The 56,234-nt window shown below is 66.5% G+C and carries 55 protein-coding genes and 1 riboswitch (1 of these 56 running past the window's edge); of the genes, 23 read left to right on the top strand and 32 right to left on the bottom strand.

Going from position 1 to position 56,234, the window contains the following annotated elements; genetic code table 11:
• A protein-coding gene (locus TBU01S_RS03480; RefSeq protein WP_068635250.1) for a GlsB/YeaQ/YmgE family stress response membrane protein crosses the window boundary here: on the top strand, positions 1-13 show its 3' portion. It extends 239 nt beyond the left edge of the window; only the last 13 of its 252 coding nucleotides appear in the window; the start codon falls outside the window, past its left edge; its stop codon occupies positions 11-13.
• A gap of 84 nt (positions 14-97) precedes the next feature.
• Here the strand turns inward: TBU01S_RS03480 and TBU01S_RS03475 are convergent, their stop codons facing one another.
• The 4 genes from TBU01S_RS03475 to TBU01S_RS03460 all read right to left on the bottom strand — a co-directional run bounded on the left by TBU01S_RS03475 (position 98) and on the right by TBU01S_RS03460 (position 2,370).
• Positions 98-520 (bottom strand): type II toxin-antitoxin system VapC family toxin, encoded by a 423-nt coding sequence (locus TBU01S_RS03475; protein ID WP_068635249.1) that lies wholly within the window; start codon positions 518-520, stop codon positions 98-100.
• Positions 495-761 carry a ribbon-helix-helix protein, CopG family gene (locus TBU01S_RS03470; RefSeq protein WP_068635248.1) on the bottom strand — a complete coding sequence of 89 codons (267 nt, stop codon included), beginning with the start codon at positions 759-761 and terminating at the stop codon, positions 495-497. The genes TBU01S_RS03475 and TBU01S_RS03470 overlap by 26 nt, the downstream gene beginning before the upstream one ends.
• 97 nt (positions 762-858) lie before the next feature.
• Positions 859-1,848 carry a dioxygenase family protein gene (locus tag TBU01S_RS03465; RefSeq protein WP_217999554.1) on the bottom strand — a complete coding sequence of 330 codons (990 nt, stop codon included), beginning with the start codon at positions 1,846-1,848 and terminating at the stop codon, positions 859-861.
• A gap of 75 nt (positions 1,849-1,923) precedes the next feature.
• On the bottom strand, positions 1,924-2,370 hold the full coding sequence (locus TBU01S_RS03460; protein ID WP_068635247.1) for a YaiI/YqxD family protein: 447 nt from the start codon (positions 2,368-2,370) through the stop codon (positions 1,924-1,926).
• 216 nt (positions 2,371-2,586) lie between these two features.
• Between TBU01S_RS03460 and TBU01S_RS03455 the strand changes: the two genes are divergently transcribed.
• The 4 genes from TBU01S_RS03455 to TBU01S_RS03440 all read left to right on the top strand — a co-directional run bounded on the left by TBU01S_RS03455 (position 2,587) and on the right by TBU01S_RS03440 (position 6,730).
• Positions 2,587-2,883: a formate dehydrogenase accessory sulfurtransferase FdhD gene (locus TBU01S_RS03455; RefSeq protein ID WP_068635246.1), complete on the top strand. Its 297-nt coding sequence runs from the start codon at positions 2,587-2,589 to the stop codon at positions 2,881-2,883.
• Between the two features lie 97 nt (positions 2,884-2,980).
• On the top strand, positions 2,981-4,135 hold the full coding sequence (locus TBU01S_RS03450) for an AI-2E family transporter (RefSeq protein WP_068635245.1): 1,155 nt from the start codon (positions 2,981-2,983) through the stop codon (positions 4,133-4,135).
• 62 nt (positions 4,136-4,197) lie between these two features.
• A complete protein-coding gene (locus TBU01S_RS03445) occupies positions 4,198-5,496 on the top strand; it encodes an acetyl-CoA hydrolase/transferase family protein (RefSeq protein WP_068635244.1) in 1,299 nt (432 codons plus the stop codon).
• Positions 5,497-5,623: 127 nt separating this feature from the next.
• Positions 5,624-6,730 carry an HPP family protein gene (locus tag TBU01S_RS03440; RefSeq protein WP_068635243.1) on the top strand — a complete coding sequence of 369 codons (1,107 nt, stop codon included), beginning with the start codon at positions 5,624-5,626 and terminating at the stop codon, positions 6,728-6,730.
• 23 nt (positions 6,731-6,753) lie between these two features.
• Here TBU01S_RS03440 and TBU01S_RS03435 read toward each other — a convergent pair whose 3' ends face one another.
• From TBU01S_RS03435 to TBU01S_RS03400, 8 genes are all read right to left on the bottom strand, one after another.
• Entirely contained in the window at positions 6,754-7,188 is a 435-nt protein-coding gene (locus TBU01S_RS03435; RefSeq protein WP_068635242.1) for a CBS domain-containing protein, read from the bottom strand.
• Between the two features lie 247 nt (positions 7,189-7,435).
• Entirely contained in the window at positions 7,436-8,290 is an 855-nt protein-coding gene (asd, locus tag TBU01S_RS03430) for an archaetidylserine decarboxylase (RefSeq protein ID WP_068635241.1), read from the bottom strand.
• 188 nt (positions 8,291-8,478) lie between these two features.
• Positions 8,479-9,771 carry a cobyrinic acid a,c-diamide synthase CobB gene (locus TBU01S_RS03425; protein WP_174524498.1) on the bottom strand — a complete coding sequence of 431 codons (1,293 nt, stop codon included), beginning with the start codon at positions 9,769-9,771 and terminating at the stop codon, positions 8,479-8,481.
• Positions 9,771-10,622: a uroporphyrinogen-III C-methyltransferase gene (cobA, locus tag TBU01S_RS03420; RefSeq protein ID WP_068635239.1), complete on the bottom strand. Its 852-nt coding sequence runs from the start codon at positions 10,620-10,622 to the stop codon at positions 9,771-9,773. The genes TBU01S_RS03425 and cobA overlap by 1 nt, the downstream gene beginning before the upstream one ends.
• Before the next feature lie 23 nt (positions 10,623-10,645).
• Positions 10,646-11,515, bottom strand: coding sequence for an ABC transporter ATP-binding protein (locus TBU01S_RS03415; RefSeq protein WP_068635238.1), 870 nt, complete (start codon positions 11,513-11,515; stop codon positions 10,646-10,648).
• Positions 11,512-12,489 (bottom strand): FecCD family ABC transporter permease, encoded by a 978-nt coding sequence (locus tag TBU01S_RS03410; protein ID WP_068635237.1) that lies wholly within the window; start codon positions 12,487-12,489, stop codon positions 11,512-11,514. The genes TBU01S_RS03415 and TBU01S_RS03410 overlap by 4 nt, the downstream gene beginning before the upstream one ends.
• Positions 12,490-12,513: 24 nt before the next feature.
• Entirely contained in the window at positions 12,514-14,388 is a 1,875-nt protein-coding gene (locus TBU01S_RS03405) for a TonB-dependent receptor domain-containing protein (RefSeq protein ID WP_068635265.1), read from the bottom strand.
• A gap of 13 nt (positions 14,389-14,401) precedes the next feature.
• Positions 14,402-16,225, bottom strand: a complete 1,824-nt coding sequence (locus TBU01S_RS03400; protein WP_068635264.1) for a TonB-dependent receptor domain-containing protein — start codon at positions 16,223-16,225, stop codon at positions 14,402-14,404.
• A 139-nt stretch (positions 16,226-16,364) separates the two neighbouring features.
• A riboswitch (cobalamin riboswitch) is annotated at positions 16,365-16,599 on the bottom strand.
• 91 nt (positions 16,600-16,690) lie between these two features.
• Between TBU01S_RS03400 and cobU the strand changes: the two genes are divergently transcribed.
• Positions 16,691-17,239 carry a bifunctional adenosylcobinamide kinase/adenosylcobinamide-phosphate guanylyltransferase gene (cobU, locus tag TBU01S_RS03395; RefSeq protein ID WP_068635236.1) on the top strand — a complete coding sequence of 183 codons (549 nt, stop codon included), beginning with the start codon at positions 16,691-16,693 and terminating at the stop codon, positions 17,237-17,239.
• Between the two features lie 33 nt (positions 17,240-17,272).
• A complete protein-coding gene (locus TBU01S_RS03390) occupies positions 17,273-17,848 on the top strand; it encodes a Uma2 family endonuclease (protein WP_068635235.1) in 576 nt (191 codons plus the stop codon).
• A 21-nt stretch (positions 17,849-17,869) separates the two neighbouring features.
• Here the strand turns inward: TBU01S_RS03390 and TBU01S_RS24435 are convergent, their stop codons facing one another.
• Positions 17,870-18,046, bottom strand: a complete 177-nt coding sequence (locus TBU01S_RS24435) for a hypothetical protein (protein WP_217999557.1) — start codon at positions 18,044-18,046, stop codon at positions 17,870-17,872.
• 298 nt (positions 18,047-18,344) lie between these two features.
• Between TBU01S_RS24435 and cobT the strand changes: the two genes are divergently transcribed.
• The 13 genes from cobT (at position 18,345) to TBU01S_RS25075 (ending at position 30,664) form a co-directional block, all read left to right on the top strand.
• Positions 18,345-19,427, top strand: a complete 1,083-nt coding sequence (cobT, locus tag TBU01S_RS03385) for a nicotinate-nucleotide--dimethylbenzimidazole phosphoribosyltransferase (RefSeq protein ID WP_068635234.1) — start codon at positions 18,345-18,347, stop codon at positions 19,425-19,427.
• 7 nt (positions 19,428-19,434) lie between these two features.
• Positions 19,435-20,244 carry an adenosylcobinamide-GDP ribazoletransferase gene (locus tag TBU01S_RS03380; protein WP_068635233.1) on the top strand — a complete coding sequence of 270 codons (810 nt, stop codon included), beginning with the start codon at positions 19,435-19,437 and terminating at the stop codon, positions 20,242-20,244.
• A gap of 23 nt (positions 20,245-20,267) precedes the next feature.
• Entirely contained in the window at positions 20,268-20,819 is a 552-nt protein-coding gene (cobC, locus tag TBU01S_RS03375; RefSeq protein ID WP_068635232.1) for an alpha-ribazole phosphatase family protein, read from the top strand.
• A gap of 90 nt (positions 20,820-20,909) precedes the next feature.
• Entirely contained in the window at positions 20,910-21,869 is a 960-nt protein-coding gene (gene rfaE1, locus TBU01S_RS03370; protein ID WP_068635231.1) for a D-glycero-beta-D-manno-heptose-7-phosphate kinase, read from the top strand.
• Positions 21,870-21,880: 11 nt separating this feature from the next.
• Positions 21,881-22,843, top strand: a complete 963-nt coding sequence (gene rfaD, locus TBU01S_RS03365; protein WP_068635230.1) for an ADP-glyceromanno-heptose 6-epimerase — start codon at positions 21,881-21,883, stop codon at positions 22,841-22,843.
• A gap of 16 nt (positions 22,844-22,859) precedes the next feature.
• Positions 22,860-23,939 carry a lipopolysaccharide heptosyltransferase II gene (gene waaF / locus TBU01S_RS03360; protein ID WP_068635229.1) on the top strand — a complete coding sequence of 360 codons (1,080 nt, stop codon included), beginning with the start codon at positions 22,860-22,862 and terminating at the stop codon, positions 23,937-23,939.
• Between the two features lie 7 nt (positions 23,940-23,946).
• Positions 23,947-25,242, top strand: coding sequence for a lipopolysaccharide heptosyltransferase I (gene waaC, locus TBU01S_RS03355; RefSeq protein WP_068635228.1), 1,296 nt, complete (start codon positions 23,947-23,949; stop codon positions 25,240-25,242).
• A complete protein-coding gene (locus tag TBU01S_RS03350; RefSeq protein ID WP_068635227.1) occupies positions 25,242-26,378 on the top strand; it encodes a glycosyltransferase family 4 protein in 1,137 nt (378 codons plus the stop codon). The genes waaC and TBU01S_RS03350 overlap by 1 nt, the downstream gene beginning before the upstream one ends.
• A gap of 79 nt (positions 26,379-26,457) precedes the next feature.
• The gene (rfaP, locus tag TBU01S_RS03345; RefSeq protein ID WP_217999553.1) at positions 26,458-27,282 is read left to right on the top strand and encodes a lipopolysaccharide core heptose(I) kinase RfaP; all 825 of its coding nucleotides are present in this window, start codon (positions 26,458-26,460) and stop codon (positions 27,280-27,282) included.
• The gene (locus TBU01S_RS03340) at positions 27,279-28,031 is read left to right on the top strand and encodes a lipopolysaccharide kinase InaA family protein (protein ID WP_068635225.1); all 753 of its coding nucleotides are present in this window, start codon (positions 27,279-27,281) and stop codon (positions 28,029-28,031) included. The genes rfaP and TBU01S_RS03340 overlap by 4 nt, the downstream gene beginning before the upstream one ends.
• Complete coding sequence (locus TBU01S_RS03335) at positions 28,028-29,473, top strand: lipopolysaccharide kinase InaA family protein (RefSeq protein WP_068635224.1); 1,446 nt, start codon at positions 28,028-28,030, stop codon at positions 29,471-29,473. The genes TBU01S_RS03340 and TBU01S_RS03335 overlap by 4 nt, the downstream gene beginning before the upstream one ends.
• A gap of 67 nt (positions 29,474-29,540) precedes the next feature.
• Complete coding sequence (locus tag TBU01S_RS03330) at positions 29,541-30,209, top strand: lipopolysaccharide kinase InaA family protein (protein WP_068635223.1); 669 nt, start codon at positions 29,541-29,543, stop codon at positions 30,207-30,209.
• 164 nt (positions 30,210-30,373) lie between these two features.
• Positions 30,374-30,664, top strand: a complete 291-nt coding sequence (locus TBU01S_RS25075; RefSeq protein WP_083953443.1) for a type II toxin-antitoxin system Phd/YefM family antitoxin — start codon at positions 30,374-30,376, stop codon at positions 30,662-30,664.
• A 161-nt stretch (positions 30,665-30,825) separates the two neighbouring features.
• Here the strand turns inward: TBU01S_RS25075 and msbA are convergent, their stop codons facing one another.
• The 6 genes from msbA to TBU01S_RS03300 form a co-directional block, all read right to left on the bottom strand.
• A complete protein-coding gene (gene msbA / locus TBU01S_RS03325) occupies positions 30,826-32,613 on the bottom strand; it encodes a lipid A export permease/ATP-binding protein MsbA (protein WP_068635222.1) in 1,788 nt (595 codons plus the stop codon).
• Positions 32,614-32,693: 80 nt separating this feature from the next.
• Entirely contained in the window at positions 32,694-33,872 is a 1,179-nt protein-coding gene (locus TBU01S_RS03320) for an O-antigen ligase family protein (RefSeq protein ID WP_068635221.1), read from the bottom strand.
• Positions 33,873-34,760 carry a DUF6625 family protein gene (locus TBU01S_RS03315; protein WP_068635220.1) on the bottom strand — a complete coding sequence of 296 codons (888 nt, stop codon included), beginning with the start codon at positions 34,758-34,760 and terminating at the stop codon, positions 33,873-33,875.
• A 2-nt stretch (positions 34,761-34,762) separates the two neighbouring features.
• A complete protein-coding gene (locus TBU01S_RS03310; protein ID WP_068635219.1) occupies positions 34,763-35,869 on the bottom strand; it encodes a glycosyltransferase in 1,107 nt (368 codons plus the stop codon).
• A gap of 12 nt (positions 35,870-35,881) precedes the next feature.
• Complete coding sequence (locus tag TBU01S_RS03305; protein ID WP_068635218.1) at positions 35,882-36,967, bottom strand: glycosyltransferase; 1,086 nt, start codon at positions 36,965-36,967, stop codon at positions 35,882-35,884.
• A 1-nt stretch (position 36,968) separates the two neighbouring features.
• Positions 36,969-38,720: a carbamoyltransferase family protein gene (locus tag TBU01S_RS03300; RefSeq protein ID WP_068635217.1), complete on the bottom strand. Its 1,752-nt coding sequence runs from the start codon at positions 38,718-38,720 to the stop codon at positions 36,969-36,971.
• Positions 38,721-38,860: 140 nt separating this feature from the next.
• Between TBU01S_RS03300 and rfbA the strand changes: the two genes are divergently transcribed.
• Together rfbA and rfbC are read left to right on the top strand one after the other, a co-directional pair.
• Positions 38,861-39,745, top strand: a complete 885-nt coding sequence (rfbA, locus tag TBU01S_RS03295) for a glucose-1-phosphate thymidylyltransferase RfbA (protein WP_068635216.1) — start codon at positions 38,861-38,863, stop codon at positions 39,743-39,745.
• Positions 39,742-40,287, top strand: coding sequence for a dTDP-4-dehydrorhamnose 3,5-epimerase (gene rfbC / locus TBU01S_RS03290; RefSeq protein WP_068635215.1), 546 nt, complete (start codon positions 39,742-39,744; stop codon positions 40,285-40,287). The genes rfbA and rfbC overlap by 4 nt, the downstream gene beginning before the upstream one ends.
• A 108-nt stretch (positions 40,288-40,395) precedes the next feature.
• On the opposite strand, the gene TBU01S_RS03285 is transcribed toward rfbC, so the two are convergent.
• Entirely contained in the window at positions 40,396-41,010 is a 615-nt protein-coding gene (locus tag TBU01S_RS03285) for a hypothetical protein (RefSeq protein ID WP_174524497.1), read from the bottom strand.
• Positions 41,011-41,282: 272 nt separating this feature from the next.
• On the opposite strand from TBU01S_RS03285, the gene TBU01S_RS03280 reads away from it, so the two are divergent.
• Positions 41,283-42,428: an ISAs1 family transposase gene (locus TBU01S_RS03280; RefSeq protein ID WP_083953442.1), complete on the top strand. Its 1,146-nt coding sequence runs from the start codon at positions 41,283-41,285 to the stop codon at positions 42,426-42,428.
• Positions 42,429-42,501: 73 nt separating this feature from the next.
• Here the strand turns inward: TBU01S_RS03280 and TBU01S_RS03275 are convergent, their stop codons facing one another.
• From TBU01S_RS03275 to TBU01S_RS23725, 12 genes are all read right to left on the bottom strand, one after another.
• Entirely contained in the window at positions 42,502-44,886 is a 2,385-nt protein-coding gene (locus TBU01S_RS03275) for a glycosyltransferase (RefSeq protein WP_068635212.1), read from the bottom strand.
• Positions 44,870-46,066 (bottom strand): hypothetical protein, encoded by a 1,197-nt coding sequence (locus TBU01S_RS03270; RefSeq protein WP_157659086.1) that lies wholly within the window; start codon positions 46,064-46,066, stop codon positions 44,870-44,872. Before TBU01S_RS03270 ends, TBU01S_RS03275 begins: the two co-directional genes overlap by 17 nt.
• A complete protein-coding gene (locus TBU01S_RS22915; protein WP_088178828.1) occupies positions 46,053-46,718 on the bottom strand; it encodes a hypothetical protein in 666 nt (221 codons plus the stop codon). The genes TBU01S_RS03270 and TBU01S_RS22915 overlap by 14 nt, the downstream gene beginning before the upstream one ends.
• 2 nt (positions 46,719-46,720) lie before the next feature.
• Positions 46,721-47,644, bottom strand: coding sequence for a polysaccharide deacetylase family protein (locus tag TBU01S_RS03255; RefSeq protein ID WP_068635208.1), 924 nt, complete (start codon positions 47,642-47,644; stop codon positions 46,721-46,723).
• Positions 47,645-47,648: 4 nt separating this feature from the next.
• On the bottom strand, positions 47,649-49,160 hold the full coding sequence (locus TBU01S_RS03250; protein WP_068635207.1) for an MBOAT family O-acyltransferase: 1,512 nt from the start codon (positions 49,158-49,160) through the stop codon (positions 47,649-47,651).
• 18 nt (positions 49,161-49,178) lie between these two features.
• Entirely contained in the window at positions 49,179-50,243 is a 1,065-nt protein-coding gene (locus TBU01S_RS03245; protein WP_068635206.1) for an acyltransferase, read from the bottom strand.
• On the bottom strand, positions 50,231-51,952 hold the full coding sequence (locus TBU01S_RS03240) for a class I SAM-dependent methyltransferase (protein ID WP_068635205.1): 1,722 nt from the start codon (positions 51,950-51,952) through the stop codon (positions 50,231-50,233). The genes TBU01S_RS03245 and TBU01S_RS03240 overlap by 13 nt, the downstream gene beginning before the upstream one ends.
• Entirely contained in the window at positions 51,952-52,635 is a 684-nt protein-coding gene (locus TBU01S_RS03235; protein ID WP_068635204.1) for a class I SAM-dependent methyltransferase, read from the bottom strand. Before TBU01S_RS03235 ends, TBU01S_RS03240 begins: the two co-directional genes overlap by 1 nt.
• The gene (locus tag TBU01S_RS03230) at positions 52,632-53,903 is read right to left on the bottom strand and encodes an ABC transporter ATP-binding protein (protein ID WP_245650839.1); all 1,272 of its coding nucleotides are present in this window, start codon (positions 53,901-53,903) and stop codon (positions 52,632-52,634) included. Before TBU01S_RS03230 ends, TBU01S_RS03235 begins: the two co-directional genes overlap by 4 nt.
• A 22-nt stretch (positions 53,904-53,925) precedes the next feature.
• The gene (locus TBU01S_RS03225; protein ID WP_068635202.1) at positions 53,926-54,690 is read right to left on the bottom strand and encodes an ABC transporter permease; all 765 of its coding nucleotides are present in this window, start codon (positions 54,688-54,690) and stop codon (positions 53,926-53,928) included.
• A 79-nt stretch (positions 54,691-54,769) separates the two neighbouring features.
• Positions 54,770-55,723: a peptidylprolyl isomerase gene (locus tag TBU01S_RS03220; protein WP_083953438.1), complete on the bottom strand. Its 954-nt coding sequence runs from the start codon at positions 55,721-55,723 to the stop codon at positions 54,770-54,772.
• A gap of 78 nt (positions 55,724-55,801) precedes the next feature.
• Positions 55,802-56,234 (bottom strand): hypothetical protein (locus tag TBU01S_RS23725; protein ID WP_217999552.1); only part of this gene is annotated, 433 nt, incomplete at its 5' end.

The following is a 56,234-nucleotide window of genomic DNA, read 5'->3' as shown; positions in this document are numbered from 1 at the left end:
GGTCAGGAAATGAAGCAGCCTGAGGCGTGCCGGGCCGGCACGCCTCAGGCTCGCAAGGGTCGTGCTGCAGGACGGCCTCGATGTTCTTTCGGGTGTTTCAATCCTCGATCCACAGCCGCTTGAGCTTCTTGCCTCGCGGACTGCGATAGCGGTCGAAATCGCGGCGATCCACGGTAAGGATGTTGTGGATGCCGGTACGATCGGCAGCGAAAACAAGCGCCACATCGGCCAGATCAGCCCCACCGTCTGCATACCGCACCATGAAATCGGCCATGTCTCCCAAGCTGGCTGGTTCGCTCGCCAAGAGCGTCAAACGCCCGGCAGCAGCCCAGCGCATGAGATTGAGCTTGCCCACGTCATCCAGCAGATGCCCAGCTTCGGTCAGCACTTCCCAGACGGTGTACAGGCGGGCGCCGGCCAGTTTCGCCAGCATCTTCCTTGCGCTGGCGTGGTGAATGTCGCCATCGTTGAACAGGGCGACCAGAAAGCCGGTGTCAGTCAGCGTATCCGTGCTTTTCACGCAGGCGCTCCACGACGGCTCGTTTGCGGGGATCGGCCACGCTTTCCGGCTGTCGCAAGCCGCCCCCCTTACCGATATACAGATCGTCGATCTCGGCCACACTGCGTTCCGCCGGCACGACCTTGGCGGCATAGGCCGCGATGCTGCGCCGGATGAACTCCGACTTGCTCACGTGCAGCCGGCTGGCGGCACGCTCGAGCAGGGCTTCGTCTTCGGCGGGCAGACGTATCGAGATGGTCATGGCGGGCTCCGTCTGTATTTCCTTTTTGTAATACTACCTCGATCACCTGTACCGATAAAAGACAGGATTCATTCCGACGGCCTGCCTGGGCATGTCTCTAGCCTCCAGCGGAAGGAAAGCGCCCATCCGGCGGCGGCATGCGGCGATCGCCCCCCGGAGGCGGGCCGCCCGGCCCACCCATCGGCCCTCGTCCGCCCCAGCGAGCGCCGCTGGCCCTGCACAGCGGCTCGTCCATGGCCTGGCGGACCACCAGCGTCTTGTGGGCGAACATCACACCATCGTCCATGCGGCTGACCTCGAACAGATAAGGCGTCTTGTCCGCCTCCCCGCCGACCACGCCGTCAGTTTCCAGCGTGGTGTCCGGCTGGCCGAAGCGCTGGTACAGCGCGTGCTCTTCGAATATCCGGCCGTTCAGTTCGTCACTGAACAGCAACTGCGTGACGACGCTGCTGGGCGCACGGTCATCGGCCTGATAATCGCCGAGCTGCACGCGCACATGGACATGCACCGCGCGGCCGCGGTACCAGCCGGGATAGCAGGTGTCGAAGGCGACCACACCCTGCGCATCGGTGCGCTGGTAACCGCGGAAGAACTGCCTTTCGCGGTCGTCCGGGTCGTTGTTGCACATGCGCATGATGTTTCCGGAATAACCTCCGGTGTAGTTGGTGTGCCAGATCTCGACGATCGCGTCCGGCACCGGACGGCAGGCCTCATCGACGACGCGCAGCGCCATGCGCAGCGGGATGCCGTCCCAGCCGTCGCTGATGTCGACGCGTTCCGGCGAGGCGGTATGACAGGGCCCGATGGTCGTCGAGCAGATCAGCCTGCACGCCGATTCGAGCGAATCCGTGAACGGGTCCGGAAAGCTCATTGCCTGGCCGATCCGGCGCGTGCCGCCGCTGGCCCATGCGCCGGGTGCGGCGCCCGTGCCGCCGGATGAAGTGGCAGCGGCTGCCGCCATCGGCCGCTGCCCGAATAGCGTGGTCAGCAGCAGCGAACCGGCCGCCAGGCGGAACAGGCTGCGCCGGCTGCTGCTTGGCGGGTCGGCTTGCCGGGACGGCTCCGGAACGGAATGTGCATTCTTCATGGCGGAACCTGCGGGTGGTTGGAGCGGGCCGGCACTGCCACCGATACGCGGCATCCTGTGCCCGAAGATGGGACCTCACCTGCGCTTTGCCAGCAAGCTGTCCAGTTGGTTCCCGAATGCCTGCCGGTCGGCATTGGAAAAGGCGCGGGGGCCGCCCGTTTCCACGCCGCTGCTGCGCAGACTCTCCATGAAGTCGCGCATGCTCAGGCGCTCCCGGATGTTGGCGGCGGTCAGGCGCTCGCCGCGCGGATCGATCACCGTGGCCCCCTTGGCGATGACCTGGGCGGCGAGCGGGATGTCCGCGGTGACAACGATGTCGCCGGCCTCGACCTCGCTGGCGATGCGCTGGTCGGCGACGTCGAAGCCGCCCGGCACCTGCACCGCCCTGATCCATGGCGACGGCGGCACCCGCAGCATCTGGTTGGCGACCAGGGTCAGCGGCGTTTCGGTGCGCCTGGCCGCGCGGTAGAGGATTTCCTTGACGACGGCCGGACAGGCGTCCGCATCGACCCAGATTTTCATGGCGTTGGTTGCTCCTGGTGAGCGCCGACGATAGCACCCGCCCGGCGGGAGTGGCAGGAATGGCGCACGCCCAGGCACCAGGCGAGCTGCCAGACTGGTTCCAGAGGGTGCTGTTGTCCTCGCCGCCTTTCCCGCCGTCCGCATGCCGCACATGCGTTTCCCGACTGCCACTCCTGTCGACCGCCATTCAGGCCGCCCCACGCCGTGGAGCAGACGATGAACCATCCGCAGCCCGCTGCCTGTCCGCTGCCCGGCGACGATGCCGCAGCCGGCTTCGACCGCGAGGTGTTCGCCCTGCCCACCGGGCTGGAAGTCCGCATCGAGATCGCCACCCGCCGCTTCGCCGAACTGAAGGCGCGCCGGCGCAGCCCACGCCGCGGCCTGGTCGCGATCTCGGCGCCCACGGCGATGGCATGCCGGCTGGCCGAACAGAGCGGGCTGGTGCTGGCGGGCTTCGCCCGCGACGACCGGCTGGTGGGCTACGCCCACTCGGAGCGCCTGCTGCCGGGCTGAGACGCCGGGCCGCCCTCCGGCTTCATCGACGGCGAGCGGACCGGAGGCAGCGCCCACTCGGGTATAGTCCCCCCGTTGGCCATCCGCCCCTTCCATCATGCCGCCCGTCCTGCAAGCTCCTCTCATCGTCCGCACGCTGCTGCTGCTGATCCTGGCCGCCGGGGCGTATTTCCTCAGCGGCTTCCTCGTGCCCGTGCTCGCCGCGCTGATCATCGGCTTCGCCAGTTGGCCGCTGTACCGCCGCGGCGTCACGCTGTGCAAGGGCAACACCACGCTGGCGGCCAGCGTGGCGATCGTCATCGTCATCTGTGCGCTGATCGTGCCGCTGACCATCGCACTGCACTATGCGCTGCAGGAGGCGGGCAACTTCATCGTCTGGCTGCTGGAAGCGAACCGCACCGGCGCGCCGGTGCCGGAATGGATACGGGCGCTGCCGCTGGTCGGCGAGCGGCTCGCCGAATACTGGCAGGACCACCTCGGCAGCCCCAGCGCACTCGGCGAATGGGTGCAGATCCTCAGCGGCGAACATCTCGGCAACATCTACCGCATGGTGCTGAGCGCCACCGGCGATCTGTTCCGGCTGGCGCTGACCACGCTGTTCATGCTGATCACGCTGTTCTTCATCTACAAGGACGGCAAGCGCCTCGCCGCGCAGCTCGACGTCGTCGGCGAGCGCATCCTGCCGGCACGCTGGCAGCGCTTCTCGCGCGTGGTGCCGGCCACCGTCAGCGCCACCGTCACCGGCATGGGGCTGATCGCGCTCGGCGAAGGCGTGGTGCTGGGCGTGGCCTACTGGATCGCCGGCGTGCCCTCGCCGGTGCTGCTGGGCGTCGCCACCGGCTTCATGGCGCTGATTCCGGGCGGCGCGCCGCTGTCGTTCACGCTGGTGTCGCTGTACCTGGTCGGCTCCGGCAACCTCGTCGCCGGGCTGGGGCTGTTCGCCTGGGGTTCGATCGAACTGTTCATCGTGGACAAGACCCTGCGCCCGCGCCTGGTCGGCGGCCCGGTCAAGCTGCCCTTCCTGCCGACTTTCTTCGGCCTCGTCGGCGGCGTGCAGACCATGGGCCTGGTCGGCCTGTTCGTCGGCCCGGTGCTGATGGCGCTGCTGGTGGCGATCTGGCGCGAATGGCTGCACAGCATCGAGGAGCCCGCCCCGCTCCCGACGAGCCTCCCTGCCCCCTACGGTCCCGCGGCCGGCAATCCGGTGGCCGGCAGGCCGGCTTCCAGCGGATCGCCTCCCCATACGCTCTAGTATGGAATGCCCTATAATCCGTCCTTTACACACACAGAACACCAAGGACAGGAGGGGAGCGAATGTCGGCAGCCCAGACCCTTTACGAACAGAAGCGCATGATGGCGACGGATGCGGTCGGCCTGGTCCGCGACGGCGACACCATCGTCGTGCCGACCGGCGTCGGCGAACCGCCTGCCTTGCTGCACGCGCTGTCCGAGCGGCGCCACACGCTGCATGACGTCACCGTCAGCCAGATCCTGCCGCTGCGCAAGTTCGCCTACCTCGATCCGGAGACGCGCGCCAACATCCGCCACGATGCCTATTTCTTCGGCGGCGCCACCCGCGCCGGCGGCCAGGCCGGCTGGGTGGACTACGTCCCGGCCTATTTCTCCGAGCTGCCGATGCTCATCGACCGCGGCCTGACGCCGGCCGACGTCGTCGTGTCGATGGCTTCGCCGATGGACGAGCACGGCTACTTCAGCCTGTCGCTGGCGCCCGACTACACCATGGCGGCGATCCGCCGCGCCCGCGTCGTGCTGCTGGAAGTCAATCCGAACGTGCCCTTCGCCAACGGCGACTGCCACATCCACGTCTCGCAGGTCGCCGGCCTGGTCGAAAGCGACGAGCCGCTGTTCGAAGTCGGCCTGCCGCAGATCGGCCCGGTGCAGGAAGCGATCGGCAAGTATGTCGCCGACCTCATCGACGACGGCTCGACGCTGCAGATCGGCTACGGCGGCATCCCCGACGCGGTGGTCATGCAGCTCCAGCACAAGCGCGACCTCGGCATCCACACCGAGATGATCGGCGACGGCATCCTGTCGCTGATCGAATCGGGCGCCGTCACCAACCGCCGCAAGACCTTCATGCCCGGCAAGCTGGTCGCCACCTTCGCACTCGGCTCGCAGCGCCTGTACCGCGCGCTGCATCGCAACCCGGCGATCGAGATGCATCCGGTCGATTTCACCAACGACCCGTATCTGGCCGCGCGCAACGACAAGCTGTGCGCCATCAACGCCACCTTGCAGATCGACCTGATCGGCCAGTGCGGCTCCGAATCGCTGGGCCACGTGCCCTATTCCGGTACCGGCGGCCAGGTGGATTTCGTCCGCGCCGCCAACCGCTCGAAGGGCGGCAAGGCTTTCATCGTGCTGCCGTCGACGGCGAAGGACGGCACCGTGTCGCGCATCGCGCCGGTGCTGTCGCCCGGCACCCACGTCACCACCAGCAAGAACGACATCAACTACGTCGTCACCGAATACGGTGTCGCCGAGCTGCGCGGCAAGACCGCCAGACAGCGCGCCGAGGCGCTGATCGGCATCGCCCACCCGGATTTCCGCGGCGAACTGCGCGAGGCGGCACGGCGGATGAACCTCGCCTGATCCTGCGCCGGAAGGGAGAGGGAAGAGTGCGCACCGGCTTGGTGCGCACGGCGGGCCTGCGCTAAGATCGCGGCCCCTTCCCTCTCCCGGCAGCGTGCCGGGCCGACGCCCCTGTCCGGAACGCTGCGTGCATTACCTGTCCTCCTGGCTGAAGGCCTTCTGGCCTGCCCCCCTCCCCGCGAGCCTGCGCGAACGCATGCTGGGCGGCATCGGCGCGTTCATCGGGCTGCTCGTCACCGAAATCGTCAGCCGCTACATGCTGGGCATCAGCGTGCCCTGGTTCGTCGCGCCGATGGGCGCATCCTCGGTGCTGTTGTTCGCGGTGCCGGCGAGCCCGCTCGCCCAGCCCTGGTCCATCGTCGGCGGCAACTTCGTCTCGGCGCTGGTCGGCATCGGCTGCGCCCACTGGATTCCCGACCCCGCGCTCGCCGCAACGCTGGCCGTCGGCCTGGCGATCATCGCCATGTTCCAGCTGCGCTGCCTGCATCCGCCCGGCGGCGCGATGGCACTGACGAGCGTGCTCGGCGGCCCCGAGGTCGAGCGCCTGGGCGTGCTGTTCGCGTTCACGCCGGTGGCGCTCAATTCGCTGCTGCTGCTGCTGACGGCGCTGCTGTTCAATACCGCGATGCGCCGGCGCTACCCGCATCGCCCGGCCGAGATTCCGGTTGCCGCCCAGCACCACACCGCAGATCCGAAACCCAGCGACCGCCTGGGCGTCCGCCCCGAAGACCTGCAGGCGGTGCTGCAGGAGCGGGGCGAAATGATCGACATCAGCAGCAGCGACCTCGAGGAAATCCTGCTCGCCGCCGAACAGCGCGCCTGGCGGCGGCGTTTCGGCGACCTGCGCTGCGCCGACGCGATGTCGCGCGACGTGGTCACGATCACCGCCGACGCGACGCTGGAGTCGGCCTGGGCACAACTGGCCCATCACCGCGTCAAGGCCTTGCCGGTGGTGGTGGATGAAGACCGGCTGATCGGCATCATCACGCTGCACGACTTCCTGCTCGCGCAGGAAATGCCCTGGGAAACCGTGGGCGAAGTGATGAGCGCCGAGGTGTTCACCGCCAGCCCGGATCAGAACATCGTGGACCTGGTGCCGGCCTTCTCCGATCGCGGCCGGCACCACGTGCCGATCGTCGATGCGGACAATCGCGTGGTCGGCATGCTGACGCAATCGGATCTCGTCGCCGCGCTGTTCCAGGCCGGCCTGGATCAGGCCCTGGTCGGCCGCTAGCGGACCAGGGCCGCCATTGCGGCTCAGAGGATGACGGTGATTTCCTCGCGCCGCACCAGTTCGGCGCCGAAATCGAGCGCGTCGAGTTCCAGCGCATCGCGCGCGGTGAGGACGCCCAGCGGGCATTTGACGGCGTCGATTACCGGCACATGGCGCACGCCGTTCTCGTACATCAGGTGAAGCGCATGGCCGAAAGGCTTGTCCTCGGTCAGCGTCAGCGGATTGTGGGTCATGACTTCGCCGACCGATGTGGCATCGGCGTCGAGGCCGGCAGCCAGCACGCGGAAAGTGGCGTCACGTTCGGTGAAGATGCCGGTGAGCACGCCATGTTCGACCACCAGCGCGGCGCTTCGGTGCTGCTCCTGCATCATGCGCGTCACGCTGCGCACGGGCGTGTCGACGGACACGCACAGGAAGGGACGATCGGAAAGTACCTGATGGATGGGACGGCTTGGCATGATCTGTCTCCTCGATGCATTTTATGGAAAGGCATGATTGCCTAGCGCCAATCGTGCCAGTTTGGACGCACGCTGCAAACGAAAATTTTCGGCTATCGTTTCTACGTCCAAGCCCTTGTTGTAGCGCAACTTTCTTACGGTTTGACGACAATGCCGCCATGCTGCAATGCAGCACGCCGGCATTGCGCACGCACCCTCATCGTGCATCCCCGCCATCCGCCGCCCAGGAATGGGGCGCGGCGCGGCCTCAGGCAGCCGGCGGGCGCTGTCCCATCGCTTCGCCCAGGCGTACCGGGCGCGCCGCCGCCCAGCCGGACTCGAAACGCATCGTGCCTTTCGGAAACAGCATCACCACCGTCGAGCCGAGCAGGAAGCGGCCCATTTCATCGCCCTTGCGCAGCTCCACTTCGCCCGGCGCATAGGCGTACTTCTCGATGTCGGGCCGGCGCGGCGGGTTTACCACGCCGTGCCAGGTGGTCGCCATGCTGCCGACGATGGTGGCGCCGACCAGCACCATCACGAAGGGGCCGGCCTCGCCTTCGAACACGCACACCACGCGCTCGTTGCGCGCGAACAGGCCGGGCACGCCGCGCGCGGTGGCCGGATTGACCGAGAACAGATCGCCCGGCACGTAGATCATCTGCTGCAGCCGGCCGTCGCAAGGCATGTGGATGCGGTGGTAATCGCGCGGACTGAGATAGATCGTGGCGAACTCGCCGTCCTCGAAATGCGCCGCCAGGCTGCGGTCGCCGCCGACCAGGGTGGTGGTGGTATAGAAATGGCCCTTGGCCTGGAAGATCTGGTCGCGCTCGATCGGACCGAACTGGCTGATCGCACCATCGACCGGACACAGATAGCAGGCTTCGGCGAACGGCCTCGCGCCTTCGCGCAGCGGACGGGTGAAGAACGCGTTGAAGCTCGCGTAGCTCGCCGGGTCGGGGTTCGCCGCTTCATCCATGTTCACGCCGTAGCGCTCGATGAACCAGCGGATCACCGCCGTCGTCGCCTTGCCGCCCTTCAGGCCGGCGAGCTTGCCGGCAAGCTGGGTCAGGGCGCGCTTGGGCAGGGCGTACTGGAAGGCAACGGAGAGGCGTTCGGACACGGCGGGATCCAGGATTCAGGTCGTCGGGCCGGCATTATACCGCCATGGTTTTTACCCCTCACTACCGTCCTCCGTACCGATTCACGGCCGATGCGGGAACAGGGCTGCAGAACGAAACCGAGGCCGCAGACGGTGCCGCGGCACGGCGAGGCCGAGCAGCGCCGCGCCGCTTCGAATGCAAGGCGGTTTCAGCCCAGCAGCGCCGCGACTGCTTCCGGGCAGGACGGGAACCAGAAATGCACGTAGGACGCGGTGATCGGGCCGTGGCGGTAGATCGGCTCGCCTTCGCCGCCATCCGGCCGTTGCGCGCGCAGCCAGGGTTCGAGCGGCGTTTCGGTTTTCGAGTAGTGGAACGTGTGCCCGGTCAGCCGCCCCTGCGGAAAGTCCGCCTGCTGCATGCCGAGCGCCGCCAGCCGCTTCTGCATCAGCGCGCGGCCCGGCAGCAGGCCGCCGAAGGCGTGGGCAGTGCCGGCGGTATCGACGATGGTTTCGAGCAGGCTCATCCAGCCACCGCATTCGGCCAGCACCGGTTTGCCGTCCGCCACATGGGCGCGCAGCCCGGCCCAGAAGCCGGTGTTGGCGGCGAGCGCGGCACCATGCAGTTCCGGATAGCCGCCCGGCAGCCACAGCGCATCGCAGCCGGCCGGCAGGCCGTCGCCCGCCAGCGGCGAGAAGAACACCGGCTCGGCGCCCAGCGCCCGCAGGGTGTCGATGTTGGCCGGGTAGATGAAGCCGTAGGCGGCGTCGCGGGCGATGGCGATGCGCTTGCCGGCCAGCAGCGGTACAACGGCAGGCGGCGGCGCCGCAGGAAAATCGACCGCCGGCGGCAGTTCGGCGGCACCGGTCTGCGCCAGATGTTCGGCCAGGCGGTCGAGGCGGCTGCCGAGGTCGTCGATCTCCTGCGCCTGCAGCAGGCCGAGATGGCGTTCCGGCAGGGCCGCAGCGGCGTCGCGCATCACCGCGCCGAACCAGTGCATGCCCGCGGGCAGCGCCTCGCGCAGCAGCTCGGCATGGCGCGCGCTGCCGACGTGGTTGGCGAGCACACCGGCGAAGAGGATGCCGGGCTGGTAGTGCGCCAGGCCCCAGGCCACCGCGCCGAAAGTCTGTGCCATCGCCCGCGCGTCGATCACCGCCATCACCGGAATGCCGAAGCGGCGCGCGATGTCCGCGCCCGACGGCGCGCCGTCGTACAGGCCCATGACGCCTTCGACCAGGATCAGGTCGGCTTCGCAAGCAGCCGCGTGCAGCCGCCGGGCGATGTCGGCCTCGCCGCACATGCCGAGGTCGACGTTGTACACCGGCGCGCCGCTGGCCACCGCGTGGATCTGCGGGTCGAGGAAATCCGGCCCGCACTTGAACACCCGCACCCTGCGCCCCAGCCGGGCATGCAGGCGGGCGAGCGCGGCGGTGACGGTGGTCTTGCCCTGGCCCGAAGCGGGCGCGGCAACGAACAATGCCGGACAGCGCACGGCAGCGGCCATCAGCCCTGCTCGTCGGGATGCACGGCGGTACAGCCCGCATGCGGCGCCGGCGCGGACTGCGGCGGCTCGCTCGGCTGGAACCAGCTCAGGCGCGGGTACAGGCTGACGACGTCGCCCACCACCGTCAGCGACGGCGGCCGGATACCCTGCCGCTTCACCTCGTCGGCCAGCGTGGCGAGGTCCGCCCTGGCGACGCGCTGCGCATGGGTCGTGCCGCGCTCGATGACGGCCGCGGGCGTGCTCGCCGGCAGGCCGTGGGCAACGAGCTGGGCGCAGATCTCCGCCAGCCGCGACACCCCCATGTAGATCACCAGGGTCTGGCCGCGATGGGCCAGCAGCGGCCAGTCGAGATCGAGCGAGCCGTTCTTCAGATAGCCGGTGGTCAGCACCACCGACTGGGCGTGGTCGCGGTGCGTCAGCGGAATGCCGGCATAGGCGGCGATACCCGCCGCCGCGGTGACGCCCGGCACCACTTCGACGGTGATGCCGGCTTCGAGCAGTTCTTCCATCTCCTCGCCGCCGCGGCCGAAGATGAAGGGGTCGCCGCCCTTCAGCCGCACCACGCGCTTGCCGGCCTGCGCCAGGCGCACCAGCAGGGCGTTGATCTCGTGCTGCGGCAGGGTGTGGTCGGCCGCCTTCTTGCCGACGTAGATGCGCTCGGCCGCGGCCGGCGCGAGATCGATGATGGCCGGTGCGACCAGGTTGTCGTACACCACCACGTCCGCCGCGGCCACCAGGCGCGCGCCGCGCAGCGTCAGCAGCTCCGGGTCGCCCGGGCCGGCGCCCACCAGATAGACGTGGCCCGGCAGCGGGCCGGCGCGGAAGGCTGCGAGATCAGGGACTGGACTCATGGAACACGGGCTCGGACGGATATTCAATCAGGAACGAAGACGATGCGCCCTTCGCTTTCGAAGCGGCGCAGGGGGTGGCCGAAAGCCTGGCTCAGCAGTTCGGCGCGCATCACGCTGTCGCGGTCGCCGGCGATGACGCCGCCGCGGCCGTCGAGCAGGATAACGTGATCCGCGTAGCGGGCGGCAAGATTGACGTCGTGAAGTACCAGCACCGCGCCGGATTTCCTGCCGCCGCCCCGTCCGCCAGGCGCCCCTGCGCCGGACAGGGGGGCCTCCAGCGCGGGAGAGCCCCTCTCGCCGCGGACGAGGCGGCGGAACAGTTCGAGCGTGGCGATCTGGTGGTGGAGATCGAGGTGATTCAAGGGCTCGTCGAGCAGGAACAGCCGCGGCGCCTGAGCCAGCAGGGCGGCGATGGCGACGCGCTGGCGCTCGCCGCCGGACAGGGTCAGGACGTCGCGGTTCTCGAAGCCCTGCAGGCCGACGTCGGCCAGCGCCCGGCGGGCGATGGCTTCGTCCCGTTCCGTTTCCCAGCCCCAGCGGCCGAGGTGCGGATGGCGGCCGATCAGCACCGTCTCCAGCACGGAGGCGGCGAACAGGTCGGGCTGCTGCTGCGTCAGCAGCCCGCGAAAGCGCGCCGCCTCGGTCGCCGACCAGCCGGCATAAGGCCGCCCGCCGATGCGCACCTCGCCCACCGACGGCACACGCAAACCAGCCAGGGTGTGCAGCAAGGTGGTCTTGCCCGCACCGTTCGGTCCCAGCAGGACCAGGCATTCGCCCGGCTTCAGGCTCATGCTGAAGGCGCAGCACAGCCAGCGCTCGCCCACCTGCAATGCGAGGCCGTCGGCTTCGAGCAGCGGCCCGGTCTCATTCATCACGCTGCCGGCCGTGCTCATCGCCGGTGCCTCGCCAGCAGGAACAGGAACACCGGCACGCCGATCAGCGCGGTCAGCACGCCCACCGGCAATTGCTGCGGCGCGATCACGGTGCGTGCGGCGGTATCGGCCACCGTCAGCAAGGCACCGCCGGCCAGCGCCGCCGCCGGAATCAGCGTCCGCTGGTCGTTGCCCAGCGCCAGCCGCACCAGATGCGGCACGATCAGGCCGACGAAGCCCACCGAGCCGATCAGCGTCACCGCAGTGGCCGTCAGCAGCGAAGCCAGCACGTACAGGCCCATGCGCAGGCGGCGCACTTCGACGCCGAGCGCCCGCGCATTCAGTTCGCCGCGCGCCAGCACGTTGAGGTCGCGCGCAAAGGGCATCACCGCCAGCAGTCCCAGCACCAGCACGGCCAGCCCGGGCCAGGGCCGCGCCGCACCGCTGGCGTCGCCCATCAGCCAGAACAGCATCGACTGCACGCGCACGTCGGACGCCAGCGCCAGCATCAGGGTCACCGCCGCGCCGCAGCCGGCGGCGACGATGACGCCGGTCAGCAGCAGCCGCGTCTGCGTCCAGCTGCCGTCGCCGTGCGCCAGGCCGAACACCAGCAGCATCGCCGTCAGCGCGCCGGCGAAAGCCAGCGCATCGACCCACAGCGAAGCCGCCCCGAGCAGGATCGCCACCAGCGCACCGACCGCCGCGCCGCCGGAAATGCCCAGGATGTAGGGGTCGGCCAGCGGATTGCGCAGCAGCACCTGCATCACCGCGCCGGCCATGGCGAGCAGGCCGCCGCAGACGAAGGTGGCGACCGCGCGCGGCAGGCGCAGCTCGCGCACGATGCCGGCGGCCATGCCGTCATCGCCGGCCAGCGCCGCCAGTACCTCGCCCGGCCCGATCGGCATCTCGCCCGCCATCAGCGCCCATGCGAAGGCCAGCACGCCGGCCGCCAGCAGCGCGGCGATCACCGACACGGCATGGGTACGCGGCTTCATCCGGATCGGCAGCCGGAGGCGCCGTCAGCGCGGCGCATAACGCAGCCCGACGAACACGCTGGCACCCGGCGTGCGATAGCCCCGCGCCAGTTCGTAGTCCGCATCGAGGAGATTGTTCGCCCTCGCCTCGATGCGCCATTGCGGCGACAGGCGGTAATGCAGATAGGCATCGAGCAGGCCGTAGCCGTGCAGATCCACGGTGTTGGCCGCATCGTCGTGGCGGCGGCCGGCACCGTTCCATTCCACGCCCCAGTCCAGCGGCCCGGCGGCATGGGCCAGCCGCAGGAAACCGGACTGCCGCGCCCGCCGCGGCAGCCGCCTGCCGTTCTGTTCGTCCTTCGCATCCAGCCAGTCCAGGCCCGCGCTGACGGTGAATGCGCCCAGCGACAGCATGTAGCCGAGTTCCGCGCCCTCGAGCCGCGCCTCGGCGACGTTGACCTGCTGTCCCCGCAACGCATACACCGGGTTGCCGGCGATCAGGTCCTTGACCCGGTTGTCGAAGTAGTTCAGTTCGACGCTGTGCGCCCCCTGGGCCCAGCGGATGCCGAGTTCGCGGTTCAGCGCCCGCTCCGGCTTCAGATCGGGATTGCCGTGGTAGCTGGTCGGCGACGACGCCATCGGCCAGTAGAGCTGGTTGAAGGTCGGCGCGTTGAAGGCGGTGGCGATGCTGCCGCGCAGGCGCAGCGAAGGCGTCAGGTCGTAGCCGTAGGCAAGCAGGCCGGTGGTCTTGCCGCCGAACTGGGAGTTGTCGTCGTGGCGGGCGTTGAGCTGCAGGTGGTGGGCGTCGATCTGTGCCGACCAGCCGAGCAGCAGCGAATTCACCCGGCGGCTGTCCTTGTTGTACACCGTGGTGCTGTCGAGCCGGGTTTCGACGTATTCATAGGCCAGCAGCAGCCTGCCCAGCGGCAGATCGACGTCGTGCTGCCACATCAACTGATCCTGCTCGGTGTCGTGCCGGCTCGGCGCCGCGGCGCTCGCCCGGTTCAGCGACTCGTCGATGCTGCGGCCCAGGCGCAGGGTGCTGGTCCAGCCGGCACGCAGCTCGTTGCGCAGATGCAGGCTCAGCGTGCCGGCGGTCTTGTCCATCCAGGAGTCGAAATAGCTCGCCGCCGAGGCATCGTAGCGGCTGCGGCTGTCCGAGTACGTGAAACCCAGGCCGATCTCGTCCCTGTCGCGGAAGCCCAGCGTGACCGAGCCGCCGGCATGGGTGTTGCGGAAGCCGTCGTCGTCGGCCCAGTAGGACGTCCGCGGCGGCGTGCCCGCCCAGAAGGCCGGGTCGCGCTTCGAGTTGAAGCCGTCGGAGTGCTCGGCGCCCACGTTCAGGCTGTAGCGCAGCCGCCCGGCCCCGCCCGACAGCGCGGCCGATGCCTTGCGGGTGCGCTCGGAGCCGTAGCCGACGAAAAGCTCCGGCCTGAAGCCCGCCTCGCCCTTGCGGGTGAACACCTGGATCACGCCGCCGATGGCCTCCGAGCCGTACAGCGCGCTGGCCGGCCCGCGCAGCACTTCGATGCGCTCGATCAGGCCGAGCGGAATGTTCTCCAGCGTCGGCGCCCCCGAACTGGCCGAGCCGGCCCGCAGGCCATCGATCAGCAGCAGCGTGTGCCGCGCCTCGGCGCCCCGGACGTAGACGTTCGCATTCGCCCCCGCGCCGCCGTTGGCGGTGACCCGGATGCCGGGCAGCGCCCGCAGCACCTCGATCAGCGAGGAATGCCCGGCGCGCTCGATGTCCTCGCGTTCGATCACCTCCACCGCGGCCAGGCTGTCCTCGATGCGCTGCTGCTGGCGGGAGGCGGTGACGACGACGGCTTCGAGGGCGCCGCCGCCCGGGGCGGGCGCCGCCAGCAGCGGACAAGGCAGCGCCAGAGCGGCGGCAAGCATGGAGAAACGGACGGCGGGCATGGGGAACGACGGTTCAGCGCGGCGCATAGCGCAGCGTGACGAAGGCATTGGCACCGGCGGTGGCGAAGTTGCGGGCAAGCTCGTAGTCCTTGTCGAAGACGTTGTTCGCCCGCAGCTCGAGCCGCAGTTCGGGCGTCAACTGGTGATGGACCCAGGCATTGACGATGCCGTAGCCGCCCAGCCGCGTGCCGGCGTCCTCGCGCTCGCTCTGCCCGCGCCATTCGGCCCCCCAGCTCCACTTGCCGACCGTGCGGTCGATGCCGAGCGAACCCGCGCGGCGCGCGCGGCGCACCAGGCGGGCGTCCGTATCCTCGTCCTTGGCATCGAGCAGGTCGATCGTTGCCCGCACGCGGTAGTCGGCCACGGTCGCGCTCACGCCCCATTCCAGCCCTTCCAGCCTGGCGCGGCCGACGTTGTCCGGGGTGCTGCCCCACTGGATCAGGTTCTTCACCCGGTTGTTGTAATAGGTGGCCGTCATCTGCAGCCCGCCCTGCTCCCAGACCAGGCCGATTTCGCGGTTCAGCGATTCCTCGGGCTTCAGGTCCGGGTTGCCGCCGAAGCAGCCGAAAGGCGGAAAGCAGGCGAGCGGGAAGTACAGATCGTTGAAGGTCGGCGCCTTGAAGGCCGTGCCGATGCTGCCGCGCAGCCGCCATTCGGGCAGGAACTGGTAGCCGTAGGCGAGCAGCCCGGTGGTCTTGCCGCCGAACTGCGAATCGTCGTCATGGCGGGCGTTGATCTGCAGATGATGCTTGTCGAACTGCCCGCCCCAGCCCAGCAGCACCGAATCCACCCGGCGCGTGTCGCGTTCGTAGGTGCCGGTGGTGTCGATGCTCTGCTCCAGATGCTCGACCGCCGCGAGCAACAGGCCGCCGCCCAGCGAGACGTCGTTCTGCCACGCGAACTGGGTCTGTTCGGTGTCGAAGCGGTCCGTCGGCGCCGTGCTCCATTTGCTGTGCGAACGGTCCTTGCTGTAGCCCAGGCGCAGCGTGCTCACCCAGCCGTCGGCGAGCTTGTTGCGCATGTGGATGCCGGCGGTGTCCAGGCCCTTGCTCACGCGGGCATCGTATTCGGTGTCGGAGTCGAACCAGTTGCGCCCTTCGGAATGGAACAGCGTCAGCCCGATCTCGTCATCGTCCCTGAATCCCAGCGAGGCGGAAGCACTCAGGTAGTCGTTGTGGAAGCCGTCGCGATCGCGGTCGGCCACGGTGGCAGGGTTCTTTCGCGCATTGAAGCCGTCGGTGCGCTCGCGCCCCGCCGACACGTTGTAGCGCAGGCGGTCCCGGCCGCCGGCCACCGTCGCGCCGAGTGCGTAGCTGTGCTCGGTACCGGCACCCATGCGCAGGCTGGGATGGAAGCCCGCCGTGCCCTTGCGCGTGAAGACCTGGATCACGCCGCCGATGGCGTCCGAGCCGTACAGCGCGCTCGCCGGCCCGCGCAGGATCTCGATGCGCTCGACCAACTCGGGCGGAATCGTCTCCAGCGCAGGCTGGCCGGACGTCGCCGAGCCCACCCGCATGCCATCGACGAGCACCAGCGTATGCCCGGAATTGGCGCCGCGGATGAAGATGCCGGTATTGGCGCCGGGGCCGCCGTTGCTGCTCACCTGGATGCCGGGCTGCGCCGCCAGCAGTTCGGTCAGCGTGCTGTGCCCGCCGCGTTCGATCTGCTCGCGCGTGATCACATCGACGCTGGACAAGGTCTCGTCGGCGCGCTGCTGCTGACGGGTGGCAGTGACGACGACTGCCTCGCCCAACCGGTCCTGCGCAAGCGCAGACGGCAGATACATCGGAAAAGCGCTGGCCACGGCGATCGCCGTGGTACAGAAGCGGATCTTCATCGTTTCGGTCTCCCTGCGCCAGAGCGCCGCGTCCCCGCGCGCCGTGGCGATACGCAACAGGACGGTCTCGGGAGGAAAAAGGAAACGAACGGCGCCACGGAACACGCCATGCCATCGCCGCCACCCCGCGACACATCCGCCAATTCGCGCTACGGCCGGTCTCCGGGCTCGTGTGTGTACCAGCCTGCCGGCCGGACGGATGGACCGCCTTCCCAGGTCATGAACCCAGTGGCTGCATGGTCCACCTTGCGCACACCTACCGTTGCGGGGGCAGCACAGGCATTGCGGCCTCATGGCGAGATGGGCCGTGCACCTGTTTCCCGTTCAACCCCGGGCGAGAATCGCCCGCGGGCACCGATGACGCGCCGCCCCTTCCGGGGCAGTGGGGGCGGATGATACCGTACCGGCCAGTATCGTGCACTGCACCAGCACAAGGCCCCCGCGGCAAAAAAGGCAATCAGCACCATGACATACGAACTGATCCTGGGCGGCGCCCGTTCCGGCAAGAGCCGCGAGGCCGAACGCCGCGCTGCCGCATCCGGCCTGGCCGTCACCGTGATCGCCACCGCCGAGGCGCTCGACGACGAAATGGCGGCACGCATCCGCCGCCACCAGGCCGACCGCCCGGCGGGCTGGCGCACGGTCGAAGCGCCGATCGCGCTCGCCGAAACCCTGCGCCGCGAAGCCGCACCCGAGCGCTGCCTGCTGGTCGATTGCCTGACGCTGTGGCTCGCCAACCTGCTGATCGATGCCGACGGCCTGCCGCCCGGCGCCGACGCCGAAGCCCTGCCGCTGTTTCGCGCCGAGCGCGACGCCCTGCTCGCCACACTGCCGGCCCTGCCCGGCCGTGTCATCCTGGTCGCCAACGAAGTCGGCCTCGGCCTGGTGCCGGAAACCCCGCTCGGCCGCCTGTTCCGCGACGAGGCCGGGCGACTGAACCAGGCCGTCGCCGCACTGTGCCCGCGCGTGCTGTTCGTCGCCGCCGGGCTGCCGCTGGTGCTGAAGGGCGGCTAAACTGCCAACTGACGAATGTTGCTGGAGACTGCCATGGGCCTGCCTGCGGAAAAGCATGCGATGACGCTGGATGAATTCCTCGCCTGGGAAGCGGATCAGCCCGAGCGCTGGGAATTCTTCGACGGCGAAGCCTTCATGATGGCCGGCGGGTCGGACGTGCACAATCTTGTTTCCGGCAACACCTACATGACCTTGCGCAATGCCCTGCGCGGCACATCCTGCACGGTCTTCATGTCCGACGTCCGCCTGCGTCTGGCAGCAACGGACGACCTGTTCTACCCCGACGTCTTCGTCACCTGCGCGGACGCCGACCGCGAGCGCCGCCAGGTCAAGGAAGAGCCGGTGCTGATCGCCGAGGTGCTGTCGCCCTCGACCGAAGCCTACGACCGCGGCGGCAAGTTCGCCGCCTACCGCCGCTTCCCCGGACTCAAGACGGTGCTGTTCCTGTCGCAGGACCGTGCCCACGTCGAATGCTATTCCCGTACCGCCGAAGGCGACTGGCTGCTGACCGAAGCCAGCGGCGAGGCTGCCAGCCTCGCCCTGCCCGCGTTCGGCTTCACGCTGGCGCTGGCCGAGCTGTATCAGGATCTGCCTGCTGCCCCAGCCTGAGCCCGCTGCCGGCGCCTGCGCTCAGTCGGCCTCGATGCCAGCTTCGCTCAGCCTGCGGATGCGTTCCGCCGTCGGCGGATGGGTGGAGAGATAGCGCCACCAGTCCTCGCCATGGCAGTCGCCGTGCGCTTCATCGGCCTCCTGCCCACAGCCTGCGGCGTGGTTCTTGTCCAGCGGCGCCAGCTGGTCGGTGAACACACCATCGTGCCCGACGGCGGCGCCAGCGCGTTCGGCCCCAGGGTGTCGGCGGCGTCGCGGAACGCCGCCCGCAATGCACACGCTTCGAGTCACGATGCGCCAGGAACAGGCATCGCCGAAAAATCCGGATGCGATGATGCATCAATGACCAACAAATCGCATGAATACCGATTCAGAATCTCACCCTGCCACACCCGGGCAAGCCGGAGGTGCCGCAATTATCACGATCTGCTACCTTTCGCCTCGTACCTGCGCCCCGCCACTACCGCAACCGAACGACAGTACCCGCGAGTCCCTCATGCAGACCCACATCATTCCCCCGAACCAGGCACTCGCCGCCGCGCTGCAGCAGAAGATCGACCGCAAGACCAAGCCGCTCGGCGCGCTTGGCCGCCTGGAGGCACTCGCCCTTCAGATCGGCCTCGTCCAGCAGACGCTCGAACCCGAACTGCGCCAGCCCCAGATCGTCATCTTCGCCGGCGACCACGGCGCGGCGCGGGCGGGCGTGTCGGCCTATCCGCAGGACGTCACCTGGCAGATGGTCGAGAACTTCCTCGCCGGCGGCGCCGCGATCAACGTCTTCTGCCGGCAGATGGAGCTGGGCCTCAGCGTGGTCGACGCCGGCGTCAACCATGACTTCGGCAAGCGCGACGGCCTGATCGACGCAAAGATCGCGCCCGGCACGGCGAACTACCTCGAACAGCCTGCCATGACCGCCGAGCAGCGCGACGCCGCGCTGCAGCGCGGACGCGAGATCGCCCACGCGCTGGCGGACAACGGCTGCAACTGTGTCGGCTTCGGCGAAATGGGCATCGGCAACACCGCCGCCGCCTCATTGCTGACGACCTGCCTGATCGGCGCCGAACACGGCGCCGACCTCTACACAGTGACCGGCCCCGGCACCGGACTCGACGACACCGGCCTGGCGCACAAGCGCGAACTGCTGAAGCAGGCCCTGCGCCGCGGCGGCTGGCCGACCGAGCCGCTGCAGGCCTTGTCCGAATACGGTGGCTTCGAGATCGCGATGATGGCCGGCGCCATGCTCGGCGCAGCGGAACGACGCATGCTGATCGTCATCGACGGCTTCATCGTCACCTCGGCGCTGCTGGTCGCCCACGCCCTCAACCCGAACCTGCTGCCTTACTGCGTGTTCGCCCATCACTCGCTCGAACCCGGCCACCGCGTGCAGCTGTCCTTCCTGATGTCCCAGCCGCTGGTCGAACTCGATCTGCGCCTCGGTGAAGGCACCGGCGCAGCACTGGCCTGGCCGCTGCTGCAGGCGGCGGTGAACTTCCTCAACCACATGGCGAGCTTCGAATCGGCCGGCGTCGATTCCGCCGGCGGCGAGCACGCGGTGGATGAGCCGAGCGCGCTGCGCTGACGCGCCGATGCGCCACCAGGCGGAACTGTTCTTCACCGCGCTCGGTTTCTTCACCCGCCTGCCGGTACCCGCCTGGGTGCCCTGGTCGCCCGAGCGCCTGCGCCACGCGGTACGCTACCTGGCACTGGTAGGCTGGGTGGTGGGCCTGGCCGGCGCGGCGGGCTATCTGGCCCTGTCGTGGCTGCTGCCGCCGGCACTGGCCGTCGTGCTGTCGATGGCGCTCACGATCCGGCTCACCGGCGCGCTGCACGAGGACGGCTTCGCCGACGCCTGCGACGGCCTCGGCGGCGGCTGGGACAAGGCCCAGGCGCTGGCGATCATGAAGGACTCGCACATCGGCAGCTACGGCGCCATCGGCATCGTGCTGATGCTGCTGGCAAAGGCCGCGGCGCTGGTTGAACTGGCTGCAATCGGCAGCTTCGGCGCACAAGGCATGCCGGACGGCATCGTCGCCGCGCTGCTGGTCGCCCATCCGCTGTCGCGCCTGGCGGCAACCAGCCTGATCCAGCTGCTGCCCTATGCACGCGACGACGACAGCAGCAAGTCCCGGCCGCTGGCGCAGCGCCTGACGCCGGCCGGGCTCGCCATCGCCGGCCTCTGCGGCCTGCTGCCGCTGGCGCTGCTGACGCCGGCCGAAGCCGTGGCGGCTTTCACCGCCACGGCCCTCGTCACCGCCTGGTGCGCGCGCCTGTTCATGCGCCGGCTCGGCGGCCATACCGGCGACCTGCTCGGCGCCACCCAGCAACTGGCCGAACTCGCCTGCTACGCCGGCCTGCTGGCCGCGCCCCGGCTCGCCGCGCCGTTCGCCGCCGCATAGCAACCGACCCGGACTTTCCGACCATGGAACTCCACCTCATCCGCCATCCCCGCCCCGCCATCGAGCCGGGCACCTGCTACGGCCAGCTCGACGTCGGCATCGCCGAGTCCGCCGCCGAGGTCGCCGCGCGGCTTCGTCCGCTGCTGCCGGAGCGCTTCGAGCTGCATGCCAGCCCGCTCGCGCGCGCACGGATGCTCGCCGATGAACTCGGCGCCCCCAGGCTGGACGAGCGCCTGAAGGAAATCCACTTCGGCGAATGGGAAGGGCTCGCCTTCGGCGACATCGGCACCGCGATCGACGACTGGGCCGCCGACCCGCTGGGCTTTCGCGCCCCGGGCGGCGAATCGGCGCGCGAGATGACTGCGCGGGTGCTGCACTGGCTGGACGAACTGCAGGCTGCGGCGCCGGGCACGCCGGTGGTGGTGGTCGCCCACGGCGGCCCGCTGCGCGTGCTCGCCGGCCACCTGCTCGGCCTGCCGCCCGAGCGCTGGCTGGGGCTGGACTTCGGCTGCGGCCAGGCGACGCGGCTGGACGTGGAAAGCTGGGGCGTGGCGCTGCGCTGGTTCAACCGCTGAACCGCCGCCCCCCTCTCTCGGTCCCTTTTCCCAGCATGGTGCGGCTTCGTGGGATAATTCCGCCCCCGCATCCCTGCGCCCAGCCGAGCCATGACGATTTCCCTGCCCGAGTTTTCCCGCGGTCGCCTCGTGATCGTCGGCGACGTCATGCTCGACCGCTACTGGCACGGCTCGACCAACCGCATCTCGCCCGAGGCGCCGGTGCCGGTGGTCAAGGTCGAGGGCGACGAATACCGCGCAGGCGGCGCCGGCAACGTCGCGCTCAACGCCGCCGTACTGGGCACCCGGACCGAACTGGTGGCGCTGGTCGGGCGCGACGAGGCGGCGCAGCGCCTGCGCGAAAAGCTCGAAGCCGGCCAGGTCGCCTGCCGCCTGCTCGAAGCGCCGCAGCACCCGACGATCACCAAGCTGCGCATCATCAGCCGCCACCAGCAGTTGATCCGGCTCGACTTCGAGGACAGCTTCGCGGTGCTGGAATCGGCCGGCATCGAACAGGCTTTCGAAACCGCGCTGCCCGGCGCCGGCGCGGTGGTGCTGTCGGACTACGGCAAGGGCACGCTGGCCCAGGTCGGCAGCCTGATCCGGGTCGCACGCGAACGAGGCGTGCCGGTGGTGGTCGACCCCAAGGGCACGGATTTCGGCCGCTACTGCGGCGCCACCGTGATCACGCCCAACATGAGCGAGTTCGAAGCGGTGGTGGGCCATTGCGCCGACGACGCCACGCTGCGCGAACGCGGCGAGGCTCTGCGCGCGGCGCTCGACCTCGACGCGGTGCTGATCACCCGCTCCGAGCGCGGCATGACGCTGCTGCAGGCCGGCCAGGCGCCACTCGACCTGCCGACCCGCGCGCGCGACGTGTTCGACGTCACCGGCGCCGGCGACACCGTGGTCGCGGTGCTGGGCGCCGGCCTGGCCTGCGGCCTGGCGCTGGCCGAGGCGACCGCGGTGGCCAACGTCGCCGCCGGCATCGTCGTCGGCAAGCTCGGCACCGCCACCGTCAGCCCCGAAGAACTCGCCGCCGCGCTGCGCGGCAACGGCACACCAGACTGAAGGAAACCAGCATGATCATCGTCACCGGCGGCGCCGGCTTCATCGGCAGCAACATCGTTCATGGCCTCAACGCCCGAGGTATCCGCGACATCCTGGTGGTCGACGACCTCACCGACGGGCGCAAATGCCTCAACCTGTCGGACGCAGACATCCTCGACTACATGGACAAGGACGACTTCCTCGCCCGCATCCAGGCCGGCGAGGGCTTCGGCCCCGTCGAGGCGGTGTTCCACGAAGGCGCCTGCTCGTCCACCACCGAGTGGGACGGCCGCTTCGTCATGAAGGTGAACTACGAATACACCAAGGCCGTGCTGGCCTGGTGCGTGGCCGGCAAGGTGCCGCTGATCTACGCCTCGTCGGCCTCGGTGTACGGCATGGGGCCGGTGTTCCGCGAAGCGCGCGAGTTCGAGCAGCCGCTCAACATGTACGCCTATTCCAAGTTCCAGTTCGACTGCCACCTGCGTACGAAACTGGCCGGCATCGGCAGCCAGGTCGTCGGCCTGCGCTACTTCAACGTCTACGGCCCGCGCGAACAGCACAAGGGCAACATGGCCAGCGTCGCCTTCCATTTCCACAAGCAGCTCGCGGAATCGGGCCGCGTGCGCCTGTTCGAAGGCAGCGACGGCTACGGCCCCGGCGAGCAGCGGCGCGACTTCATCCATGTGGACGACATCGTCGCGGTCAACCTGTGGCTGCTCGACAACCCGCAGGTGTCGGGCATCTTCAACCTCGGCACCGGTCGCGCGCAGAGCTTCAACGACGTCGCCCACGCCGCCACCCGCTGGCACCGCGCGCAGGGGCACGCAGGCGGCGGCATCGACTACATCGCCTTCCCCGAGCACCTGAAGGGCCGCTACCAGAGCTTCACCGAAGCCGACATGGGCGCGCTGCGCGCCGCCGGCTACGACCGCCCCTTCATGGACGTCGAGACAGGCGTGCCGGCCTACCTCGACTGGCTGGCCGCGCGCGCCTGAGCGGACCGCCGCAGGCATGACGTCCGCCTCCTCCCCCGCGCGCAAGGTCCTCGTCGTCGGCCCCTCGTGGGTCGGCGACATGGTGATGGCGCAGAGCCTGTTCAAGGCGCTCAAGCTGCGCGGCGCCTGCGACATCGACGTGCTCGCGCCGGGCTGGTCGCTGCCCATCCTCGAACGCATGCCCGAAGTGCGGCGCGGCGTGGTGATGCCGCTCGGCCACGGTGAATTCGGCCTCGGCAAGCGCCGCGCGCTGGGCAAGTCGCTGGCCGGCGAAGGCTACGACCAGGCGATCGTGCTGCCGGGTTCGCTGAAATCGGCCTTCGTGCCCTTCTTCGCCGGCATTCCGCAGCGCACCGGCTTCCGCGGCGAGATGCGCTACGGCCTGCTCAACGACCTGCGCCCGCTCGACAAGACCGCGCTGCCGATGACGGTGCAGCGTTTCACTGCCCTCGCCGCTCCGGCCGGCATGCCGCTGCCCGAACCTTTTCCAATGCCAGGGTTGGTCGCCCAGGCGGACAACCAGCCCCGCCTGCGCGAGAAGCACGGACTGCCCGCCGAAGTCCCGGCCGTCGCCTTCATGCCCGGCGCCGAATACGGCCCGGCCAAGCAGTGGCCGATCCCGCACTTCGCCGCATTGGCGCGTAGCCTGGCCGAACAGGGCTTCCAGGTCTGGGTGCTCGGCTCGAACAAGGACCGCGAAGCCGGCGAGGCCATCGCCGCCGGCAACCCGGCGGTGCATAACCTGGCCGGTCTCACCGCGCTCGGCGATGCGGTCGACCTGCTGGCGATGAGCGCCGCCGCCGTCACCAACGACTCCGGCCTGATGCACGTCGCCGCGGCGCTGGACGTGCCGCTGGTGGCGATCTACGGCTCGTCCAGCCCGGAACACACGCCGCCGCTGTCGCAGCGCGTCTCCATCCAGACCCTGCGGCTGGACTGTTCGCCCTGTTTCAAGCGCGTCTGCCCGCTGGGCCACACCCGCTGCCTGACCGACATCGCGCCGGAGCGTGTATTGGCTGCGCTGGGCGAGCTCGGCCTGCCCTGTACGGCCGCCGGCGGGACCGCACAGGCCATCCCGCTGGTTCGCGGAGCCTGACGCAGCGATGCGGGTTCTGATCGTCAAGACCTCCTCGCTCGGCGACGTCATCCACACCTTGCCCGCGCTGACCGACGCCGCCCACGCCATCCCTGGCATCCGCTTCGACTGGGTGGTCGAAGAAGCCTTCGCCGAGATCCCGCGCTGGCACCCGGCGGTCGACCGGGTGATTCCGGTCGCGGTGCGGCGCTGGCGCAAGCACCCCTTGCAAGCGTGGCGCAGCGGCGAATGGCAGGCCTTCCGCGCAACGGTCGGCCTGCACCGCTACGACGCCGTGATCGACGCCCAGGGCCTGTTCAAGAGCGCCTGGCTCGCCCGCCATGCCCACGGCCCGCTGCACGGGCTGGACAAACGCTCGGCACGCGAGCCGCTGGCGAGCCTGTTCTACCGCCACCGCCATACCGTGCCCTGGGGCCGGCACGCGGTGCTGCGGGTGCGCGAACTGTTCGCGCAGGCGCTGGGCTACACCCTGCCGGCCGATGCCGCGGCCAGCCTCGGCGACCAGGCACCCACGCACGATCCCTACGGCCTCGACCGCAGCCGCGTGCTGGCAGGCGCCGGCCAGACGGACAGCGACGGCGGCACGCCTTACGTCGTCTTCCTGCACGGCACGACCTGGGACACCAAGCACTGGCCGGAAGCCTACTGGCGCCAACTGGCCGAGCGCGCCTGCGCTGCCGGCTGGCGGGTACGCCTGCCCTGGGGCAATGCCGCCGAGCACGAGCGGGCCGAACGCATCGCCGCCAACCTGCCGGGCGTACAGGTGCTGCCCCGCCTGCCGCTTGCAGGTATCGCCGCCGAAATCGCCGGTGCCCGTGCCTGCGTCGCGGTCGACACCGGCCTGGGCCACCTCGCCGCCGCGCTGGCGGTGCCGACGGTGTCGCTGTACGGCCCGACCAATCCCGGCTTCACCGGCGCCTGGGGTTTCGGCCAGCGCCACCTGGCGGCGGACTTCCCCTGCGCGCCCTGCTTGAAGAAGCAGTGCACTTACGTGCCGACGGCGGAAGACAAGAAAAAAGCCCCTGCGCCCCTCAGCCGGGCGCCCCTCTCCCCCTGCGGGAGAGGGGCGGGGAGGAGCAACGACGGCAGTGCCACCACACGGGCCCCCTCGCCCCAGCCCTCTCCCGCGAGGGGAGAGGGAGACCGGCAAGAGCACCCGGCCGAGGCGGCCAGCTCGAACGGCTTCCCCTATTGCTTCACCCGTTTGCCGCCCGACGATGTCTGGCAGGAGCTCGCCGTACTGCTCGACCGGCCGGACGCCGCCGCAACCGAAGCGCCCGCCATCTCCACCGAGGCCCGCTGATGCAGCTCGCCTTCTGCCTGTACAAGTTCTTCCCCTTCGGCGGCATGCAGCGCGACTTCCTGCGCATCGCCCAGGCCTGCCAGGCGCGCGGCCACGCGATCCGGGTGTATGTGCTGGCATGGCAGGGCGAGGTGCCGGCCGGTTTCGAGGTCGTGCATGTGCCGGTGCGTGCGCTGTCCAACCACCGCCGCTACCGCAAATACACCGACTGGGTGCAGGCCGACCTCGCCCGCCGGCCGGCGGACCGGGTGGTGGGCTTCAACAAGATGCCGGGGCTGGACGTGTATTACGCCGCCGATCCCTGCTTCGAGGACAAGGCCCGGACCCTGCGCAACCCGCTGTACCGGCTCGGCAGCCGCTACCGCCACTTCGCCGCCTGGGAGCGCGCGGTGTTCGGACCGGACAGCCGCACCGAGATCCTGATGATCTCCAGCGTGCAGCAGCCGCTGTTCGTCAGGCACTACGGCACGCCGGCCAGCCGCTTCCACCTGCTGCCGCCGGGCATCGCCGCCGACCGCCGCGCACCGCCGAACGCGGCAGCGATCCGGGCGGAATTCCGCAACGAGTTCAAGCTGGGCGATGAAGACCTGCTGCTGGTCCAGATCGGCTCCGGCTTCAAGACCAAGGGCGTGGACCGCAGCCTGAAGGCACTGGCCGCGCTGCCGGACGCGCTCAGGCGCCGCACCCGGCTGATGGTGATCGGCCAGGACGATCCCAAACCCTTCAAGCTGCAGGCCGCCACCCTCGGCCTCGGCGAGCGCGTCGACTTCCTGAAGGGCCGCAGCGACGTGCCGCGCTTCCTGCTCGGCGCCGAGCTGCTGATCCACCCGGCCTACAACGAGAACACCGGCACCGTGCTGCTGGAAGCGATCGTCGCCGGGCTGCCGGTGCTGGCGAGCGCGGTGTGCGGCTACGCCCACTACATCGAGGATGCCGACGCCGGCCGCGTCGTGCCCGAGCCCTTCGCGCAGGCACAGCTCGACCGCATGCTGGCGGAGATGCTGACCGACGACGGCGCACGCCGGCGCTGGCAGGCCAATGGCCTCGCCTTCGCCGGGCATGCCGATCTCTACAGCCTGCCCGAGCGCGCCGCCGACGTGATCCTGGGCCTGCCGGCGACAGGAGGGAGCGCATGAGCGCCGTCGCCCGGTCGCCCGAAGGCGGCGCTCTCCTCCCATGGGGAGGTGGTCGCACCAGCGACCGGAGGGTAGTCCAGTGAGCACGCTGTACCTCGACGAACCTTTCCGCAGCCTGTGGCAGGGCCGCGATGCCTTCGAAGCGGTCGAGGCCCTGCAGGGCGAAGTCTTCCGCGAACTCGAAGGCCGCCGCACGCTGCGCACCGAAGTGGCGGGCCAGGCTTTTTTCGTCAAGATCCACCGCGGCATCGGCTGGGGCGAGATCTTCAAGAACCTGCTGTCGCTACGCCTGCCGGTGCTCGGCGCACGCAACGAGTGGGAAGCCATCGCCCGGCTGGAGCAGGTCGGCGTCGCCACGATGCGCGCCGTGGCCTACGGCGAGCGCGGCGCCAACCCGGCGCGCCGGCACTCCTTCATCGTCACCGAAGCGCTCGCGCCGACGATCAGCCTGGAAGACTGGTGCCGCGACTGGCCCGCGCAAGCGCCGCCGCCCGCGCTCAAGCGCGCGCTGATCGCCCGCGTCGCCGACATGGCACGGCGCATGCACGAAGGCGGCATGAACCACCGCGACTTCTACCTCTGCCACTTCCTGCTGCACACCGAGCCGCCGCCCACGCCGGACGCGCTGCGGCTGTCGCTGATCGACCTGCACCGCAGCCAGGTGCGCAGCGCCACGCCGCGGCGCTGGCGCGACAAGGATCTGGCCGGGCTGTATTTCTCGGCACTGAACATCGGCCTGAGCCGGCGCGACCTGCTGCGCTTCCTGCGTGGCTATTTTCCGCGTCCGCTGCGTGACACCCTGCGCGAAGAAGCCGCGCTGCTGCGCAAGCTGGCGCAGCGGGCGGAGAAGCTGCAGGCGCGCTACCTGCGCAAATACGCGCCGCCGCAGGACAGGCAGCCATGACGCAGCACTGGCGCCTCTGCCCCGGCTACGACACGCCCGCGCTGCGCGAGGCCTTCGGCTCGCTGGACGCCGTGTTCGCGCTCGAAGGCGAACGGATCACCGGCGATCCGCTCAGCGAAGTCCTGCGCGTCACCGTCGACGGCACACGCTACTACGTCAAGCGCTATCACCGCGCGGCCAAGAACCCGCTGCGCAGCTGGGTCGGCCGGCCGCGCATCCAGGCCGAATGGGAAAACCTGCTGACCTTCCAGGCCTGGGGCATCCGCACTGCGGACATCGCCGGCTACGGGCTCGAGCGCCGCGCCGGCACCTTCTTCCGCGGCGCCCTGATCACCAAGGAAATACCCGGCAGCATCGATCTCGCCCAACTGGCCAACGCACGCGATCCACGGCTGCACGATCGAAACTGGCTGATGCCGGTGATCCGGCAAGTCGCTGCGGCCACGCGCACGATGCACGAGCATCGTTTCGCCCACAACGACCTCAAGTGGCGCAACCTGCTGGTGGATGACGGCACGCCGCCGCTGGTGTATCTGATCGACTGCCCGGCCGGCGGAAGCTGGAGCGGCGCAATGCTGCGCCGGCGCGTGATGAAGGATCTGGCCTGCCTCGACAAGGTGGCGCACCACGTCCTGTCGCGCACCTGGCGCCTGCGCTTCTTCCTCGCCTACCGCGGCCGGGACCGGCTGACCGCCGACGACAAACCGCTGCTGCGGCAGGTGCTGGCCTATTTCGAGGGGCGCGAATGACGACGCCGGCCGCGCAGACCGCGGCCTCGCTGCGTGCCGCCGGACGCGCGCCGGCGCAGCCCTTCGCGGTCGCGCTCGGCGACGGCCGCGAACTCGTCGTGCATCGCATCCTGCGCCTCCTGCCCGGCAAGCGCATCGTCGGCGAAGCCGAGCTGGCCGACAGCCGCGTGCTGGCGAAACTCTTCATCGCCCCCGGCAGCGCGCGACACTGGCAGCGCGAGCGCGAAGGCATCGCGGCGCTGGCCGCCGCCGGCATTCCGACGCCTGCGCTGCTTCATGCGGGCGAACTCGCGGAGGGCGGCCATGCATTGCTGACGGATTTCCTCACCGACGCGGTGAGCTTGGCCGAACGCTGGCAGGCCGTCGCTCGGCTGCCGGCCGGCCACTCCGACGCGCTCGCGGTGCTGGCGCCCGCCTTCGCCATGCTCGGCCGCCTGCATATGAACGGACTGGTGCAGGACGATCTTCACCTGGGCAATTTTCTCGTCAGCGGCAGCAGGCTGATGGTCATCGACGGCGACGCGGTGCGGGCACTCACCCCCGGGCAGCCGCTGCAAGCCGATGCGGCCAGCGCCAACTTCGCCATCCTGGCGGCACAGCTGCCGGCCGGCTGGGACGAACACCTCGCCCCGCTCATCGACGCCTGGCGCCAGGGCGGCGAAGGCCTGCCCGCGCTCGATCCGGCTGCGCTGCGCGCGCCCATCGCCCACACCCGCGATGCGCGGCTCAAGGACTTCCTCGCCAAGACACGCCGCGACTGCACGCTGTTCAAGGCGGAAAAGACTTTCGAGCGGCTGACGATCGCGGTGCGTGCCGAAGCGGAGGCACTCGCCGAAATCCTGGCCGCCCCGGACGCCGCCATCGCCCGCGGCAGCCTGCTGAAGGACGGCGGCACCTGCACGGTGGCGAAGCTGGAGCATGCCGACCGGCCGCTGGTGATCAAGCGCTACAACCTCAAGAACGCCCGCCATGCGCTGTCGCGCGCCTGGCGGCCGAGCCGGGCCGCGCATTCGTGGGTGGAAGGCCACCGGCTCGCCTTCCTCGGCATCGCCACGCCGGCGCCGCTGGCGATCATCGAGGAACGCGCCGGGCCACTGCGCCGCCGGGCCTGGATCATCAACGCCTGGTGCCCCGGGCAGGACCTGGCCACCCACCTCGCTCCTTACATCGACAGCGGCCCGCCACCTGCGGAAGCCGAGGCCCTGCACACGCTGTTCGCCACCCTGCACCGCGAACGCATCTCGCACGGCGACATGAAAGCCACCAACCTGCTGTGGCACGACGGCCAGATCGTGCTGATCGACCTCGACGCCATGCAGCAGCACCGCAGCGCAGCCTCCCACGCCCGCGCCTGGCGCCGCGACCGCGCCCGCCTGCTGCGCAACTGGCCGGCGGACAGCGCGCTGTGGCGCTGGCTCGACGCCAATCTGCCGCCGGCCTGAACCCCCCGAAAATGCCGCTTCGCCGGCATGGCGGTTAAGATGCGCCTGTAACATTCTGATAACAGACATGTCCGACAGCGCGATCGACTATCCCACCCTGCGCGGCGACGCCGAAATCATCGAGGCCGACGGCCACGGCGAGAAGGTGTTGCGGCTTGCCGACGGCAGCTATCTCAAGGTCTTCCGCCGCAAGCGGCTGCTATCGTCCGCCGCGTGGTACCCCTATGCCCGCCGCTTCGCCGACAACGCCGAAGCCCTTGCCCGGCTGGGTATTCCCTGTCCACACGTGATCCGCGTCCACCGCTTCCCGATCATCCGCCGCGACGTCGTCCATTACCGCCCGCTACCCGGCCTCACGCTGCGCCAGATCATCCAGGGCGCGCAACCGGAGATCGACACGCGCGCGCTGCTCGGCCAGCTCGGCCGCTTCGTCGCGACATTGCACGACGCCGGCGTGTTCTTCCGCTCGATCCACCTCGGCAACATCGTCCTCGGCGACGACGGCCGGCTCGGCCTGATCGACATCGCCGACATGCAGGCCCGCCGCCGCCCGCTGCCGCGCTTCAAGCGCAAGCGCAATTTCGCCCACCTGCTGCGCTACCGCGAAGATCGCGCCTGGCTGATGGCCGACGGCGGCCAGGCCTTCGCCGAAGGCTACGCCGCGCAGGCCGGCAAGGGCTATGCAGTGGGGGATCTGCAGGCCTGGCTGAACGCCACGGCGGGGGCTGGGCGCTGAGCACCGGCATGCAAGGCGGAGAAGCCGTATGGCAAACGGCTCAATGCCCTGTGCTGTCGTCGCACGGCTCGTCCCACAGAATCGTTTCATGGTCCTGGCCGCCACAGAAGACGACACGGTGACGGCATATTAGACTGCCTGACGGTCCATCTCTGGAGCAAAAAATGCAGATTTCAGTAACGGAAGCCAAGGCTCAATTGACCGAGCTGGTCAGGCGTGCCGAGGCCGGGGATGAGGTGATCCTGACTCGCTACGGCCATGCTGCCGTTCGCTTGATACCGGTCAAAGCGGTGCCTGACAGGAAATCCCGCGGGGACTTGCTCCGCGCAGTTCGAGCATCGGCAGCGAAAAAGGCACTCAGTGGGCCTTCGGCAGCTCGCAGCGGCGCGCCGCATCGCCCAGGCTTATGCTCGATGGGGCAAGGGCGCCCACCCGGCAGCCCTGAATTTCGGTGACTGCTTCTCGTACGAAGTGGCAAAGGAACACGGATGCCGTTTGCTGTTCGTGAGCGACGATTTCTCTCGCACTGACATAGAAAGCGCAATTCAATCAACAAATCCTGATTGACTGCATCGGCGAGAACTGGTCGATCAGGATCGGCAAGAGACGAAGCTGCTCACTCCACATCCTTGAACTGATGCGCATGCAGGCCGGCGTAATGCCCGCCGGCGGCGAGCAGTTCGGCATGGGTGCCGCGCTCGACGATGCGGCCGTGGTCCATCACCAGGATCAGATCGGCCTTCTCGATCGTCGACAGCCGGTGGGCGATCACCAGCGTGGTGCGGCCGGAGGTGGCGCGGTCGAGCGCCGCCTGGATGTGGCGCTCGGACTCGGTATCGAGCGCGGAAGTGGCTTCGTCCAGGATCAGGATCGGCGCGTTCTTCAGCAGCGCGCGCGCGATCGCCAGGCGCTGGCGCTGGCCGCCGGACAGGGTCACGCCGTTTTCGCCGATCTCGGTATCGAGGCCTTGCGGCAGGCGGTCGATGAACTCCCTGGCGTAGGCCGCCTCGGCCGCGGCTTCGATGGCTTCGCGCGGCGCGCCGGCGAGGTCGCCATAGGCGATGTTGTTGGCCACGCTGTCGTTGAACAGCGTCACCTGCTGGGTGACCAGAGCGATGTGGCGGCGCAGGTTGCGCAGGCGGTAGTCGCGTGAATCGACGCCGTCGATCAGGATCTGCCCTTCGCTGTAGTCGTAGAAGCGCGGAATCAGGTTGGCGAGCGTGGATTTGCCGCTGCCCGAACGGCCGACCAGCGCCACCATCCGGCCCGGCGGGATGTCGACATCGATGTCCTGCAGCACCGGCTGCTCCGCGCCGGGATAGCGGAAGTTCAGCCCCCTGATCTCGATATGCCCCTCTAGGCGCTCGCGTTCGACGGTGCCGGTATCCACTTCGGGCGCTTCGTCGAGCTGCTCGAAGATGCTTTCGGCGCCGGCCACGCCGCGCTGGATCGTGGAGCTGACTTCGGACAACTGGCGGATCGGCTTGGGCAGCAGGCCGGCGGCGGTGATGTAGGCGACCAGGTCGCCCGCGGTGGCATCGCCCCGCAGCAACAGCACCAGGAACAGCACCACCGCCATCGCGCCATAGGTGACGACCTGCAGGCTGGGCGTGAACACGGCGCTGGTCTTGACCATGCGCAACTGCTTGCTGGTGTTGTCGACGCTGGCGCGGACGAAGCGCTCGGACTCGTAAGGCTCGCCGCCGAAGCTGCGCACCACCCGATAGCCCTGGATGCTCTCCGACACCACGTGGGTCAGATCGCCCATCGCCGCCTGAATGCGCTTGGCCTGCTTGCGGAACTTGCGGCTGGCACGGCTGACCAGGAAGCCGATCAGCGGCAGCACCGCGACCATGACGAAGGTCAGCTTCCAGTTCATCCACAGCAGGTAGCCGAACAGGAAGATCACCGTGAGGCCTTCGCGGAACACGACCTTGATCGCATCGGTCGCCGCGCCGGTGACCATCGTCACGTTGAAGGTGATGCGCGAGATCAGGTGGCCGGAGTTGTTCTGATCGAAATAGCGGTTCGGCAGGTTCAACAGGCTGTCGAACAGCCTGACCCGCAGGTCGTGCACCAGGCCGAGGGAAACCCTTGCGAGGAAGTAGTTGCCCAGAAACGACCCCACGCCCTGCCACAACGCGATCAGCACGATCATCAGCGGCACGGCCTTCATCAGCGACACGCCGTCGAGCACGTCCCAGCCCACGTCGAGCGCAGCCGCCGGGTCGTTGAGGCCATCGACGAAATACTTCATCACCGATGCCAGCATCGGCTGGGACGAGGCGAAGATGATGAAGCCGAGGATGCTGACGGCGAACGTGCCGACGTAGGGCCGGACGTAGGCCAGCAGGCGAAGGTAGATGCGGAGACTGGACGTGGCCCGCTCGGCGGAAGCAGTCATGAAAGCCCGACTCGAAAAAACGTCGCGGGATGGTAACACGCAGCCCGGAACGGCAATTCGGGCGGCTTCATCACGAAAACTCAGCGCCCTGCCGCCGCTGACGAGGGGACTGATGCAGCCGCGCGGCCTCCGCCCGGAAGGACGAGCCACAACGCGACCAGCAGCCAGCTCAGCATCCATGCCGGACGCGGCGAGTCGAGCAGCGAAGCGCCGTCGAACATCAGCACGAAAGTGGCATAGCCCCACATTGCCAGCAGGCAACCACCCAGGATGGAGAAGCGCGCACGCCAGGCATCGAAGCCCACCCACCCCCATACGATCGACCACAGCAGCAAGCCGGGCAAACCCAGCTCGATCGCAACATGGGTGAACAGATTGTGGCTATGCTGGAACGCCAGGCCCAATTCAGGCACCTGAATCCGGTAATCCGCCCCGATGCCCAGCCCCAGCACGGGATTCTCGCGGATCATCGCCAATGCCGCCTCCGCGATTTCGGGCCGGTAAGAGGTGCCGCGCTCCATCACCAACGGTTCGAACAGTATCAGGCCGAACACCGTGCAACCCAGCAGCGCCACGCTGAACCGCCAGCTTCCGCGGCCGGGGCAGCAGAGCGGAATCGACACGGCGGTAGCGACGAAAGCCAGCCAGACGCCCCGGCTCTGCGTCAGCGCCATATAGACCACCAGCAGCAGAACGCCCGCCACCGCCGCCATCCGCCATCCGCCCCGCTCGTGCGGCAGACACAGCAGCCAGAGCGCGGCCACGCCCATCACATAGCCACCGAGAATCGGGTTCTGGAGATGGCCGATGCCTTCCAGCCTCGCCGGCCACGGCTGGCCGGATACGCCGTAGAAAACGACGATCGAGGCCAGTGCGGCCAGCGCCAGCCCCAGGCCGCTCGTCCGCAGCACCCTGGCGAGTCTTTCCGGCTCCGCCCCGGCGACGAGGACGAAGCTGCCAAGGAAGAGAACGACATACAGCACCCGCTTGGCCTCGCGCCCCAGATCGTCGGCCGTACTCCATGACAAGCTGAACAAGGCCCAGACCAGCAGTCCGGCAAGCGCGACCAGCCCGCTCCCACGGCGCTGCCACAGTGCCTGCCATTGCGCGCGCGCCGGCCAGGCGCACAAGGCGACCGGCAGCCACAGCAAGGCGACCAGGCCTTGCTGATAGATCCTGCTTCCAGGCGCCCAGGCCATGCCGAGCAGGAACCAGTACACACCGGCCAGCAGCCAGCGGTCGTAAAATCCGCCGCGCATTCAGCCCTGCTCCGGCTGCGGAGGATGGAAACCACGGGCGCTGATGCTCCAGCACGCGCGCGCCGCCAGATCGGGCGGTCCGACGCGCTGCTCGGGTGCCATCCCGGCCCAGGGCTGTCCCTTCCAGACCAGGAAGTGGAGATAGGGAAAATCCCGCTCGCCATCGCGGTCGCTCCGCAGCCGGCCCTCGCGCCATACCCATTGCTTCGGGAAATCGAAGCTGCCGTCGGTCCAGGGGATGCGCGCATAGGGCGTGCTGAAAGCCTCGACGAACTCGCAGCGGCCGAGTGTCGGACTCAAGGCGCGGCGCAAGCGCCGCAGCAGTTCCGGCCAGTTCTTGTTCTTGACGAACAGCTTGCTGAAGGCCTTTTCGTCGAAGGCGCGATGCTCGGGGTCGGCCAGCGCCGTCCGCCACCCTGGTACTTTCATGAAAGCCTCGCGCATCCGCCGGTCATTGCGCAGCAGACACAGGTGCCCCGAAACCCGGGTGAAGTGAGTCGAAAGCAGATCGTGGCGCGACAGGCGCTCCGCGGTGAAATAGCGGCGCAGATCGCCATACACCAGATCGAGATCGCCGAAGGCCCAGAAATCGTAGCCTTCCAGGCTATCGGCATGGATGAAGCCCAGCGCGGGCTTCAGGTCGCACAGCTTGTACGGACTGGACGGCGCGAAATCGATGCCCAGTCTCGCCGAAACCAGCGCGCAATATTCGTCATAGCCCGACGCCCGGATCTCGACATTGGGCGGGCAGTCCGGCGGCACGCCGCAATCGGTGAAGAAGAGCCAATCCACCGTAGGGTTGTATCGGCAGCTCTGGAAGAAGAACGGCATCCAGAAGGGCCATTTGCCGAAATACGGAATGAGAAAGCGAATCCGCGGCTGTTCCATGCTCACTGCACGCTCCTGCCGGCCAGCGCCAGATACTCGCCAGCGACCTGCTTCGGCGCCATGCGCGCCAGCACGCCATCCTTGACCAGCACACGCGGTTCGCGCAAAAACCACTCCATTTTTTCCGCCAGCGCCTCGACGAAGGCTTCCCGGCCATCCGAAAGCGGCACGATGGCATCGGCCTCGAAAAACTCCCGAGCCGCGGGAAAGCCCGCCATCAGGCACGGAAGATCCAGCGCCGACGCTTCGAGAACGACGTAAGGCATGGCTTCGCTTTTCGATGGCAGCGCCAGCAGGCGCGCGCCCAGCATGTAGGGATAAGGATTGCCCTGATAGCCGGCAAAAACGACCCTGTCCTCGACCCCGAGCGCGGAAGCCAGCTCGCCCAGCGCCGCACGAGCCTTACCGTCGCCGACATAAACCAGCTTGAGCCGGGGGTTCGATTCCAGGCGGACAAACGCCTCGAGCAATTCCAGCACGCCCTTGTCCTCATGCAGCCGGCCGACGAAGACGATGTAGTCGAAATCGAATCCGGGCTCGAATTCGGTAGCGCGCGCCCGCAGCGCGGCAAGATCCAGCGGATTGCCGATGACGCGCTCGACGCTCAGCCCCTGGCGTCTTACCGCATCGGCCGAAAACTCGCTCACCGCCACCAGCCGGGAACAATAATGGCGCCCATCGAGCATTCCGATCTGCTTTTCCCGCCCCGTCAGCACCTGATGAACGACGGCAACGACGTCGCCGCCGCGGAAATTGACCGGGGTGTAAGAGGTGAAGTCCTTGATCACGCACACCTCGCTGCTTTTCCAGCCGAGCGATTGCAGGACCGAGTCGACCCGCCTGCCGTATTCGGCATCTTCCGCAGTACGGAAGAAACTGGGAAAAAGCCGATGGACGAAGAGCAGGCGCAGGCAACGCAACAACCAGTGCCTGCGCGCCCGCCCAGTGTGGAAAACGCGCCCGCCGCCCGGAGAAACCTTCGATTTTTCGCCGACCACGACATGCACGACATCCGCGGCCGACGCCCTCATGGCTTCGTGCAGCGCCAGCAGCCAAGTTGTCGAGCCGGACAGTTCCAGCGTCCCGGACAGGAGCACGATCTTCTTCATCGCCCTCTGCCTTCAGCCGAGCCAAGCCCGTATCTGCGGCAGCCCGAGGAAGCGTTCGCGTCCGCAGCGATCGGTGAAACGCTCGGGCACCGGGACGGCGGCATGCGCCTGCTCCGCGCACAATGCCTCCGCCAGCGCCGCCGCGTCGCCCAGCGCAAACGTCCGCCCAACTGCTTCGACCACCTCCCGTCCGCCACCGCAATCCGAACAGATCACTGGTACCCCGGCCGCCATCGCCTCCAGCAGCACCATGCCGAAAGGCTCGTGATCCGAAGTCAGCGCGAACACGTCGAAAGCCTTGAAGTAGCGCCGGCCCTGGGCCACCTGGCCGAGAAAGCGCACCTGCCCGGCAACCCCCAGCTCATCGGCCAGCTTGCGCAACGAAGCCTCCAGACGGCCGCTGCCCATGATCGCCAGCAGCCCGCCCGCCGGCAGCCGCGGCAGGGCCTCGGCGAAGCCGCGGATCAACGTGGCCTGATCCTTGTCCGGGTGCAGGCGGCCGACGTTGCCCACCACCCAGGCATCCTGCGGCAAGCCCAGCGCCTCGCGGGCCGTCTCGCGCGACACCTGTTCGGCCTGCACGGCTTCGACGTCGACCCGGTTGTGCAAGGTCTGGATGCGTTCGGGATCCCAGGCCGGCAGGTAGCCGCGCATCTCGTCACGCACCGCATCGGACACGCCCAGCAACAGCAGGCGCGACTGGAAACGGCTGACGAACCAGCGCCGCATGGCGCGCTCGAAGACACCGAAAGCGTGGAGCACGCCGACCACCGGCAAGCGGGTCGCCAGCAGGGCGATGTAGATCGGCTTGAAGCGGTGGGCGATGCACAGGCGAAAATCCCGCCCGGCGACGATCTGCCGCAAGCGACGCATGGCGCCGAGCTTGAGGCCGCGCACCTCGCGGCTGTCATGGCCGAGGAAGATCACCTCGTCCGAGGCCGAACCGCGCTCGGCCTCCGCATCCGGCTCGCCCGTCAGGTAGACGGTACACACCTTGTACGGCGTGCCCTCGAACAATGCCGCGTACTGGCGCGCGACGTCGAGGAACGGGCCGTCATAGCCATGACAGAACTGCAGCACCCACGGCTGGCTGCTCATGTCAGGCAGCACCTTCCTTCACCACCAGCACATCCTCCATGATCAGATACTGCAGATCCGAACCGAAGAACATGTTCAAGGCATCCGTCGGCGAGCAGATCATCGGCTCGCCGCGGCGGTTGAGCGAGGTGTTCAGCACCACGCCGTTGCCGGTGAGCTTTTCCAGTTCTTTCATCAGGTCGTAGTAGCGCGGGTTGAACTCGCGCTTCAACACCTGGGCACGTGCGGTACCGTCTTCATGCACCACTTCCGGCACGCGCGTCTTCCACTCCTCGGCCACCTCGAAGGTGAAGGTCATGAAAGGCGCGGGGTGATCCGTCTGCAGCATCTGCGGGCCGACGGTGTCGAGCATGCTGGGGCAGAAGGGGCGCCAGCGTTCGCGGAACTTGATCTGCTCGTTGATGCGGTCGGCCACGCCGGCCGCGCTCGGGCAGCCGAGGATGGAACGCCCCCCCAGCGCGCGCGGGCCGAACTCCATGCGGCCCTGGAACCAGGCCACCGGGTTGCCGTCGGCCAGGATCCGGGCAATGCGCTGCGGCACCGCGGTGTCGCCGTCCGCGATCAGCTCCCAGCGCGGCTGGGACGGATGCCTGGCGCAGGCGGCGATGACTTCTTCGTTGGTATAGCGCGGGCCGAGATAGACGTGATCCATCTTCTCGACCGGCACGCCGCGTTTCACCGACACGTACGACGCCGCGCCCACGGCGGTGCCGGAGTCGCCCGAAGCTGGCTGGACGAAGAGTTCCTTCACTTCGGGACGGGCGATGATCTTCTGGTTGAGCTTGACGTTGAGCGCGCCGCCGCCGGCGAAGGCCAGCCGGCCCGTCTCGCGCAGGATGCCGCCCAGGTAATGGTCCATCATCTGCAGCGCGAGATCCTCGAACAGCTTCTGCATGCTCGCCGCGTAATGGATGTAGGGGTCGTCGGCGATGTCGCCGTGGCGCATCGGGCCGAGCCACTGGATCAGCTTGGGCGAGAAGTAGTAGCCCTTGCCCTGCTCCTTGTAGCGGCGGAAGCCGATCACGTTGGCGTAGTCGGTGTCGATGACCAGTTCGCCGTTCTCGAACCTGGCCAGGCGCGAGAAATCGTACTTGCTCGCGTCGCCATAGGGCGCCATGCCCATCACCTTGTACTCGCCGTCGAGCATCTCGAAGCCAAGGTATTCGGTGATCGCGCCGTACAGGCCGCCGAGCGAGTCGGGATCGTAGAACTCCTTGATCTTGTGGATGCGGCCGTTCTCGCCATAGCCGAAGAAGGTGGTCGCGTACTCGCCCTTGCCGTCGATGCCCATGATCGCGGTCTTCTCGGTAAAACCCGAGCAGTGATAGGCGCTGGAGGCATGCGCGAGGTGGTGCTCGACCGGCTCGATCTTCACCTTCTTCAGGTCGAAGCCGAGCTGCTGCAGGCACCACTGGATGCGCTTCTTGTAACGGCGGAAACGACGGTTGCCGGCCAGGATCGCATCCAGCCCGCGATCCGGCGCGTACCAATAGCGCCTGGCGTAGTGCCAGCGCGCCTTGCCGAACAGGCTGACCGGCGCGAACGGAATCGCCACCACGTCCACATCGGCCGGCTCGATGCCGGCGAAGTCCAGGCAGAACTTCGCCGATTCGTAGGGCATGCGGTTCTTGGCGTGCTTGTCGCGGACGAAGCGTTCTTCTTCCGCCGCCGCGACGAGCTTGCCGTCAACGTAGAGCGCGGCGGACGGGTCGTGGGTGAGGGCACCGGAAAGGCCGAGGATGGTGAGCGCCAAGGTAGTCGTCCCTGCGTGAAGAAGGTGGCCGCCGGACACGGCAGGCCCGAAAGGGTGGATTATAGCGTGGCACAGCTTGCCGCCATCGACGGTGGTAGCCGACAATGAACGGCAGGCCTACAAACTGCGAAAGAACCAAAATGAAAGGCATCATTCTCGCTGGCGGCTCCGGCACCCGGCTGTACCCGATCACCCGCGGCGTTTCCAAGCAGTTGCTGCCGATCTACGACAAGCCGATGATCTACTACCCGCTGTCAGTCCTGATGCTGGCAGGGATTCGTGACGTCCTGGTCATTTCCACGCCGAACGATCTACCAGGCTTCCAGCGCCTGCTCGGCAACGGCGACGGCTTCGGCATCCGCCTCAGCTACGCCGAACAGCCCAGCCCGGACGGCCTTGCCCAGGCGTTTCTCATCGGTGCAGAACACATCGGCCAAGACAACGTCTGCCTGGTCCTCGGCGACAACATCTTCTACGGCCAGTCGTTCAGTGCGCAACTGCGCACGGCAGCGGGGCGGAGCAAGGGCGCCACCATCTTTGGCTATCACGTCTCCGATCCGGAACGCTTCGGCGTGGTCGAATTCGATACGCAGGGCAAAGCCGTTTCGATCGAGGAAAAACCCGTACAACCGAAATCCAGCCATGCCGTCACCGGATTGTATTTCTATGACAACGACGTCATCGACATCGCCCGCTCAGTGCGCCCTTCTGCGCGCGGCGAGCTGGAAATCACCGACGTCAATAACGCCTACCTGCGGCGCGGCGACCTTCACGTCGAACTGCTCGGGCGCGGCTTCGCCTGGCTCGACACCGGCACCCACGACTCGCTGATGGACGCCGCTGCCTTCGTCCAGACCATCGAGAAGCGCCAGGGCATGAAAATCGCCTGCCTGGAAGAAATCGCCTTCCGCAACGGCTGGCTCGGCATCGACGACGTCCTTGCCGAAGCCCGGAAACTGGAAAAGACCGGCTACGGGCAGTACCTCGCCCAAGTCGTCCGCGAAGTGCAGCGAGGCCGCCCATGAACGTCATCCGCACTGCCATCCCGGACGTGTTCATCCTCGAACCCAGGGTGTTCGGCGACAGCCGCGGCTTCTTCATGGAAAGCTGGAACCAGCGCGCTTTCGATGAAGCCGTCGGCCGCCGCGTCGCCTTCGTGCAGGACAACCACAGCCGCAGCCGCAAGGGCGTACTGCGCGGCCTGCACTATCAGCTCGAGCACCCCCAAGGCAAACTGGTGCGCGTCACCCAGGGCAAGGTATTCGACGTTGCGGTGGACATGCGCAGCAACTCGCCCACTTTCGGCCAGCATGTCGCCACCCTGCTCGACGGCGACTCGCACCGCCAGTTCTGGATTCCCGAAGGCTTCGCCCACGGCTTCCTCGTGCTCAGCGAATCCGCCGACTTCCTCTACAAGACCACCGACTACTACCACCCAGCGTCGGAATGCAGCCTGCTGTGGAACGACCCGGCGCTGGTCATCGCCTGGCCACTGACGGGCGGTCAGCCGGAACTATCGGCGAAGGATGCGGCGGGTGTGCCGCTGGCAGTGGCACCTGCATTCTAAAACTCGAACCGCACCGGCCGTCACCTCATCTGGCCTCGGAAGCAAAAAGGAGATGCAGCGGGGCCTCGACGGACTCATACAATTTAGCGTTCAACCTAAAAACTTCAGTTACCCCACGCCACCGGCATGACAGGTCAGCAAACGGAGTGCTTGGGGCGGTCCGTTGGCTGCGAGGGTGCGCTTGAGGTGCTCGCAGCAACGTATCCAGACCGATCCAGAGCCCAACTGCTCCGCAGTCTCTCTGAACCAACCCTGAAGCTGGCTGGATACGCGCATGAGCACCTCTCGGGCCTTGTCGAAATAGGCATGTTGGCCGGTGAGCGTGATCGTGGTCTGACCCGCATGGGAAGTCGCCCGCCCGACCGCGGACATCAACCACGGCCGGCTCGTGATGGCTTCCAGTCTCGCTTCAGGGTTGGCTAGGCGCACGAACAGGCTCCACCAGTTGTAGATCAGCGCCACGGCGCGAGCCGACAGCTGGCAGCGATGCAGATCGTGCGTGGTGAAACCGCCCCAGCCCCCCGCGTCCGCCCGGTCGCGGTAGAGCTGGCCGAGCGAGAGGACTTCATGCGCCAGGTTGGTGACCAGCACGGCATACTCGTAGCCGGTGATGCGCTTGCCGTCCTTGCGGTTGGCCTCGATGAAGCCCAGCAACTGCTGCCCGCCATCCTCCTCCTGGATGACGAGCAGCTCGCCCTGCAAAGGGCGACGCAGTACGACCACGCGGCGCGTGCCTTCCCAGCCGCTGAGTGCAAGCCGACTGTCGATCCCTTCCCAGCCCTGGCCCGCATCACACCAGCCCGAGCCTCGGAACAGACGCTCGATGTGGCGTTTGACGTTCTTCGACAGACGCAGCTTGAACAGGTACAGGCAGGGCTGCCGCAGCTACCCGCTTGTCGTTGACCACTCCAGAATGATGTTCACGATCAAGCACTTGCAACACCCCCGTTCACAAGCCCTTGTTTTGTGTAGCTTCCTGTCTTTTTGGGCGACCGATGGACATAGGGAAGCTGGCCGACATGGTGGAGGTTTTCGAGGGGCTCGAGGACTGGCGCAACGCGCAACAGACACGGCACAGGTTGAGCGAACTGCTCACCGTGGCCGTGTGTGCGATGCTCAGCGGTGCGGACGACTTCGAGGAGATCTCGCAGTGGGGGCGCGCCAAGCTGCCGTGGCTGCGGGGTTTCCTGCGGCTGGACTACGGCGTGGCCTCGCCCGACACCTTCGAGCGGGTGCTCGCGCTGCTCGATCCGAAACAGTTCGAACAGGCGTTTCGCACCTGGGTCGGCGGCCTCATCCCGGCGCTGGCCAAGGACCAGGTGATTGCCATCGATGGCAAGGCGAGCCGGCGCACCACGAGCAAGGCGGCCGCTGCGCCGCTGCATATGGTCAGCGCGTTTGCGGCCAACGTGGGCGTGGTGCTGGGCCAGACGGCGACAGCGGAGAAGTCCAACGAGATCACAGCGATTCCCGAACTGCTCAAGGTGCTCGACATCGAGGGCTGCATCGTCACCATCGACGCGATGGGCACGCAGACCAAGATCGCGCGCACCATCCGCGAACGAGGTGCGCACTACGTGCTGTGTGTGAAAGACAACCACCGCAACCTGCACGATTCGATCATCTTCGCCAACCTCGACCCACGCGGCCCGCTGACGCCGACTTCGACCCACGAGAGCACGAGCACCGGGCACGGCAGGATCGAAGTGCGTCGCTGCCGCGTCTACGATGCCGTCGATCGGCTTCACAATGGCGCCGCCTGGAAGGACATAGCCAGCTTCGCCGTGATCGAACGCATCCGAACGGTGGGCGATCGCACCAGCACCGAGCGCGTGTGCTACATCAGCAGCCTGCCCGCCGACGCCGAGCGGATCGCGCAGGCAGTCAGAACTCACTGGGAGGTCGAGAATCGTCTGCACTGGTGTCTCGATGTTCAGTTCGGTGATGACTACGCCCGCGCCCGCTCCGGCCACGTCGCCCACAACCTCGCGCTGGTCCGCCACATGGCCCTCAACCTCATCCGGCTCGATACCTCGATCAAGACCAGCATCAAGACCAAGCGACTGCTGGCCGCGACATCCGACGAGTTTCGCGCGGCATTGCTGGGCTTCGAAGCACCTGACGAGGATGACGAAAAATGATGAATGCGTAGCCACGGGATCCCCGAGAATACAGGACTGAAGCCACCCAGGATCACAGGGATCGGAGCAATCGTCATCGCCACCTGCCCCCCATCGCGACCAAACACTCCTTCAGCAGCCTGAGTGGCCGCGTGATCCGCCATGAAGTCGACGCATGCATCGCCGCAACGAGCGCACGCTGTTCGGCAAGCTTCTGTTTTAACGCCAATATCGACGCATCGAGCTGTTGATTCTCCGCTTGCTCGCGAAGACACGCCTGCCACAGCGCACTGACAACACCGTCGATGCCATCACCCGCCCTGCTCGGACAATGACGGCACAACAGCGCCTCGTAATCGCAGACCATCGCCTCGACCGTGCGCACAGGCATACCCCTGACGTTGTCGGCCATCCGCGCCAGCAGATCAGGTTCGTCCGCCAACCGCCGCAGACAAGCCAGGATCGCACCGGATTCGCATTCGGCCAGCAAGCCCGTTCCTCCATCCCGGATGCGCTCCTCGAAGGCTCCAAGCCGAGTCGCCACAACCGGCAAGCCCAACGCCCACATCTCGCTCAAGGTATAGCTGAAGGATTCGGCAACGGTCGACAGCAACAAAGCCACGTCCGCCCCGAAGGCCTCGGCATGCGTGGCAAGTTCTTCCCTTTCATAGTTGTCGATGACACGCACGTTCGGCATATGCGCAAACGCCTCGCCGCCTTCTCCCGCCCCCAGCAGCAACACATCGGCGAACCCCGACAGCTCATCGGCCATTGCATGCAGCAGCTCGGCCCCCTTGTGCAGCAACAACCGACCAGGCACGATCACGCGCAGCCTGTTCGTCCGTACTTGCAGCAAATCGTACCGGCCGCATGAAGCTGGAAACATTCCCACGTCGATTCCATGCGGTATGCAATGCCAAGGTTTCTCCCTCAGCACCGGAAACAGCTCGGCATACCGAGCATGGAAAGAGCGGCTCGGCGCCACGATCTCGACGGTTTCGCGGGTAAGGCAACGTGCATACGCTTCACGCAAATCGATTCGCTGCGCTGGAGCACACTTCCCGCGCAACACGTTGTGCGGATTCCTGGCCAGACAATCGGCCAACCTTTCCGCCTCACAGGACACGCACGGCCCATCGAACCAGGCAAACATTGCCGGACAGAACGGATGAAAATCGTGCATCACCACGAGCGTCGGCAGATCAGTATCGAATACGTCCAGCGAGTGCCCCAGCAAGGACGAAACAATGATCCGGGCAACGCCAAACCCATCGACGATCGCCCTGAATACCCGCGCATAATCCGCATGCGCCACAGCCGTTGTCTCGATTGGCCGAGCCAGCGACCAACTCATCAGGCAACATCCGCCCACTTCCGCCAATTCGATACGCGCACCCAACGCATCCTGGCTGGCCCCCATCCTGATCAAAAGATGCCGGGAATCAGCCTTGGCACGGGCAAAATCCTCGATCCAGCGCAGCGTACCGCCACCCCAGCTATGGCAGACATGCAAGATGACCGGACGCACGTCCGCTCCATCGGGCAACAACGCATCCGCCACGGGATGCCGCATGCAGTATTCCAGCCGGCGCTCGACGAACACCGCCTCGGCCTCATCCCCACCCACAGACACACGTGCAAGATCTATCGCATCACGCAAACCGCGTAGCGGATCGTCTTTCATGAAGGCCGAGACACGCTGCTCGTAGTCCGGATGCAGGGCCAGCAAGGCAGCGGCGGCCCTGGGCACCAATTCGATACGCTCGCTGCCGAAGCTCACGCTGCCTTCGTGGAATACGAAAACATCCGCACACAACACATTCCGCCAACCTGCCTTGGCCGCACGCAGGGAAAAATCGTTCTCTTCCCCATAGCCGCGCCCAAACGTTTCTTCGTCGAAGGCACCGACGGTATCGAGACATGCACGCCGGATGAACATGCAAAAACCGACCGCCGTCGGCAAATCCACGGCCTTGCCTGCCAATGTCTGCGCAAAAATTCCGTCCAGTACGCCCAGCCCCAGCCCGCCCGGCACCTGCCCATGCCAACCATCGAAAGGATATGAACAGATCGTTCCGTTGTTCGAGAACGGCGTCACCGTCGCCACTCGCGGATCCGCGTCGGCACAACGCACGATACGGTCCAGCCAATCATTGACAACCTCGGTATCGCTGTTGAGCAGCACCACGTCACGATCCTGGTGCAGGGCCATACCCCGGTTCACCGAGCCGACGAAACCACAATTGCGCTCGTTGCGCAGCAAGGTAAACCGCCCGGCCCGCGCTTCACCATCCAGCCACGCCGCCAATCGGGGCTCGGGGGCCGCATCGTCTACAACAACAAGCTCGAAAGGCGTCCTCACCGGCGCGGCCAGTACCGACCGCAGGCAACGGACGGTTGCATCGAACCCCTTATAGACCGGCACAACCACATTGACCTTGCGCAAGCGCCCGGCCTCGTTCTCAACGCCCAGTTCCATCCGCCGTCTCCAGATAAACCCTTATGCGGCGTCCCAAGCCCACCAGATCGAAATCCATCGCCAACGCTCGGGCCCTGTCCAGATAGGCATCCACATTGCCGCCTGTCAAGCGATGCGCCCCCTCCGCCATCGCCACGAGAATCATCTCATCGATATCTTCGCGATAGTGCCCCGTATCCTTGTACCAGGCGATATCGTCCGGGAAACCCAGATCCTCGAAACCCAGCACCTCCAGGTTCTCCAGGCTGCCTGCGCGTTCCGCCAGATGGCGTACCGCGGCTTCATGCGCATCGACCACCAGCGAGGCGAGCTGGTGCCACTGCGCGAAACGAATCCGCGAATAAGGCGGAAAGAACAGATAAAAGCGCGTTCGCGGATTCTCCTCCACGAACCGCAACACGTAGCGGTCGACATAGTCGATCGCTTCCGCTGCCGCCCTAGCGCGGGCAGCCGCATCGGGCGGGTCGATCTCGCCGGCCTCAATTCGTCGGGCATCCTCGGCAATGGCCGCCAATGCCGCCTTCACCTGCCAGTCGTTGCGCGCCCTGAACCAGTTGTCCAGACCACCGAAGCGCATGTTCTGCTCCGGCATCCAGTACCAGGCATTAGGCCGATCCAGCGGCACCTCCCGGCCGACACATTCCTCACTCGTCGAAAATCGAATCAGACAACCAAGAAAATTCGGCGTCATGTACGCCCGAAAATCGTTCAGCGGATTTCGATCGTACAGAAAATCGAACGCTTCCTTATGGAATATCCTGTGCCCTTCCCGGCCGAACACCCCCGCGTCCAGCGAATATATCACCTGCCGCACGTCGCGCCGTCTGATCGCATGATCCAGCACGAGGCTGCGCTCGAAATAATCGCTCGCCGTCACCGACAGATTGACGAAACGCCCCCCCAGCAAGCGGCCCGCCTCTTGCGCTGAGGTATTCTCCATCATCGACGTGCCCAATATCAGCCCATCGAAATCGACGTTGTTGATGATGCCCGCCGCCTGCAGGCGCATGCTCTCGTGCAGCGTGCGGGACCGCCCCCAGGGTTCATGAAACACCATCAGCGGGTCGTAGACGAAGAACCCCGACAACAAAGCCGCGCACGACGAAGCCACCACTGCCAGAAAACAGCGGACAGCGGTGCGATAACGGCCTGGATGGCAGAGACGCTCAGAATGGCCCATATGCCACGATCTGCCGCACCCAGTCCGCCTTTTCGGCATCGCTCAAATCATCCCTGAGCCAGATCACCATCACGTACTCCGAATCGGTACGGCGATAGCCGACACGGTGGCACACCTTTTCCGACTGCCTGTTGCCGACATGCGCCCATATGGCGACCAGTCCCGCTTCCAGCAATGCAAAACTCCCCCGCAGCATCGCCTCAGCAACGCCGCCCGCAGCATGAATGGCTTCCCGATCCACGGCCGGAATACGGCGATACATCCGCTCATCGATGACAAGGCCGCCACACAAGGAATTCCCGTTCCAGGTATCATGGTGGACGTAGCCGACGGGGAGCAAAGCACCATCAGCGCCCCGGTAAAATCCCACGAAATGCCGGGGTCGCTGTGGGAAACTATCAGTGCGGAAACGGCGCCGGAACAGATCGCCGACCAGCGCTTCGGCCATATCGACTTCCATCACCAGCAGAATATCGGCAAAGGGTCTCGCGGCCGCTTGCTCGGCGCAGAGCGCGGTTGCCTGCTGAGTGCTCCCGTCATGCGCTCGCTCATCGGCGCCGGCACGCAGGCGCCGCAATAGCGCGGGCGGAATCCAGTCGTGCAGACGAGCGCGCTGCACGGGAGACAAACAGCCGGCCAGGCGCCGCAGCATGCTCACCGCTCCCCCCTCTCGACCGCATCCAACAGCGCTGCAAGTTCTTCGGGATTTCGCCAGTGCCAACCGCACACGAAACGCGGAATATCCCATAACGGCGACTCCGGCCTCACGGAGCCCCCTCCCGTCCCGAACGCTGCCTCGATACCGATGCGCTCTCCGTGGGCAGGGAAATACTCATCCCGCAGATACGCCGGCACATGCCCGTAGGGGTAGCCGAAGATCGGCAGAGCCCGGCCCGCCGTCCGCCCGGCAACATAGCGCTGGGCCTCGGCAATCTGGGCTTCGGCATCGTCAAAAGTATCTATTGCCAGAAAGGAACCTTTGCGGTTCTCCCTCTGCCGCACCGCGGGCAAAGTGTCATGAACATGATCCCAGCTATGGTTCGCAATCCCGATCAAGCCACGCGCAGCGCACTCGGCCCACCAGTCATCCCGCCACTGATTCAGGCCATTGCCACAAGTCCTGTCCAGCAACAGCCTCGCATCCGGCGAGGCAATGACGAAAGAAACCGCCATCGGTCCATCGCCGCACACCTCCACCCAGGCCCGCCCTTCTTCCAGCACCCGGTGCATGGAAGGCACGACCCGGCCCGACTCATCGACGACATCGACGAAATCATGATCCCGGCCATCGTCGAAGCTCAGACCAACCAGCCTCTCTCCCCACGACACCCCCGGCGGGCATTTACCCTTCAGCATCTCCACCAGCAGGGGCAAAGGCAGCACCCGATAGCCGCGCGCGCCCAGCAGCCTGATATCCTGGGCCAGCGCAACATGATCATCGCCTTCATAGCGCCCGCTCCCCATCGTCCAACTGTGATAGCACAGCACCGGGACGGCAAACGCCAATTTTTCCGCCCTGGCCTCGGCAGCCTTTCCGCCATCCGGTCTGAACCAGGACTTGAGTCGTCGCAGCAACATTCGATCAGAAATTGAAATACAGAAATTCTATGTCAGTCGAAACGGCAGCCTTCACCACGGCCACCATGAACAAAAGCGCAAACGACACCGCCCAGGCCGGGCTTGCAAGCCGCGCGCGCCATGCCGCCGTGCCGCGCCAGAGACAATTGGAATTCGGCAGCAACAACACCCCCGCCACCGCAGCGACAATCGCGACAAGCGAAACCGCCGGCCAATGCGCCGCGTCCATCCAGACGCCAAAACGGATACTGCCCGCCATCAGCTCACCCAGCGGCGCCAGCACCCTGGCAAGGCTCCCCGGCAGCACGACCCCCTCCAGGCCAGCCATGCCGCGAAGGATACGCGCGGCGGCGTCGAGATCGGGCGCGCGGAAAAATACCCAGGCAAGGTTTACGAAATTGAAAGTCAGCAGCCAGCCCAGCCAGCGCGGCATGCGCCACCCCCAGGCCGACCACAGGCGGTGCAGCACCGCCGCAGCGCCATGCAGCGCCCCCCAGATGACGAACATCCAGCTCGCGCCATGCCACAAGCCGCCCAGCAAGAAGGTAGCGGCCAGCGCCGCATGAGTACGCAATGCACCATGGTGGCTACCGCCAAGCGGTATGTACAGATAATCCCTGAGGAAGCGGCTCAGGGTCATGTGCCAGCGCCGCCAGAAATCACGAATGTCGCATGCCCTGTACGGCGAATCGAAGTTCGCCGGCAAACGGATGTTGAACAGCAAGGCCCCGCCGAGCGCCATGTCGGTATAGCCGCTGAAGTCGAAGTAAAGCTGGAAGGTATAGGACAGGCTCGTGACCCAGGCTTCGAAGAAATTCAGCGTCAGCCCATCATCGAAACCCGGCGCGGCCCACACTGCAAAACCATCGGCAATGACGATCTTCTTGAACAAGCCGACGGAGAACAGAAAAAGGCCCACCGCGATATTATCGTAGCGTTTCGCCATGCTCCCCACCGCCGCAAACTGCGGCATCATCTCACGATGATGGACGATCGGGCCGGCAATCAACTGCGGAAAAAAAGTGACGAAAATCGCATAGTTCAAAAAATCATATTCGAGCGCCCCTTCACGATAGCAATCCACCAGATAAGCAATTTGCTGGAAGGTGAAGAAACTGATCGCCAGCGGCAACACGATCCCCGGCAGCGCCCAGCCCGCATCGACAACCAGATTCACATTACCGACAAAAAAATCGGCGTACTTGAAGAAACCCAGCACAGCCAGATTGCCGGTAACACCCAGCACAAGCAAGGCACGCGCACCCGGCCGGCGCTTCCGCTCGCCCCCTCCGCTACCTCGGCGGCGCCCGATCTCGTTGCCAAGCACATAATTGAACAGCACCGACAGCAAGATCAGCGGCAAATAGGCCGGATCCCACCACGCATAAAAGAACAGACTCGCCGCCACCAGCCACACCCTGGCCACCACGATCAGCCTGCGCCCGTTCAGCCAGAAATAAACGCCGAAACTGATGGGCAGAAAGAGAAAGATGAACGGCAAGGAGTTGAACAGCACGGCTCGATCCTGTCCCGCTCAATTCACGAGCCGCAGCAGCAGCGGAATACGTCCAATCGCCAGCGAAGATGCGGCCGACAGCGTGAACACAAGCAAGGCCGTCAGCGGCACGGCCAGCGGGGCCGGCGCCACACTGGCGTACAGCGGCCCAATGCCATTCCGGGCCAGCAGGTCGATCCAGAAAGGATGCAACACGTAAATACCGAGTGTGACGCGGGTCAAGGCCTCGCCGCCCTTGCGATGCCAGACCAGAAGCCAGCGCGGCGAAGTTTCCAGCAAGCGCAGCAACAGCAGAAACACGCAAAAGGTCGAAACCATGACCAGGGGACCGCGATTGGTATACATCAGCTTGAACACCGACTCGCCAAACGCGGGATACAGTGCAACCACGCCCACGACCTCGAGCAGGATGCACACGCAAGGCATCAGGATAAGCACCCAGATCGGCACCGCAGGCCGGTCACGATAAAGCAGATAACCGCCGACGAGATAAATGAAATAGATTGGAAACAAGCCCAGAAAACTCGCGTGGCTCATGTCCAGCACGACGCGGGTCAGCCCCTCGATGGGCGTCAACACCGCGCACAGGCCCAGCAGGTAGTAATGCAGGCGCACATCCGACAGATTGACCAGAGCCCGCAGCAAGGGAATCGCTAGATACATGCCCAACATCATGTACAGGAACCACATATGATAATACGGCACGCCACGAAGCAGCTCGATCCCCAGTTCCCTGGCAGGCGGCAAACCTACCGTCGTCCAGCGCAGCAGCAGATAGAACGCAGTCCAGAACACCACTGCCGGCAACAGCCGCATGAAACGCCCGCGGACAAACTGAAAGGGGTCCTTGTCCGCCGGCCGCCCGAGCAGGATCACCCCCGCCGCCATGATGATCAGGGCATTACCCCAGCGGCTGGCCGCATTCAGCGCATTGGCGGTCCACCACGTTGCATTCGCCGTGTCGAAAATCGCCGCAGGCATGGCGCTGACGTGAACCATGACGACAGCCATCGCCCCCAGGATGCGCATCAGATCTAGCTCGGCCAGGCGCCCGCCCCCGCTCCCTTCCATCACCTGCCCCATTCCCGGGGTTTCCTCGCCTGGCAGCGGAAGGTCTCGACCCCGGCAAAATCCCTGGGTATGTCGACCCCTGTCGCCTGCACCTGGAAGTCTCGTTCCTGCAGATGCCATTCGGCCACGCGCCCTTCCACCTCGCCGAAGCCCAATGCCGCCATGCAATGCCGGAACAGCCGAAGGGGCGAAAGATCGCGCTCGTCTCCGGGCGACGCAACGCTCGCCACGCCCATCAAGGATTGCACGATCGCCCGATAGCACAAATGCCCCAGGCTCACACCGATCTCCAGTTCCCATTCGAGGTCGATGAAGCCCTGCTGCGCGCCATCGACAAGCATGTTCCTCGGCACCGCATCCAGCAGCCAGCCGGGCAAGCGGGCGTCCACATCCCGACACCCCGCTGCCGCCGGATGCCGCGCCTCCAGGCAAGCCAGCCAGCGCGCGGCCCAATTCGCCACTTGCTCCGCGCTCCAGCCCGGTTCGTTCAGCAATGCGATCAAGGCATGGTGCCAAAGCTCGCCGCGCTGAAATGGCGCGGCGGCAAGCCGCATCGTCAGCGCCGTCCGCGCAGTGCCGTCATTCGCTGCCTCCAGGCGTTCCGGCTCCACCCAGACGCCCTCGCTGCCACGCACCCTGAACACCGTCCGCTTGGCATATGGCCTGGCGCGTTCCACGGCAAAATGCCAGGCCAGCACATCCTGGCCGACGATGCTCAGCGGCTGGGCAGAAGCAAGGGCCAGGAAGGAGTTGGCAAGCTCCCCCCCCAAGCCGTTGCGCATCACCGGACGCCAGGCAGCCTCCAGCGAAAAAGACATGCTGGCCGGCGTCTGCGGGTCGACCGCCACCGACGCCGCCGCCAGCGGACCTAGGTCGACACCGTCCGCGGCACGCGCACCACGCTCCGACAATACTGAAACGGGCAGCTTGTAGTCTGGAAACGGGAACAGCCACTGCTGGCAGGCCAGACCCGCTGCGCGCAAGCGGGCCGACAGCTCCATCCGGCCGAATGTCACCACACCTTCCGGCCGGTAGCGATCCTCGATGCCGAACATCGCCTGGTTAACGTGATCCTCACCGTAAGCAGCAAAATACTTAAGGCCGAGCTGGTTCTCGATCGCCACCAGCAACACGCCGCCCGGTGTCAGAAAGCGCGCCGCACAGGCCAGCATCGCATCCACCGGATCGGCCCCGCTGGCGGCGGGAAAAAAGATCCGCGCATACTCCAGCACGCCGATCAGCGTCACCACATCGAACAACGGCCTGGCTTCCAGCGCCTGCAAGGTCTCGGCCACCACGGCAACATTGTCGAGACCGGCACAGCGCGCAGCCGCCACCCGCGCGCGCGCCGCACTGCCTTCCACCGCCAACACCTCGCAGCCGCACTCACCGAGGTAGCGCGTGATCGCGCCGCAGCCGGCTCCGATCTCGAGCACTCGCCGCCCACGCAAGAAAGGCTCCACGGGGCGCAGCAGATTGGCCCTGCGCGGGCTCAAATGGTAGCGGCGCGGCCAATCGCCGACCTCGGCCAGCAAGGCGGAAGACAGCACTGAACGGTCTGCGGTCGCTGCCAGAAAACCGAGCAGGCTCCGTTCGACCGCCTCACCATCCGTATACGCAAACGTAAGCTCCTCGCCGCGCCGCAACCAGGGCCCTTGTGGGCTCTCGCGCACATAGCGCTCGGCCGGCAACATCGCCGGCCACACCGCTTTGCCGGACATCAGGTCTTCTCGATCAGATAGAACACGCAACCCCGATCCTCTGGACGCGGATTCCCGCTCAGGACGTCGAAATCGCGCAGCACCACGCGCCAACCCAGGCGGTCGATCAATGCATCGAAGGACTGGCGGGAAAAGCGGTTTCCCCAGCTCAAGCCGGGCGCCGGCCGGCAAAAATAATCAGCCGACTCATCGGCCAAAGAAACCACGTTCTGCACGATCAGAAAATGCTCCGCTATCGCATAGGACTGGATCAGCACCGCCTCCGGGTCGTCGACGTGATAAAGGCCGCCAACATTGGCGACGATCGAAAATCGTCTCGCCGGATCGATCGCCTCGATGTCGCTGCATTCGAAATCGACCGCCGCCAGATCGAGCCGGTCACGAATCTGCCGCGCCGCGGCGAGATGACCATCTCGGTCGTTGTCGAAGCCGATCGCACTGTCCGCGCCGAAACGGCGCGCGAACATCGCATAAAAACCATCCGCACAAAACAGCTCGGCAAAGCTGACCGGCCTCACACCGCGAGCTTTCAGCCTAGCCAGGGCCAGCAGAACATAAGCGCCGATGACGGGCGCTTTCACCGCCTGGTTGGGCGCGTAGATACCCTCGATCTGGCGCGTGGGCAGACCCAGCCAAGAAAAATCATGATAAGTCGGAGCCATGTCGGCCGATACTGCGGTCATTTCTCATCTCCGTTGACACCGATACGGCAAACAGCCTGCAGATCGGCAATTCCCACCGCGGCAGGCGGCGCATGGACCTCGAACTGCAGCACGTCATAGCGGCGATCCAGCGCGCGCACATCCGCCCCCTCCTCCTCGGCCAAGCCCAGCGACAGCAGATAACTGCCTGCCCCCAGATGCAGCCTCATCCCGAACACGACTTCACGTTCGTCGCCCACATCGGCAGCGGGAAACTCCCTCAACAGATTGCGGCTGCTGTTCCCATACACCGTAATACCGTCGGGCGTCTTGACGTACACACCAAAAATGGGGCGGTGGCAGGCCCGCAGAAAACGTCCGCGCAATACAAGTTCGATCATTTCGCCGGTGCGATAGCTGAGCTCGTGCCCGCCTCCAGGCCGCCTCAGCTCGGCATCGAACAGTTCCGCCCCGCCTTCGCCCCAGCGATACTCGGTTTCGCAGTAACCCGCGCGCAATTCCAGCCGCTCCGCATGGCGCGGAACACAAGGAAGGGCATCAGCCGCCACGGCCGCCTCCGCGGACGCATCGCCGCCCAACAGCAGATCGACGTATCGATTGACGATCTGGCGCGGCTCACCATCGTCGATCAAGCGCCCCCCTTCCATCAACAAGGCACGGCCGCAATGGCGCACCACCTGCTCCACCGAATGCGTCACGAACAGAATCGTCTTGCCGCGGCCCACCAGTTCCTCGAAACGGCGGAAGCACTTCGACTGGAACTTGACGTCGCCCACCGCCAAGGCCTCATCGACGATCAGCACCTCCGGGTCGACGCAGGCCGCCACGGCAAACGCCAACCGCACGTACATCCCGGACGAATAGGTCTTGACCGGTTGATGAACAAAATCGCCGATGTCGGCAAAAGCCAGGATCTCCGCCAGCCGCGCTTCGGTTTCGGCCCTGTCCAGCCCCAGGATGGCCGCATTCAGAAACACGTTCTCGATGCCGCTGAACTCCGGATTGAAACCCGCGCCCAGCTCCAGCAACGCCGCCACGCGGCCGCGCACCGCCACCTGTCCCGAACTAGCCCCCAGCGTGCCGACCAGTATCTGCAAAAGCGTGGACTTGCCCGAACCGTTGCGACCCAGAATCCCCACGACCTCGCCCCGCCCCACGGCAAAGGACACCCCGTCCAGCGCCTGGAACTCGCGATACAACTGCTTGCCGCGTGCAAACGCCTGGAAGAGCCGGTCCTGGGGTCGGCGGTAGATGCGGTAGATCTTGCGCAGATCCACCACCTCGATCACCGAAGCTGAACCGTCTCGCATATCAAAGCACATCCGCGAAACCGGGCCGCAGCCGCTTGAAGCACCACAAGCCGGCGGCGGCGGCGGCAAGGCCGGCCAGGGCGAACACGAGCCACGACGACAGCGGCAGCATCGTGCCCCACAAGGCCAGCGCGCGCCATTGCTCCAGCGCGGGCGTCAGCGGATTGAGGTACAACAGCGGACGCAGCGCCTCGGGCACCTGCTCGACCGGATAGAGCGCCGGTGACATGAACAGCAGCAAGGTGGCGAGCACTCCGACGACCTGGCTCACATCACGGAAATAAACGGCGATCGCGGACAAGGCCCACATCGAGCCCAGGCCGATGGCAAGCAAGGGCAACAGCGCCAGCGGGGCGAGCACCAGCGTGGCGGGCGGCAGGCCGAATACCGCCATCTGGAAGAGCAACAACACGGCCAGGTTGACAGCGAGGTGAAAAACCGCCGCCGCCCACTGCGACACCGCGATCACCGGCAGCGGAAACACCACCTTCTTGACGTAGTTTGCATTGCCGACGATCTGCGCCGGCGCCTTCATCAGGCACTCCGCCAGAAAGCCGTGCAGCATCAGACCGGACAGCAGCAGCACGCCGTGCCCGAAGGGCCCGGTATCGCCTTCCACCCCCGGCCAGCGCGCGCGCAACACCAAGGCAAACACGAAACCGTAGACCAGCAGCATCACCAGCGGATTGATCAGCGACCATGCCATGCCGAAGATCGAGCCACGGTAGCGCCCGGCGATCTCGCGCCGGGCCAGTTGCGCCGCCAAGGGCAAGTGCTTCCGCCAAGGCACCCTCCCCTCCATCAGCCCGCTCCACACAGGACGAACCCGCATGGGTTTGCCTCACTCACTCCGCATCGACTGGTGCCGCAGCATCCGTCTCCACCGGCGTGATGATGCTCTTCAAAGCCTCCCGAATTTCCGGCAGCAGAAGACCAGCCTTGGCATCCAGCGTGGGCCCGCGGAAGCTATCCACAAACGCAGAACGCCTGGGTGCCAGAATTTCGTCCTGCATGGCCTGCACAAGCTCATTGCGAACCTGCTCGAAAGGCTTGTACGAGGCAGGCTTGCGCTCAAGCAATTTGATGATGTGAAAGCCAAAGCGGGTACGTATCACGTCGCTGCTCTCACCTTCGCGAAGCCCCCAGGCGGCTTTGTCAAAAGGCGGCACGAAACGCCCTTTTTCAGCCAGGCGCGGCAACTCGCCGCCTTTTTCCGCCGTGGCTCTTTCTTCCGAAAACTCACGCGCCAGTTCGGCGAAATCCTCTCCCTTGTCCAGGCGGGCCTTCAGCTCCAAAGCCTTGGCTTTCTGCTGGGCAATCTCCTCTTCGGACTGCATTTCGACATCTGCACGCAGCAGGATATGGGCAACCCGGATCTGCTCGGGGATGGCAAACTGCTGCCTTGTCGCCAGATAGCGCTGATAGGCCAATGGTTCCAGATCGGGAAGCTTTGCTTGTTCAGCCTGCTGGAAGTCCAGCACTGCGGCGTGGACAAGCTCGGAGCGCTCTTCAACCATGTGACGCGCACGGCGATGCGGCTCTTGATCCAGACCACGTTGGCGCGCGTAGTCAGCCATCGACATGTCCTGCAAGCGTCCCGCGATGAACTCTTTGAGTTTGCGGTCATCAGCCACGAACCCCGCCACCAGTTCCTTCGGCGCAAGCTCAAGTTCGGCGAGAATTTGTCGGGGAAGATCAAAGGTACTCTCGGCAGAAGGGCTCCCGAGCTTGGCTTCAGCCCCCATTGCTGTTGAAGAAAGGCACAGAGCTCCAATACAAAAAATATGGGACAGCTTCATCTTGCTTCTGAAATCTCTTTTTAGAAACAAACGCGCGGACTACGCCGCGCGTTGAAATGAATACAGCAAAACGAACAATCAGCGGAACTCGGACGATCCCTCTGAAACATAGAAAACACAATTCGAACCAGTGCAATTCTGCTGAACCGCAACGTTCAAATAATACATCGATTTGGTTCGATCGATCTTGCAGGAAAACGCCGTTGTCCCTGTCGAAATAGATGGCGTCATGGTCGTTTGATTGACACAACGCGACTGATCATTGCCCGTCATGTCGCCCGGGATCGTCGAAAGCGAGATCTTGGTATCAATGCCGATACTACCCCCAACGGAGTTGGCAACCTTGATCGTCCCGGTACTGCTGCCACTTGCCGTACCAGAGACCGGATAGCGAATGCTGAGAATCTGCCCCTTCGTCATTTTTACAGGCACAACGGCCCCATTGATTCTGGCTTCGTATTCAGTTGCGGTACTGCACGACGATCCCAGCAAATGCGACCCCCCGTTAAGG

It is taken from the genome of Thauera butanivorans NBRC 103042 (genome assembly GCF_001591165.1).
Classification (GTDB): domain Bacteria; phylum Pseudomonadota; class Gammaproteobacteria; order Burkholderiales; family Rhodocyclaceae; genus Thauera; species Thauera butanivorans.
The sequence above is the reverse complement of the archived record's forward strand: the minus strand, read 5'-3'. Positions and strand labels throughout refer to the sequence as shown.

Coding starts and splice junctions, on each gene's coding strand:
- rfaE1 (WP_068635231.1), top strand. CDS start 20,910: ATGACGATTTCCCTGCCCGAGTTTTCCCGCGGTCGCCTCGTGATCGTC.
- TBU01S_RS03400 (WP_068635264.1), bottom strand. CDS start 16,225: ATGAAGATCCGCTTCTGTACCACGGCGATCGCCGTGGCCAGCGCTTTT.
- TBU01S_RS03340 (WP_068635225.1), top strand. CDS start 27,279: ATGACGCAGCACTGGCGCCTCTGCCCCGGCTACGACACGCCCGCGCTG.
- TBU01S_RS03445 (WP_068635244.1), top strand. CDS start 4,198: ATGTCGGCAGCCCAGACCCTTTACGAACAGAAGCGCATGATGGCGACG.
- TBU01S_RS03415 (WP_068635238.1), bottom strand. CDS start 11,515: ATGAGCACGGCCGGCAGCGTGATGAATGAGACCGGGCCGCTGCTCGAA.
- TBU01S_RS03470 (WP_068635248.1), bottom strand. CDS start 761: ATGACCATCTCGATACGTCTGCCCGCCGAAGACGAAGCCCTGCTCGAG.
- TBU01S_RS03240 (WP_068635205.1), bottom strand. CDS start 51,952: ATGTCCGGCAAAGCGGTGTGGCCGGCGATGTTGCCGGCCGAGCGCTAT.
- TBU01S_RS03435 (WP_068635242.1), bottom strand. CDS start 7,188: ATGCCAAGCCGTCCCATCCATCAGGTACTTTCCGATCGTCCCTTCCTG.
- TBU01S_RS03235 (WP_068635204.1), bottom strand. CDS start 52,635: ATGACCGCAGTATCGGCCGACATGGCTCCGACTTATCATGATTTTTCT.
- TBU01S_RS03270 (WP_157659086.1), bottom strand. CDS start 46,066: ATGGGCCATTCTGAGCGTCTCTGCCATCCAGGCCGTTATCGCACCGCT.
- TBU01S_RS03425 (WP_174524498.1), bottom strand. CDS start 9,771: ATGGCCGCTGCCGTGCGCTGTCCGGCATTGTTCGTTGCCGCGCCCGCT.
- TBU01S_RS03455 (WP_068635246.1), top strand. CDS start 2,587: ATGAACCATCCGCAGCCCGCTGCCTGTCCGCTGCCCGGCGACGATGCC.
- TBU01S_RS25075 (WP_083953443.1), top strand. CDS start 30,374: ATGCAGATTTCAGTAACGGAAGCCAAGGCTCAATTGACCGAGCTGGTC.
- TBU01S_RS03335 (WP_068635224.1), top strand. CDS start 28,028: ATGACGACGCCGGCCGCGCAGACCGCGGCCTCGCTGCGTGCCGCCGGA.
- TBU01S_RS03245 (WP_068635206.1), bottom strand. CDS start 50,243: ATGGGGCAGGTGATGGAAGGGAGCGGGGGCGGGCGCCTGGCCGAGCTA.
- TBU01S_RS03465 (WP_217999554.1), bottom strand. CDS start 1,848: ATGAAGAATGCACATTCCGTTCCGGAGCCGTCCCGGCAAGCCGACCCG.
- TBU01S_RS03330 (WP_068635223.1), top strand. CDS start 29,541: ATGTCCGACAGCGCGATCGACTATCCCACCCTGCGCGGCGACGCCGAA.
- cobC (WP_068635232.1), top strand. CDS start 20,268: ATGGAACTCCACCTCATCCGCCATCCCCGCCCCGCCATCGAGCCGGGC.
- TBU01S_RS03220 (WP_083953438.1), bottom strand. CDS start 55,723: ATGAAGCTGTCCCATATTTTTTGTATTGGAGCTCTGTGCCTTTCTTCA.
- TBU01S_RS03405 (WP_068635265.1), bottom strand. CDS start 14,388: ATGCCCGCCGTCCGTTTCTCCATGCTTGCCGCCGCTCTGGCGCTGCCT.
- TBU01S_RS03460 (WP_068635247.1), bottom strand. CDS start 2,370: ATGAAAATCTGGGTCGATGCGGACGCCTGTCCGGCCGTCGTCAAGGAA.
- cobT (WP_068635234.1), top strand. CDS start 18,345: ATGCAGACCCACATCATTCCCCCGAACCAGGCACTCGCCGCCGCGCTG.
- TBU01S_RS03280 (WP_083953442.1), top strand. CDS start 41,283: ATGGACATAGGGAAGCTGGCCGACATGGTGGAGGTTTTCGAGGGGCTC.
- TBU01S_RS03275 (WP_068635212.1), bottom strand. CDS start 44,886: ATGGAACTGGGCGTTGAGAACGAGGCCGGGCGCTTGCGCAAGGTCAAT.
- TBU01S_RS03310 (WP_068635219.1), bottom strand. CDS start 35,869: ATGAAGAAGATCGTGCTCCTGTCCGGGACGCTGGAACTGTCCGGCTCG.
- rfaD (WP_068635230.1), top strand. CDS start 21,881: ATGATCATCGTCACCGGCGGCGCCGGCTTCATCGGCAGCAACATCGTT.
- TBU01S_RS22915 (WP_088178828.1), bottom strand. CDS start 46,718: ATGCTGCGGCGCCTGGCCGGCTGTTTGTCTCCCGTGCAGCGCGCTCGT.
- TBU01S_RS03380 (WP_068635233.1), top strand. CDS start 19,435: ATGCGCCACCAGGCGGAACTGTTCTTCACCGCGCTCGGTTTCTTCACC.
- waaF (WP_068635229.1), top strand. CDS start 22,860: ATGACGTCCGCCTCCTCCCCCGCGCGCAAGGTCCTCGTCGTCGGCCCC.
- TBU01S_RS03450 (WP_068635245.1), top strand. CDS start 2,981: ATGCCGCCCGTCCTGCAAGCTCCTCTCATCGTCCGCACGCTGCTGCTG.
- TBU01S_RS03255 (WP_068635208.1), bottom strand. CDS start 47,644: ATGTTGCTGCGACGACTCAAGTCCTGGTTCAGACCGGATGGCGGAAAG.
- TBU01S_RS03390 (WP_068635235.1), top strand. CDS start 17,273: ATGGGCCTGCCTGCGGAAAAGCATGCGATGACGCTGGATGAATTCCTC.
- cobA (WP_068635239.1), bottom strand. CDS start 10,622: ATGAGTCCAGTCCCTGATCTCGCAGCCTTCCGCGCCGGCCCGCTGCCG.
- rfbA (WP_068635216.1), top strand. CDS start 38,861: ATGAAAGGCATCATTCTCGCTGGCGGCTCCGGCACCCGGCTGTACCCG.
- TBU01S_RS03305 (WP_068635218.1), bottom strand. CDS start 36,967: ATGAGCAGCCAGCCGTGGGTGCTGCAGTTCTGTCATGGCTATGACGGC.
- TBU01S_RS03320 (WP_068635221.1), bottom strand. CDS start 33,872: ATGCGCGGCGGATTTTACGACCGCTGGCTGCTGGCCGGTGTGTACTGG.
- TBU01S_RS03350 (WP_068635227.1), top strand. CDS start 25,242: ATGCAGCTCGCCTTCTGCCTGTACAAGTTCTTCCCCTTCGGCGGCATG.
- TBU01S_RS03315 (WP_068635220.1), bottom strand. CDS start 34,760: ATGGAACAGCCGCGGATTCGCTTTCTCATTCCGTATTTCGGCAAATGG.
- waaC (WP_068635228.1), top strand. CDS start 23,947: ATGCGGGTTCTGATCGTCAAGACCTCCTCGCTCGGCGACGTCATCCAC.
- msbA (WP_068635222.1), bottom strand. CDS start 32,613: ATGACTGCTTCCGCCGAGCGGGCCACGTCCAGTCTCCGCATCTACCTT.
- cobU (WP_068635236.1), top strand. CDS start 16,691: ATGACATACGAACTGATCCTGGGCGGCGCCCGTTCCGGCAAGAGCCGC.
- rfbC (WP_068635215.1), top strand. CDS start 39,742: ATGAACGTCATCCGCACTGCCATCCCGGACGTGTTCATCCTCGAACCC.
- TBU01S_RS03410 (WP_068635237.1), bottom strand. CDS start 12,489: ATGAAGCCGCGTACCCATGCCGTGTCGGTGATCGCCGCGCTGCTGGCG.